General features: G+C 66.6%; 50 protein-coding genes (1 of these 50 running past the window's edge). 32 read left to right on the forward strand and 18 right to left on the reverse strand.

Annotated elements, in window-relative coordinates:
* The coding region (locus tag AC59JP_RS10665; protein ID WP_497325759.1) for an HNH endonuclease signature motif containing protein at positions 1-285 on the forward strand (285 nt) is incomplete at its 5' end.
* A 76-nt stretch (positions 286-361) separates the two neighbouring features.
* Here AC59JP_RS10665 and AC59JP_RS10670 read toward each other — a convergent pair.
* Positions 362-4054, reverse strand: a complete 3693-nt coding sequence (locus AC59JP_RS10670) for an nSTAND1 domain-containing NTPase (protein WP_497325760.1) — start codon at positions 4052-4054, stop codon at positions 362-364.
* Positions 4055-4160: 106 nt separating this feature from the next.
* Between AC59JP_RS10670 and AC59JP_RS10675 the strand changes: the two genes are divergently transcribed.
* Positions 4161-4466 carry a LuxR C-terminal-related transcriptional regulator gene (locus AC59JP_RS10675; RefSeq protein ID WP_497325761.1) on the forward strand — a complete coding sequence of 102 codons (306 nt, stop codon included), beginning with the start codon at positions 4161-4163 and terminating at the stop codon, positions 4464-4466.
* 2 nt (positions 4467-4468) lie between these two features.
* Here AC59JP_RS10675 and AC59JP_RS10680 read toward each other — a convergent pair whose 3' ends face one another.
* Both AC59JP_RS10680 and AC59JP_RS10685 read right to left on the reverse strand, forming a co-directional pair.
* Positions 4469-5584, reverse strand: a complete 1116-nt coding sequence (locus AC59JP_RS10680) for a DUF475 domain-containing protein (protein WP_497325762.1) — start codon at positions 5582-5584, stop codon at positions 4469-4471.
* Between the two features lie 127 nt (positions 5585-5711).
* On the reverse strand, positions 5712-6287 hold the full coding sequence (locus AC59JP_RS10685; protein WP_188542868.1) for a TerD family protein: 576 nt from the start codon (positions 6285-6287) through the stop codon (positions 5712-5714).
* Between the two features lie 122 nt (positions 6288-6409).
* On the opposite strand from AC59JP_RS10685, the gene AC59JP_RS10690 reads away from it, so the two are divergent.
* The 6 genes from AC59JP_RS10690 (at position 6410) to AC59JP_RS10715 (ending at position 13177) form a co-directional block, all read left to right on the forward strand.
* A complete protein-coding gene (locus AC59JP_RS10690) occupies positions 6410-7603 on the forward strand; it encodes a hypothetical protein (RefSeq protein ID WP_497325763.1) in 1194 nt (397 codons plus the stop codon).
* Between the two features lie 52 nt (positions 7604-7655).
* Positions 7656-8825, forward strand: a complete 1170-nt coding sequence (locus tag AC59JP_RS10695; protein ID WP_497325764.1) for an HpcH/HpaI aldolase/citrate lyase family protein — start codon at positions 7656-7658, stop codon at positions 8823-8825.
* Entirely contained in the window at positions 8822-10096 is a 1275-nt protein-coding gene (locus AC59JP_RS10700) for a phosphoribosyltransferase family protein (RefSeq protein ID WP_497325765.1), read from the forward strand. The genes AC59JP_RS10695 and AC59JP_RS10700 overlap by 4 nt, the downstream gene beginning before the upstream one ends.
* A complete protein-coding gene (locus tag AC59JP_RS10705; RefSeq protein WP_497325766.1) occupies positions 10093-11184 on the forward strand; it encodes a cysteine protease StiP family protein in 1092 nt (363 codons plus the stop codon). The genes AC59JP_RS10700 and AC59JP_RS10705 overlap by 4 nt, the downstream gene beginning before the upstream one ends.
* A gap of 23 nt (positions 11185-11207) precedes the next feature.
* Positions 11208-12002: an HAD family hydrolase gene (locus AC59JP_RS10710; protein WP_497326466.1), complete on the forward strand. Its 795-nt coding sequence runs from the start codon at positions 11208-11210 to the stop codon at positions 12000-12002.
* A gap of 86 nt (positions 12003-12088) precedes the next feature.
* Positions 12089-13177 carry a GAF domain-containing protein gene (locus AC59JP_RS10715; protein ID WP_497325767.1) on the forward strand — a complete coding sequence of 363 codons (1089 nt, stop codon included), beginning with the start codon at positions 12089-12091 and terminating at the stop codon, positions 13175-13177.
* Here AC59JP_RS10715 and AC59JP_RS10720 read toward each other — a convergent pair.
* The gene (locus AC59JP_RS10720; RefSeq protein WP_497325768.1) at positions 13164-13763 is read right to left on the reverse strand and encodes a GNAT family N-acetyltransferase; all 600 of its coding nucleotides are present in this window, start codon (positions 13761-13763) and stop codon (positions 13164-13166) included. The genes AC59JP_RS10715 and AC59JP_RS10720 overlap by 14 nt on opposite strands.
* A gap of 84 nt (positions 13764-13847) precedes the next feature.
* Between AC59JP_RS10720 and AC59JP_RS10725 the strand changes: the two genes are divergently transcribed.
* Genes AC59JP_RS10725 through AC59JP_RS10735 form a run of 3 tightly spaced genes read left to right on the forward strand, consistent with a single transcriptional unit; the run spans position 13848 to position 17096 of the window.
* Positions 13848-15089 carry a TerD family protein gene (locus AC59JP_RS10725; protein WP_497325769.1) on the forward strand — a complete coding sequence of 414 codons (1242 nt, stop codon included), beginning with the start codon at positions 13848-13850 and terminating at the stop codon, positions 15087-15089.
* Positions 15090-15093: 4 nt separating this feature from the next.
* A complete protein-coding gene (locus AC59JP_RS10730; protein WP_497325770.1) occupies positions 15094-16647 on the forward strand; it encodes a TerD family protein in 1554 nt (517 codons plus the stop codon).
* The gene (locus AC59JP_RS10735; protein WP_497325771.1) at positions 16644-17096 is read left to right on the forward strand and encodes a universal stress protein; all 453 of its coding nucleotides are present in this window, start codon (positions 16644-16646) and stop codon (positions 17094-17096) included. Before AC59JP_RS10730 ends, AC59JP_RS10735 begins: the two co-directional genes overlap by 4 nt.
* On the opposite strand, the gene AC59JP_RS10740 is transcribed toward AC59JP_RS10735, so the two are convergent.
* From AC59JP_RS10740 to AC59JP_RS10750, 3 genes are all read right to left on the reverse strand, one after another.
* On the reverse strand, positions 17059-18558 hold the full coding sequence (locus AC59JP_RS10740; protein WP_497326467.1) for a glycosyltransferase family 87 protein: 1500 nt from the start codon (positions 18556-18558) through the stop codon (positions 17059-17061). The genes AC59JP_RS10735 and AC59JP_RS10740 overlap by 38 nt on opposite strands.
* Positions 18559-18678: 120 nt before the next feature.
* The gene (locus tag AC59JP_RS10745) at positions 18679-20802 is read right to left on the reverse strand and encodes a transglycosylase domain-containing protein (RefSeq protein ID WP_497326469.1); all 2124 of its coding nucleotides are present in this window, start codon (positions 20800-20802) and stop codon (positions 18679-18681) included.
* A gap of 561 nt (positions 20803-21363) precedes the next feature.
* The gene (locus AC59JP_RS10750; protein WP_497325772.1) at positions 21364-21780 is read right to left on the reverse strand and encodes a DUF5318 family protein; all 417 of its coding nucleotides are present in this window, start codon (positions 21778-21780) and stop codon (positions 21364-21366) included.
* Between the two features lie 99 nt (positions 21781-21879).
* On the opposite strand from AC59JP_RS10750, the gene AC59JP_RS10755 reads away from it, so the two are divergent.
* The 4 genes from AC59JP_RS10755 to AC59JP_RS10770 all read left to right on the forward strand — a co-directional run bounded on the left by AC59JP_RS10755 (position 21880) and on the right by AC59JP_RS10770 (position 25377).
* Positions 21880-22674, forward strand: a complete 795-nt coding sequence (locus tag AC59JP_RS10755) for a DUF1707 domain-containing protein (protein ID WP_497325773.1) — start codon at positions 21880-21882, stop codon at positions 22672-22674.
* Between the two features lie 11 nt (positions 22675-22685).
* On the forward strand, positions 22686-23498 hold the full coding sequence (locus AC59JP_RS10760; RefSeq protein ID WP_497325774.1) for a DUF1707 SHOCT-like domain-containing protein: 813 nt from the start codon (positions 22686-22688) through the stop codon (positions 23496-23498).
* 201 nt (positions 23499-23699) lie between these two features.
* Complete coding sequence (locus tag AC59JP_RS10765; protein ID WP_497325775.1) at positions 23700-24302, forward strand: PadR family transcriptional regulator; 603 nt, start codon at positions 23700-23702, stop codon at positions 24300-24302.
* Complete coding sequence (locus AC59JP_RS10770; RefSeq protein ID WP_497325776.1) at positions 24295-25377, forward strand: inositol-3-phosphate synthase; 1083 nt, start codon at positions 24295-24297, stop codon at positions 25375-25377. The genes AC59JP_RS10765 and AC59JP_RS10770 overlap by 8 nt, the downstream gene beginning before the upstream one ends.
* Positions 25378-25461: 84 nt before the next feature.
* Here AC59JP_RS10770 and AC59JP_RS10775 read toward each other — a convergent pair whose 3' ends face one another.
* Complete coding sequence (locus AC59JP_RS10775) at positions 25462-27597, reverse strand: M20/M25/M40 family metallo-hydrolase (protein WP_497325777.1); 2136 nt, start codon at positions 27595-27597, stop codon at positions 25462-25464.
* Positions 27598-27650: 53 nt separating this feature from the next.
* Here AC59JP_RS10775 and AC59JP_RS10780 point away from each other — a divergent pair, with 53 nt between their 5' ends.
* From AC59JP_RS10780 to AC59JP_RS10790, 3 genes are read left to right on the forward strand one after another with little or no spacing between them, the layout of a single operon-like run.
* Positions 27651-28466, forward strand: coding sequence for a DUF2786 domain-containing protein (locus tag AC59JP_RS10780; RefSeq protein WP_497325778.1), 816 nt, complete (start codon positions 27651-27653; stop codon positions 28464-28466).
* A 9-nt stretch (positions 28467-28475) separates the two neighbouring features.
* Positions 28476-28988: a TIGR04338 family metallohydrolase gene (locus AC59JP_RS10785; RefSeq protein WP_497325779.1), complete on the forward strand. Its 513-nt coding sequence runs from the start codon at positions 28476-28478 to the stop codon at positions 28986-28988.
* A gap of 14 nt (positions 28989-29002) precedes the next feature.
* On the forward strand, positions 29003-29767 hold the full coding sequence (locus AC59JP_RS10790; protein ID WP_497325780.1) for an LLM class F420-dependent oxidoreductase: 765 nt from the start codon (positions 29003-29005) through the stop codon (positions 29765-29767).
* 2 nt (positions 29768-29769) lie between these two features.
* On the opposite strand, the gene AC59JP_RS10795 is transcribed toward AC59JP_RS10790, so the two are convergent.
* Positions 29770-31104, reverse strand: a complete 1335-nt coding sequence (locus AC59JP_RS10795) for an ammonium transporter (RefSeq protein ID WP_497325781.1) — start codon at positions 31102-31104, stop codon at positions 29770-29772.
* Positions 31105-31288: 184 nt separating this feature from the next.
* Between AC59JP_RS10795 and AC59JP_RS10800 the strand changes: the two genes are divergently transcribed.
* The 3 genes from AC59JP_RS10800 (at position 31289) to fdhA (ending at position 35141) form a co-directional block, all read left to right on the forward strand.
* Positions 31289-33097, forward strand: coding sequence for an ABC transporter substrate-binding protein/permease (locus tag AC59JP_RS10800; protein ID WP_497325782.1), 1809 nt, complete (start codon positions 31289-31291; stop codon positions 33095-33097).
* 1 nt (position 33098) lies between these two features.
* The gene (locus AC59JP_RS10805; protein WP_497325783.1) at positions 33099-33827 is read left to right on the forward strand and encodes an amino acid ABC transporter ATP-binding protein; all 729 of its coding nucleotides are present in this window, start codon (positions 33099-33101) and stop codon (positions 33825-33827) included.
* 93 nt (positions 33828-33920) lie between these two features.
* Positions 33921-35141: a formaldehyde dehydrogenase, glutathione-independent gene (gene fdhA, locus AC59JP_RS10810; RefSeq protein WP_497325784.1), complete on the forward strand. Its 1221-nt coding sequence runs from the start codon at positions 33921-33923 to the stop codon at positions 35139-35141.
* 50 nt (positions 35142-35191) lie between these two features.
* Here the strand turns inward: fdhA and AC59JP_RS10815 are convergent, their stop codons facing one another.
* Positions 35192-36025 (reverse strand): alpha/beta fold hydrolase, encoded by an 834-nt coding sequence (locus AC59JP_RS10815; protein ID WP_497325785.1) that lies wholly within the window; start codon positions 36023-36025, stop codon positions 35192-35194.
* Between the two features lie 128 nt (positions 36026-36153).
* Here AC59JP_RS10815 and AC59JP_RS10820 point away from each other — a divergent pair, with 128 nt between their 5' ends.
* Entirely contained in the window at positions 36154-38205 is a 2052-nt protein-coding gene (locus AC59JP_RS10820) for a PhoX family protein (protein WP_497325786.1), read from the forward strand.
* A gap of 6 nt (positions 38206-38211) precedes the next feature.
* Here the strand turns inward: AC59JP_RS10820 and ggh are convergent, their stop codons facing one another.
* The gene (gene ggh, locus AC59JP_RS10825) at positions 38212-39549 is read right to left on the reverse strand and encodes a glucosylglycerate hydrolase (protein ID WP_497325787.1); all 1338 of its coding nucleotides are present in this window, start codon (positions 39547-39549) and stop codon (positions 38212-38214) included.
* A gap of 100 nt (positions 39550-39649) precedes the next feature.
* Here ggh and AC59JP_RS10830 point away from each other — a divergent pair, with 100 nt between their 5' ends.
* The 3 genes from AC59JP_RS10830 to AC59JP_RS10840 all read left to right on the forward strand — a co-directional run bounded on the left by AC59JP_RS10830 (position 39650) and on the right by AC59JP_RS10840 (position 42783).
* On the forward strand, positions 39650-40594 hold the full coding sequence (locus tag AC59JP_RS10830; protein ID WP_497325788.1) for a universal stress protein: 945 nt from the start codon (positions 39650-39652) through the stop codon (positions 40592-40594).
* A gap of 79 nt (positions 40595-40673) precedes the next feature.
* Positions 40674-42098: an amino acid permease gene (locus AC59JP_RS10835; protein WP_497325789.1), complete on the forward strand. Its 1425-nt coding sequence runs from the start codon at positions 40674-40676 to the stop codon at positions 42096-42098.
* A 10-nt stretch (positions 42099-42108) separates the two neighbouring features.
* A complete protein-coding gene (locus tag AC59JP_RS10840; protein WP_497325790.1) occupies positions 42109-42783 on the forward strand; it encodes an SDR family oxidoreductase in 675 nt (224 codons plus the stop codon).
* Between the two features lie 10 nt (positions 42784-42793).
* Here AC59JP_RS10840 and AC59JP_RS10845 read toward each other — a convergent pair whose 3' ends face one another.
* On the reverse strand, positions 42794-44017 hold the full coding sequence (locus tag AC59JP_RS10845) for a hypothetical protein (RefSeq protein WP_497325791.1): 1224 nt from the start codon (positions 44015-44017) through the stop codon (positions 42794-42796).
* Positions 44018-44185: 168 nt separating this feature from the next.
* Between AC59JP_RS10845 and AC59JP_RS10850 the strand changes: the two genes are divergently transcribed.
* A complete protein-coding gene (locus tag AC59JP_RS10850; protein WP_497325792.1) occupies positions 44186-44917 on the forward strand; it encodes a pirin family protein in 732 nt (243 codons plus the stop codon).
* 60 nt (positions 44918-44977) lie between these two features.
* Here AC59JP_RS10850 and leuS read toward each other — a convergent pair whose 3' ends face one another.
* Positions 44978-47815: a leucine--tRNA ligase gene (gene leuS / locus AC59JP_RS10855; RefSeq protein ID WP_497325793.1), complete on the reverse strand. Its 2838-nt coding sequence runs from the start codon at positions 47813-47815 to the stop codon at positions 44978-44980.
* Positions 47816-47881: 66 nt separating this feature from the next.
* Here leuS and AC59JP_RS10860 point away from each other — a divergent pair, with 66 nt between their 5' ends.
* From AC59JP_RS10860 to AC59JP_RS10870, 3 genes are read left to right on the forward strand one after another with little or no spacing between them, the layout of a single operon-like run.
* Positions 47882-48280 (forward strand): SdpI family protein, encoded by a 399-nt coding sequence (locus tag AC59JP_RS10860; RefSeq protein ID WP_497325794.1) that lies wholly within the window; start codon positions 47882-47884, stop codon positions 48278-48280.
* Position 48281: 1 nt separating this feature from the next.
* Positions 48282-49262 carry a bile acid:sodium symporter family protein gene (locus AC59JP_RS10865; protein WP_497325795.1) on the forward strand — a complete coding sequence of 327 codons (981 nt, stop codon included), beginning with the start codon at positions 48282-48284 and terminating at the stop codon, positions 49260-49262.
* A gap of 58 nt (positions 49263-49320) precedes the next feature.
* Positions 49321-50481 (forward strand): low temperature requirement protein A, encoded by a 1161-nt coding sequence (locus AC59JP_RS10870; RefSeq protein WP_497325796.1) that lies wholly within the window; start codon positions 49321-49323, stop codon positions 50479-50481.
* A 5-nt stretch (positions 50482-50486) separates the two neighbouring features.
* Here AC59JP_RS10870 and AC59JP_RS10875 read toward each other — a convergent pair whose 3' ends face one another.
* From AC59JP_RS10875 to AC59JP_RS10885, 3 genes are read right to left on the reverse strand one after another with little or no spacing between them, the layout of a single operon-like run.
* Complete coding sequence (locus AC59JP_RS10875; RefSeq protein WP_497325797.1) at positions 50487-50903, reverse strand: hypothetical protein; 417 nt, start codon at positions 50901-50903, stop codon at positions 50487-50489.
* Between the two features lie 9 nt (positions 50904-50912).
* Positions 50913-51851: a hypothetical protein gene (locus AC59JP_RS10880; RefSeq protein WP_497325798.1), complete on the reverse strand. Its 939-nt coding sequence runs from the start codon at positions 51849-51851 to the stop codon at positions 50913-50915.
* Entirely contained in the window at positions 51848-52210 is a 363-nt protein-coding gene (locus tag AC59JP_RS10885; protein ID WP_497325799.1) for a GntR family transcriptional regulator, read from the reverse strand. Before AC59JP_RS10885 ends, AC59JP_RS10880 begins: the two co-directional genes overlap by 4 nt.
* Positions 52211-52282: 72 nt before the next feature.
* On the opposite strand from AC59JP_RS10885, the gene gad reads away from it, so the two are divergent.
* Positions 52283-53668, forward strand: a complete 1386-nt coding sequence (gene gad / locus AC59JP_RS10890; RefSeq protein WP_497325800.1) for a glutamate decarboxylase — start codon at positions 52283-52285, stop codon at positions 53666-53668.
* 1 nt (position 53669) lies between these two features.
* Here gad and AC59JP_RS10895 read toward each other — a convergent pair whose 3' ends face one another.
* On the reverse strand, positions 53670-54275 hold the full coding sequence (locus AC59JP_RS10895) for a YqgE/AlgH family protein (RefSeq protein ID WP_497325801.1): 606 nt from the start codon (positions 54273-54275) through the stop codon (positions 53670-53672).
* 53 nt (positions 54276-54328) lie between these two features.
* Here AC59JP_RS10895 and AC59JP_RS10900 point away from each other — a divergent pair, with 53 nt between their 5' ends.
* Positions 54329-55579, forward strand: coding sequence for an MFS transporter (locus tag AC59JP_RS10900; protein ID WP_497325802.1), 1251 nt, complete (start codon positions 54329-54331; stop codon positions 55577-55579).
* A gap of 13 nt (positions 55580-55592) precedes the next feature.
* Here the strand turns inward: AC59JP_RS10900 and AC59JP_RS10905 are convergent, their stop codons facing one another.
* Positions 55593-57047, reverse strand: a complete 1455-nt coding sequence (locus tag AC59JP_RS10905) for a CCA tRNA nucleotidyltransferase (protein WP_497326470.1) — start codon at positions 57045-57047, stop codon at positions 55593-55595.
* A 96-nt stretch (positions 57048-57143) separates the two neighbouring features.
* Here AC59JP_RS10905 and AC59JP_RS10910 point away from each other — a divergent pair, with 96 nt between their 5' ends.
* Positions 57144-57671: the 5' portion of an NUDIX hydrolase gene (locus AC59JP_RS10910; protein WP_497325803.1), read on the forward strand. The gene runs 24 nt beyond the window's last position; only the first 528 of its 552 coding nucleotides appear in the window; it begins with the start codon at positions 57144-57146; its stop codon lies off the right edge, out of view.

Genomic DNA, 57671 nt, shown 5'->3' on the forward strand with positions numbered 1-57671 from the left:
TGCACCTTCCCCGAGTGCACCGCGGTGGCGTATTACTGCGAGGCGCATCACCGCATCGACGACTGGGCCGACGGCGGTCATTCCGATGCCGATGCGTTCGCGTTCGCGTGCCCGCGGCATCACCGGTTGCACGGCACCGAACCGCACCAGTTCCGCACCTCCGTCGCCCCACCCGAGCACCCGCAAGCGGGGCGGACGCTGTGGCATCACAACGCCGCCGATCCGTTCATGACCGACGGCCGTGTCAACCACGCCCACCACCCCGCCGAACTACTCCACACCTGAACCACCACAACACGGCTCCCAGCCCCGACCGGACACCCCGGCCGGGGCCAGAAGTCGTGGAAAAGATGTGCCGGCATCAGCAGGGCGGCTCGTACTCGACCCCCGGAACAAGGACCTCCCACTCCTCCTCCGTGATCACCGAACCCGCTCGGCCGCAGAGGAAGTCGACGGCCTGATCGATCTTCGTCCGCCACAGATGAACGTGCTTGCTGACCCCTCCGCCGGCCACCACGTCGCCGCCTGCGAGGAAGGCTGGGTCGTTGATGGTGGCCTGCGCCGCGGTGAGGGTCGCGAACGGCACCAGGTTGCCGACATCGGTCGCATCCCAGAGCACCAGCGAATCGGTCGAGATGCCGGCCGCGAGCAGCGCGGCGTCGGGGGAGAAGGCAACGGACGTCACCGCCGACGCCGTTCGCGCGGTGCCCAGCGGACGCGGCTGCCGTGGATCCCGGACGTCCCACAACCGAACCGACCTGTCACCGCTGCCTGCGGCCAACGTCGTCCCGTCTCGACTGAACGCGACGGACGTGGCATCGGCCTCGAACCCACCCAGCGTGGAAATGCGGGTCGGTGACGTCGGACTACCCACGTCCCACAGCTCCACCGCCTCCGACGAGGTCGCGATCGCCAGGAGGGATGCAGTGGGACTGAATGCGAGAACGGTGGGCAGTCCGAGCACCTCGAACGTCGCAGTCTGTCGCGGTGCCTGCACATCGCCGACGGACCACAGAGAAATATCGGAGGCGTTCTGTCCGCTCACCGCCAGCATGTCGGCTTCGCGATTCAACGACAGTGACGCCGTGAGGGTCTGCACCGCTTTCGGTACCGATCCGGCCGGACGGACGGCTGCCGTGTTCGAGGTGTCCCAAAGTTGAAAGCCGCCTGTGTCGGTCCCGACGACGGCGAGTTTTCCATCCGAGGACAGGGCCGAGGCGCCGGTCAGACTGGTTCCGGGTGCCGGAGTGAGAAGTGGCGTTTCGAGGACCGGTCTGTCGATGTCGGACAGATTCCACAACGGGGCACCCGACCCACGCCTCCCGACCCCGCCGAGCAATCTCGTCCCGGCGGCGTCGGACGGATTGGTGAACAGCGTGTCCTCGGCGTCGGTCAAAACGGGTCCGGGCAACGACCACCGTCGGATGGTGCCAGCTTCGTCGCCGGTGACGACAGTGTCTGTGGACGAGTCGAATTGCACTCCCGTCACGACGGCGGGTCCGGGCAAGGTCGCTGGCCCCGCCCCGATGTTGCGGGTGTTCCAGACCCGCGTCGTGAGGTCCGAGCTGCCGCCGGCGATGAACGTGTCGTCGGCGCTGAAGGCGACGCTGTTCACGTAGCTCGTGAAGCCAGCGAGCGGGGAGCGCGCGGTCACCACGCCCGACGGCGCGACGGCCCACTGCCTGATCTCGCGTCCCGTGGTGCCGGCGATCAGGGCATCGCCCGCTGTCGAGAAGTCCAGCGCCAGAATGTTGTTCGTCGAACCATCGGACGGGGTATCGACCACGAGCCGGTCGAGTTCGTCGGTGTTCCAGACTCGCATGCCCTGACCGGATCCGGCGGCCACCAAGTGGCGTCCGTCCGGACTGTACGCAACCATGGTCCTCGAGCTGGACGGTAGTTCCAGGGACAGGAGCGGCACTGGGTCGCCTCCGGCCCCGACGTCGAACCGAAGAACGGCCGATCCTGCCGTGCCGGCGGCGAGTACCCGGCTGTTCGGCTGGAAAGCCAGTGCAGCAACAGAAGTGGTCGACGGTCGGCTCCACAGAACCTTGGGGTCGGAGACGTCGGAGACATCGAGCAACTGCACCCCCGACGCGGTTCCCACGGCCAGCGTCGACCCGGTCGAATCGAACGAGAGCGCATAGACCGGAACGCCGGTGCCCACCGAGACACGGCCGATCGAGTCGAATTCGTCGCCGATCGCGTAGAACTCGACATCTCCGGACCCACGACCCACGGCCACCGTCGACGCGGTGGGTGAGGCGGTGACGACAGAACTTCCGGCGGCGGCGAGCAGTCGCGTGGGGGCTCTGAGTCCGGTGGAATCGAGCAGGGTCGATCGAGCTTCGTACGTCGGGGACTTTCGGTACGCCGCGACAGCCAACTGTGTTGCCACACTTGGGTCGCGCTCGCGGAGCGCAAGGGCCTGCGCGCCGATCTGGCGCGACTCCGCCTGCGCCCTGGCGGTTTCCGCCGCCTGCTGCTGCTCGACGGCGTCCGACCTGGTGGCGATCGCAGTTCCGGCCAGCACCACCGCAGCGACGGTGGCCACGGCCAGTGCCGTGACCAGGCGTCGTCTGGTTCGCGCACGCCGACGCTCCTTCGCGGCCTCCTCGTCGAGGCGAGTACGGCTGTGGGACAGAAACTCTCGCTCCACACTGTTCAGGTGGTCGGCTCGATCGCCGGTGGCGAGAAGCTCGTCGTAGAAGCCGAGGCGGCCGGCGCCGAGGAGAGCACCGACGTCGCGACCCGACTCGATCCAGACACCGGCCGCCTGCGTCAGCACACGATGGTTGACGAACCACACCCGGTCGGCGTCGATCCACTCGCGAAGCCGAGTCCACACGGTCAACAGTGCCTCGTGGGTGACCTGCACGACGTCTTCGTCCACGGTGAGCAGCCGAGCAGCGGCAAACCGTTGCAGCAGAGCGAGATCCGAGCCTTCGGTTGCCAGTTCGCCGAGGGGCATGCGTCGGCGTGTGACGGTGTCACCGTCGACGGTGACCAGCCGGAGGAGTACCCGTCGTACTCGGTTTTGTTCGGCGGGGGACATCGAGCCGAACACTTCCTCGGCGCTCTGCTGCACCGCGCCGCTGATGCCGCCCGTCGCGCGGTAGTCGGCGACCGTCAACGTCGGCGTCGTCGCCCGTTGCCACGTTCCGAGGAGCGCGTGCGAGAGAAGAGGAAGGATGCCCGGCTCGGCCGTGACGGTCGAGCCCGTGGGAATCAGGTCGTCGAGGAGAAGATCGACCAATGCGGAGTCCACCGCCGCGCCTGCTCGTGTTGCGGGACCGGTGATGGCCGCGCGCATGTCGTCGGCGGACATCGGCCCCACCACGAGCGGCCCGGCAGACAAGGCGCGGAGCAGAACCGGCTCGGTCAGTGCGGGCGCATAGAAGTCGGCCCGCAGCCCGATCACCACCACCGCGTCGGCCGACCGTCGCTCGAGATCGGCCAGGTACTCGGAGCGAGCCTGCGTACCGACGTCGGGGGTCCAAAGTTCTTCGGCCTGATCGACGATCAGGACGGGGGTGTGGCCGTCGGGCATCGCGAGAGTCGGGCGAGTGATGACGCAATCGACGTCGAGTGCGGCCATGAGACCGGCTCGCAGCAGCGACGACTTCCCCGATCCGGATGCGCCCGTCACGGCGATGATGCGCGGGCCGGCCTCCACGCGCGCGAGCAGCTCGGCGACCAGTTGGTCGCGGCCGAAGAACCACTCGGCGTCCTCGGGTTCGAAGTTGTCGAGGCCCTTGTACGGCGTCTCGTGGGGCCGCCGGGCCGACAGCTTGCGTACGCGCAGAACCGCGTCCCACCACTGCGCCCGCTCGGCGTCGTCCTCCACCCCGCACGCACTCATCAACGCGAAGAACGCGTCCGAGTTCTGAGGAGTTGGGACGTGCTTGCCGCTGAACCACCCACCGACCGTCGCGAGCGAGCCCCCCGACCGCTCGACGACCTGCCTGATGGTCAGCGATTGCGATTCACGAAGCGCGACGAGTGCCCGCGCGAACTGTTCCCTGGTCGAGATCGAACTCGGTGTGTCCCCCACGCGAGGAGACTATATCGGCAGGTCAGCGCATTGCGCTCTGTTCGGAGTCTGTTCGGAGATGCGCCGCCGGCTGGCCCGAGTCCGACCCGCGCTCGAGGATCGAAGGGTGTCGAATCAAGCGGATGGTCGCGTCCTGAAGTTGACGGTCGTCGATCTCGAAGCGGTTGCCCCCGATCCGTCCTTGCCGCGCCCGACCCTGAGCGCGCGGGAGATCGAGGTGATGCTCGCGTGGTTCCGTTCGGACTCGAAAGCCCGCGCCGCCCACCAGCTCTACATCTCGATCGGCACCATCAACACTCACATCGCACGCATTCGAACCAAGTACACGGCGGTCGGCCGGGCGGCTCCGACCAAGGCCGCCCTGTTCGTGCGCGCCCTTCAGGACGGGCACACGACGCTCGACGACTGGTGAGGTCAGGCCTTCTCGAGCTCGACCTGCGCTGAGCCGCCTTCGGCTTCGATGCGCTTGTTGCGGCGCACGCTCGACCAGAAGGACAGACCGATCAGCACGACGCCGACGAGGCCGGTGATGATCTCGTTGATGTGCACCCCGATCGAGACGAGCAGGATGCCGGCGAGGGCGCCGATGGCCCAGTGCGCGCCGTGCTCGAGGTAGACGTAGTCGTCGAGCGTGCCCTTGCGGACCAGGAACACCGTGAGCGAGCGGACGAACATCGCACCGATGAAGCCCAGGCCCAGGGCGATGATGATCGGGTCGGCGGTGATGGCGAACGCGCCGATGACACCGTCGAAGCTGAAGGACGCGTCGAGCACCTCGAGGTACAGGAAGAGGAAGAACCCGGCCTTGCCGGTGGCCTTCGCCAAGTCCGACGGACCGCTCGAGGACCCTTCGGCTTCGTCGTCCTCGTCGGGAACGTGGAACAGGTTGCCCAGGCCGTTGACGGCGATGTAGGTGACCATGCCCAACACACCGGAGACCATGACGGTGGAGATTTTCTCGTCCTCGGCCAGGAACTCCGCGGTGAGCACCAACAGCACACCGGCGACGACGACGGCGAGCATGTCGAGCTTGCCGGCCTTCATCAGCGGCTTCTCGAGCCAGGAGAGCCACGTGTGCTCGCGCTCTTCGAAGACGAATCCGAGGAAGAGCATCAGCAGGAACATGCCACCGAACGCGGCGATCTGCGGGTGCGCGTCGGTGATCAACGTTTCGTAGGACGGGCTGCCGTCGGGGAAGTACGCGGCGTCGTCGGCCGGCGGGTTCAGCGCCAGATCCAGCGCGGCGACCGGGCCCAGACCCGATGCGGCCCACACGATGACCAGCGGGAACACCAGGCGCATACCGAAGACGGCGATGATGATGCCGATCGTGAGGAAGATCTTCTGCCAGAATTCGCTCATCCGGCGCAGCACGGTGGCGTTGATGACCGCGTTGTCGAAGGACAGCGACACCTCGAGGATGCCGAGGATCACCACCAGGGCAACTGCTTCCCAGCTGCCGTAGAGGAACGCCACGATGATCGAGACGACCGTCACCGCAATCGAGAAACCGAAGATACGCAAAACCACGGCGAAGTTCGCCTTTCCGATCGGACCTACAACCCCGACACAGTCGTCAGGGGAGAGCCCTTGGAAACGGACTCTCCCCTGACGAAAGGCAGAGATGTCTTGGCGAGGAGGTTACTCGCCCTTTGCGCTAGACGTTGACTCCGAAATCCCGGGCGATGCCCGCGAGGCCCGACGCGTAGCCCTGACCGACCGCGCGGAACTTCCACTCGGCGCCGTTGCGGTACAGCTCGCCGAAGACCATGGCGGTCTCGGTCGAGGCGTCCTCGGACAGGTCGTAGCGGGCAAGTTCGGTGCCGTTCGACTTGTCCACGACGCGGATGTACGCGTTGCGGACCTGGCCGAACGACTGCGAACGCGCGTCCGCCTCGTAGATCGACACGGGGAAGTTGATGGTCTCGATGTTCGGCGGGACGGCGCTGAGTTCGACGTTGATGACCTCGTCGTCGCCGTCGCCCTCGCCGGTGGTGTTGTCACCGGTGTGCTCGATGGAGCCGTCGGGAGACTTCAGGTTGTTGAAGAAGACGAAGTGCTGGTCGCTGACAACTTTCTTGTCGCCACCGAGCGCGATGGCGCTGGCGTCGAGGTCGAAGTCCGTTCCGGTGGTGGTGCGGGTATCCCAGCCGAGTCCCACCGAGACGGCGGTGAGGTTCGGTGCTGCTTTGGTGAGGGAGACATTGCCGCCCTTGGTCAGGCTGACGCCCATGGAAAGGTCCTTTCGATTCGGCGTGTGCGTGATCTAGCTCTGTCCGCTTCGGTCATACACGAAACGACCGCCGAGTCCGTGAGGTTCCCGCCGGAAATATCCCCGTCCGTAATATCGGTGCGGTGGTGACAGAACGCTGGCCGGGGCGATTTTCCCGCGGCGCCGAACGCGACGCAGCGGTCCGTCGCGTTCGAGACGATGCGGTCGCCGCGTTCCTCGACATGGACAAGCGACAGTCCATCGCGTCGGCCGGCGTCGATGCCGTCGAGGCCCTGACTCCCGACCGCAGCCTGCGCGCGCTGTGGGCTCCGATCGAGGCGCAATGCTTCGACGCCGGTGCCGACTATCTGTCCGCCACGGAACGCTCGAAGACCGAGATCAGCGAGCAGTCGTTCAACGCGCTCGTGACCGCGGTGCTGGCTCTCGGCGAGGCGAGCCACGCCATCGACACCTTCTACGACGCGCACCGCGCCCAGCTCGAACACGCCTCGCAGGCAATGAGCGCCGTGCCGCGCATCGGGCAGGAGGCGAGGGCGAATGCCGAGGCCGTCCTGGCCACGATCGACGCGTCGCGACCCGAGCACGCGTACCGGTCCGTGACCGCCGCCCGGGATCGACTGCAGGGCGAGCTGCTTCTGCTGCAGAACGCGAGCAGTGCACAGGCGACCAAGGACATCGCCGCCCGTGTCCGCGAGGAAACGGCCGCGCTGCGAACTGCACTGGAACAGGCGCCGGCAAGAGCCTCGGCGGCCGATCACGCCCTCGCCTCGGTCCGCACACGGCTTCAGGCAGTCGAGACCAAGGCCGACGGCATCGGACCTGCGTTCTCTGCCCTGCTGCGTGAGTTCGTCGCCGCCAGCAGCAACGATCTCGCGCACGCTCGTGACGTCACCGAGAAGCACATGCGCGAAGCGCAGGCGGACATCGAGGAAGCCCGCGCGGCCCAGCGCGCCGGCGATCCCGAACGCACGCTGGACCTGGTCACGAGGGCGCGCGAGCACCTCAGCGATGCCGAGGCGCAGATCAATGCAGTGGTCGGTCGCCTCGCCCGTCTTCGCAGTGCACGTGACGACCCGTCGAGCGCGGATCGAGCCGTGCGCTTCGCCCTGCGCGACGCTCAACTGCTGGCGGTCGATCGCGGCCTGGTTGCCGAATGGGGTTCGGTACTGGATGCTCAGCTCGCGCGCATAGAACGGGCAAACCACGCACTGGACAACGGCCGACCCGACTACTGGTCGTATCTGCAGGAGATCGATTCGATCACCGAATTCATCGCCGGTGTGGTCGATCGCATGCGCGGACGACACGATCACTGACATATCCGCCAAGCCGGCCGGCCTCCGGCCTCCACTCTCGGAAAGGCGCCTCTTGCAATACTTTCGGCACCTGGAGCCGAGTGTTCACCGAACGCTCTTTCACCGTTCACCCGAGACCGTGGACGTCGGCGGCGACCTCCGGACATTGGCCGTCGGACTGGGCGCGACGCTGTACGTCCCTGCCGTTCGAGAGGGCCTCGTCGAGACCGTGCGCAAGCGCGCACACAGCGGAGTCGAGTCCATGGTCATCGACCTCGAGGACGCGGTGGCCGACGACGACCTCGATGCCGCGCGCACTCGCGTGATCGCGGCGCTCGACGAGCTCGCCCGACACGGCGACGTCGACATCCTGCTGTTCGTCCGCATCCGAACGGCGCTCGACATGCGGATCGTGTGCGACGGAATCACCGACGGGATCGACGTGCTCGCCGGCTTCGTCGTCCCCAAGTTCCGCTCCGACAACGGCGACGACATCCTCACCGAGATCGACGATTTTTCGGATCGGCTCGGCAAACGACTGCTGGTGATGCCCGTTCTCGAATCGGCCGAGATCCTGTTCCGCGAGAGCCGCGATGCCGAACTGTCCGCGATCCACCGCATCCTCGACCGGCACCGCACCAGCGTGCTCGCCGTGCGGATCGGCGCCACCGACATGTGCGGCGCCTTCGGCATCCGCCGCGACCGCGACCTGACGATCTACGACGTCCGGGTCGTCGCCGACACCATCGGTGCCATCGTCAACTACCTCGGTCGAACCGACGGAACGGGCTTCGTCATCACCGGACCCGTCTGGGAGTACTTCGCCGACCACGAGCGCATGTTCCGCCCGATGCTGCGCGCCACACCCTTCGAGAACAACGACGCCGTGACGTTCCGTCAGAAGCTCGTCAGCCGAGACCTCGACGGACTGCTCCGCGAGGTCGCTCTGGACCGCGCCAACGGCCTGCAGGGAAAGACCGTCATCCACCCGTCGCACGTCCCGCCGGTTCACGCACTGTCGGTGGTCACCCACGAGGAGTATCACGATGCCCTGTCCATCACCGAATCCGGCAGTGGTGGAGGCGTTCTCGCGTCGGGATACGGGAACAAGATGAACGAGTTGAAACCGCACCGGTCGTGGGCCGAGCAGACGCTCGTCCGTGCCTCGGTCTTCGGGGTCACCAACGAGGGCACGACGTTCGTGGACGTGATGCAAGCTCTGGCGAACGGGTCGCGTCGATGAGCCGTACTATCGACCGCCGGTTGCCCTGGGCCACAGCAGAGTTGGGCCTGGTCGTCGAGCACCGATCGTCGTCGGTCGGCATGCGCGTCGGCGACCTCGTGCAGCCGGGGCTTCGCAAGAACCCGCGCCGTGCGCACCTGCTCGTGTCGACGGTGCTCGGCAAGCACATCCCGGTCGCGCCGTCCGCCGTGATCGACGCCGGCTCGCTGCTCGGTTCGCTGTGCGCCCCACTGGTGGGCGACGATTCCTCCGACGCGGTGGTCCTCGGATTCGCCGAGACTGCAACAGGACTCGGACATTGTGTCGCGACGCGCCTGAACGCTCGCAGCTACGTGCACTCCACGCGCCGTGTCATCGACGAGATACCGGTGTTCGGCGAATTCGAGGAAGGCCACTCGCACGCGACGGATCACCGCCTGCTGCCCACGTCGGTGGAGGTGTTCCCGCCCGACGTGCCCCTCGTTCTGGTGGACGACGAGTTCTCGACGGGAACGACGGCGCTGCAGGCGGTTCGAGTGATGCACGCTCGATCTCCACGCTCGCAGTACGTGATTGCCTCGCTCGTCGACATGCGAGGACCGGAGCACATGGCTCAGCAGCAGCGCGTCGCCGACGAACTGGGTGTGACCATCGATTCCGTCGCTCTCGCCCGCGGCACCGTTCACCTGCCCGAGCAGCTCACCGACACTGTTGCGGCCCTGACCGACACCGCACCGCCGACGCCGACGCGCACCGGCCGCGTCACTCGCGTCGAACTTCCCTGGCCCGCCGACGTTCCCGACGGCGGCCGACACGGATTCCTCCGAGACGACACCGCGCCGTTCGGCGCCGCAGCGCGTGCAGCGGCAGGCGCTCTCGATTCAAGTCTCGATCCGGACCGGCCCGTGATCGTCGTGGGTCACGAAGAGCTGATGTACCTCCCGTTGCGCATCGCGAAAGTCCTGCAGGACAACGGCAGGCCCACCTGGTTCCAGACGACGACGCGATCGCCCGCGTACGTTCTGGACGAGCCGGGTTATCCGCTCCGCCGCGGATTCCGTTTCGCCGCTTCGGAACCGGACGAGGCGGCGCCGCGGTTCCTCTACAACGCCCGAGCGGCCGGTGTCGACGCCCAGATCGTGCTGATTCTCGACGGCCCGGCCGACACCGACGTGGTCTGCCAATCCGGCGGCGTCGCATCCGTTCTCGCGGAGGCAGGTGAGGACGTCGTGGTGGCCGTCGTTCCGGGAGCCGCTCCCGCTGCGCTGGTCCGGTCGCGAGAGAGCCGATGACCGAGCCGCTGCACGGTCCGGAGTTCGGCTCCTACTCTGCATCCGATGTCACTTGGCTGCTGAAGGATCTCTCCTCGGTGGACCTGGAGGCGGCAACCGAGTTGCGCGAGAAGCGAATTCAGTCCGGCGAAGCGCACTACGCGGAATCTCTGCCGATCGAGTACCAGCCCGACGAGCAGTATCGAGCACTGTTCGACAGCGTGCTCGAGGCGAGTGCGGACAGGTTGGCGACGGCGGTGGGGGTGGTCAGCGACCTGGTGCTCGCCGAGCGGGGACCGTCGGTCGTGCTGTGTTCTCTCGCCCGCGCCGGCACACCCATCGGAATCCTGATGCGGCGGTGGGCACAGCAGGTGCACGGTCTCGACTGGCCGCACTACACGGTCTCCATCGTCCGCGATCGTGGAATCGACACCGCGGCACTCGACTACATTGCGGCGCATCATGATCCGGCCGACGTGGTGTTCGTCGATGGCTGGACGGGGAAGGGCGCGATCGCTCGGGAGCTCCGCGAGGCGCTGGACGGAACGCGGTTTCGCCCGGACCTCGCCGTGCTGGCCGACCCCGGCCAGTGCGTGAGCACCTACGGCACGCGAGACGACTTCCTGATTGCATCGGCCTGTCTGAATTCCACGGTGTCGGGCTTGGTGTCACGCACCGTGCTGAACGCCGACCTGATCGGGCCCGGCGAGTTCCACGGCGCCAAGTTCTACTCGGAGCTTGCCCCCGCCGACGTCTCGAATCGATTGCTGGACACAGTGTGTGATCGGTTCGAGAGCGTCCGTGGTGACGTCGTCGACGGCCTCCGAGCCGTGCAGGATTCGGATCGCACGCCGACCTGGGCGGGGTGGGCGTCGGTGGAGAAGGTGCGGGAGCAGTACGGAATCTCGACGGTCAACTTCGTCAAACCCGGTGTGGGAGAGACGACACGGGTGTTGCTGCGACGTGTACCGTGGCGCGTCCTCGTGCGTGAACCGGACGCACCCGAGCACGAACACATTCGACTTCTGGCGCAGGCCCGCGGCGTTCCGGTGGACGTCGACCCAGCCCTGGCCTACTCGTGCATGGGACTGATCAAGGACGTGCTGTGATCGCTACCGACCTCGACCGAACGATGATCTATTCGGTCGCGGCGATGGATGTTCGCGACGTCGAGTGCGTCGAGTATCTCGACGGCCAACCTCTTTCGTTCATGACCACGAAAGCCGCACGGCTCCTGCGTGCGCTCGCCGCCGAGACCGTGATCGTTCCGACGACCACCCGAACCGTCGAGCAGTTCCGCCGCATCGACCTTCCCGGCGGTCCGTGGCGATACGCCATCACGAGCAACGGCGGAAACATCCTGGTCGACGGGGAACCGGATATCGACTGGCGCAGACGAGTCGACGACGAGGTCACCGCTGCGGGCGCTCCTCTCGCCGAGGTGCTCGGCGAACTGCGCTCGCGGTGCGATTCGTCGTGGGTGCTCAAGGAACGCACGGCCGACGACCTCTTTTGCTACCTGGTGGTCGACCTCGACGCGATGCCGCCCACCTTCGTGCCCGAGTGGTCCACATGGTGCGCCGAACGCGGGTGGGGAGTCTCCCAGCAGGGCCGCAAGGTGTATTCGATGCCCGGCGCGGTCTGTAAGAGCACCGCCGTCGCCGAAGTGAAGCGTCGCCTGGTCGCGGAGGGTGTCATTCGGTCGGATGAACTTGTGATCGCCGCCGGGGACGGAGCGTTGGACGCGGAGATGCTCGTGGCCGCCGACCGGGCGGCGCGACCCCGACACGGTGAGCTCGAAAGCCTTGGCTGGCAACGGGACAATTTGTTCGTCACGCGCTCGTCGGGTGGCGCGGCAGCCGAAGAACTGCTGCGCTGGATGTTCGATACGACAGATTCCGCGTCTCGCGGTATGGCCAAGCCTTAACTACCGGTCGACCGAACGGTTAACATCGAGGAGCTTTCCATGGGGACGGGAGCGCATTCGCTTCCACCCCTGACCTGAGGTTCTGCGTGTCCGACTCTGATTCACCCGTAGGTGCCGATGCACCCGAGCCCGTCGACGACGTCGGCTGGCTCCTCATCGAGACGCTGGGTGCTCGTGACGGGCTGGACCCCACCGTCGTCGCCGTGGGAAATCGGAAGCGCAATTTTGCCGCGCTGGGCAGGCAGACCCCGTCCAGACACGTCTCCACCGCCCTGCGCGACGCGGTCCGCCGGGTGGTGATCACCCGAACGCAGCTGGTGAATCAGGTGGTGTCGAAAGGTGCGGTGCGCACCATGGTGTGCGCCCCCGTCGTCTCCGCGTCGGGAGATGTGTTCGGTGTGCAGGCCTGGATCGGATCGCCGGATTCCGTGCCGCCGCCACAGGAGACCGTCGGCACCTTCGAGTGGAACGCGGTCACCGGAATCACGCAGCAGTCCGCCGCACTCGAGACCGACATCCTCGGAATAGCTCGATCGGTCGATCGACGCTCTCTACCCGAGATCTGGAAGTACTTCACCGAATTCGACTATCACGACGACTACACCGCCTTCGTGCAGGAGGTGCAGACGGCGAGCGCAGAGTCCGGCCAGCAGTTCGGCGCCGAGATCGCTCTGACCGGCGCCGACGGCGTCGCTCGCCGGGTGCACATGACGGTCCGCTCGTCGTTGTACGCCGCGGAACGCAAGATCGTCGGGCTGGTGCACGTGATCGCCGACATCGAGCGTCCGCCGTCGGCGTTCTCCCGCGAATTCGCCCGCGCGGCAGCGGCGGTGGCGTTGGGATCCGAAGAGGGTGTCGGCCACATGATCCTGCGAACGGGGTTGGTGCTCGAGTGGCTGCGTCCACCCCCGGAACCGTTCGAGCGATGGGTGACCGAGGTCCCCGAGATTCACCCGACCAGCGCCCGGCAGTACGAAGCCGTGCGGGAATCGGTGATGAGGGGAACGGCGGCCCCTGCCGATCTGGTGATCTACCTGCGCTTCGCCGGCGACGTCGACTGGCTGCCGGCGCACGTGATCGTGACGGCCGTGGGCCGACCCGACCCCTCTCGGGACTCGCTCGTCTCGCAGGCCATCGTGCAGGTGCGCCCGACGATCGGGATCATGGCCTGGTGACGGACCTGGAGTGGGTCACCCAGATCATCTGCTCGCCCGTCTGGCCCCGGGTGTCGACGTCGACCCGATCCGTTCTCGCAAGCTCGTAACCGAGCCGACGCGGTACCGCGGCACTGCGCACATTCGCTGCGTCGCAATGTATTTCGACCCGACCGATCCCGGGGAGGTCGAGGGCGGCAGCGGTGAGCGCACGCGCGGCCTCGGTGACGTATCCGTGGCCCTCCGCCTTCTCGTCCAACCAGTATCCGAGCTCGAAAGCGTCCGGTTCGATGCGCCGGGGAAGGCCGCACTTTCCGACGATCCGGCCGTCAACCTCCATGACGTAGTCGTAGGTCGTCCCCTGATCCCACGCGATCGCCGACGCCACGATGCGGTCGTGTTGAGCGTCGGCGTCGGCCGTTCCCGGCTCTGCCCACGGCATGAACTCGGCAAGTCGATCCATGTTGCGCTCGATCAGTTCAGCGATAACGCCGGCGTCGTCGAGGGTCTCGCGTCGGAGGAGGACTGCTCCGGCGGTGATGGAGTCGGGCGGGGAAGCCGGAGGCCGGTCGGGATCGAGCGGGGAGGGGTCGGGCCTGCTCGTCACGCTGGACAGTTTTGCATGGGCACTGTTGCACGGTCGCCACGTACCCTGTTGGTGTCATCGACGCCGACCGACAAGGACCCCGACGTGTCTGCTCCCGCAGCCCGGCCGCTGGCCAAGGGCCAGAACGCTCCGCTCGACACCAGCGAGGTCCTGATCGGTCTCACGCTCACCGCCCCAGCCGATCTTTCCGCGCTGCTCGTCACGTCGACCGGCAAGGTGCGGTCGGACGCGGACTTCGTGTTCTTCAATCAGCCGACCGGGCCCGGTGTGCGACTGGTGCCGGCGACGGGCGGCGGACCGGCGCAGCTCGCGGTGTCGCTGAACAACGTGCCGTCGGACATCGAGCAGATTCGCGCGGTGATCACGCTCGACGACGTGAGCAGCAACTTCGGCCGTTCGGCCGCCCCCACCGCCACCGTGCTGGATGCGGCAACCGGAGCGGCGCTCTACTCCTACACGATCGACGGGCTGAGCAGCGAGTCCATCGTCATCGCCCTCGAGATCTACCGCCGTCAGGGCGCGTGGAAGGTGCGCGCCGTCGGTCAGGGTTACGCGGGTGGTTTCGCCGCGCTGGTGACCGACCATGGCGTGTCCGTCGACGATGCGGCCCCGACACCGCCGCCTGCGCCGACACCTGCACCTGCCCCCACACCCGCCCCGACACCGGCGCCTGCACCGACACCGCCTGCACCCACACCGCCTGCACCGTCGGGCCCGCCCGAGGTGAGCTTGACCAAGGCGCGCCCGGTCAGCCTGTCGAAGGGTCAGAAGGTGACGCTGAAGAAAGACGGCGGCGTCGCGCTGACGGTCATCCGCATGGGCCTGGGCTGGGACCCGATCAAGAAGGCGAAGGGCGGGTTCTTCGGCAGCCGCGAAGTCGACATCGACCTCGACGCATCGGCTTTGATGTTCGCCGGCGACAAGGGAGCCGACGTCGTCTACTTCGGGCAGCTGACGTCGAAGGACGGGTCGGTCCGGCACCAGGGCGACAACCTGACCGGCGAGGGCGAGGGCGACGACGAGGTCATTCTCGTCGACCTGACGCGGGTGCCGGCGCACGTGTCGAGCGTGGTCTTCGTGGTCACCTCCTACCGCGGACAGACGTTCGAGCAGGTGTCGAACGCGTTCACCCGCTTGGTCGACAACACCACGAACACCGAGCTCGCACGCTTCACGCTGCAGGGCGGAATGCCGTTCACCGCGCTGGTGATGGCGAAGGTCTACCGAGCCGGCAGCGAGTGGAAGCTTCAGGCGATCGGCGACGGAATTCAGGCGAAGCACGCCGGCGAGGCATTGCCGCAGCTGCGCCCGTACCTGCAGTCGTAGGGCGATGACCCTTCGGTTGACACCCGGGCAGAACGCCGCGCTGACCGACCTGTCGGTGACGGGGACGGTTCGCGCGTCGTCCGTCGACGTGAGCGCCCTGCTGGTCGACGGCGATCGACGGGTACGGTCCGACGAGGACTTCGTGTTCTGGAATCATGCGACCGCCCCCGGAGCCTGCCTGCTCGACAACGGTTCTCTCGCACTGTCTCTCGGTGAAATCGAGGAGACGGTCGACGCCGTGCTTCTGGTCGTCTCCGTCGACGGAACGTCCGCTCTGCCCTCCGAGATCGACCTCGAGCTGATCGGCGCGTCGGGAGAGGCCCTGTACGAATTCGCACCGAGCACAACCGGACTCGACGCTCTGATCGGTCTGGAGCTCTATCGCCGGGACCACGGGTGGAAGGTCCGCGCCGTCGGGCAGGGATTTGCCGGCGGCCTCGCTGATCTCCTGGTAGCGCACGGCATCGATGTCGAAACGTCCGAGGCACAGTCGGATTCCACGTCGCAGGACTCGGCATCCAACTCCGTGCCGCTGGACCGCACACGGGTACTCGAACGCGTGTGGATGATCTTCGAGGACGCGTCCCGCTCGGCGGCCGCCTTCGACGCTGCCGTCGACTACGCGGACGAGCGGCTCGGCGACGAACTGTCCGACCTGGCGGCCGACGCGTCTACCCGATCGTCACCGGCCGCCGATCGCGAGCGCAACGACGCACAGAGCCGACACGACGCCCTGGTGGCAACGGCGCAGACGCGTCATCTCGACGACAGTCGGGTCCTGACCGACGAGATTTCCGCCCTCGATCGCGAGCTACCGGCAAGCGTCGCATCCTGGGGTTCGGTCTCGTGGCAACGACTTTCGGGCACGGACGAGTTCACCGACTGCATACGGGTCGGCGAGGTCACCGTCCCGTCCCGCAGCCCGCTGCGCGTTCCCCTGTGCGCGGCGTGGCCCGCTGCCAACCCGCTCTGGTTCGAGGACGAGACCGGCGGCGTCGCGTCGTCGCCGTCGATCACGGCTGCACTCCTCCGGATCGCGGTTGCGGCGCCGCGGGGCGCCACCGTCATCGACATTCTCGACATCGGCGGGTCGCTGGCGCAGACATCCGCCCGCGTCGCACCGATCGCGCGGTCGCTGACCGACCGGTCCGCCGTGACGGCGCGGCTCGAGGAGCTGGCGCACTCGATCGACCTGTGGCACATGGCCGTTGGCGCCGGCGAGACCCCACCGGCCGTGCCGCCACGCAGCGTCGTGGTGGTCTCCAGTTTCCCCTACGGCTTCGGATCGGCCGAGCTCGGTCGGATCGCCTTCCTGGCCGAGCGCGGTCCGTTCGCCGGGTTGTCGCTCGTGTTGGTCGGCTCGGCCGACGCCGAGGACATCGACCCGCTGGCCGCCGCCCTCCTGCGCAGGTCCATGCACCTTCCGATCGACGGGCGTACTCCCGTGCACGATCCGTGGATCGGCAGCGAATGGTCGTTTGAACCCGACGTCGCACCGGCCGACACCACGACGGTGGAGCGGGTCGTCTCGGAGCTGTCCGGAGCGGGCGAGTCGTGACCACGGATTTCGAATACGGAATGGACGGGCCGAAACTCATCATCGCCGGCATCGACGGATCCGAGTCGGCGTGGAAAGCAGCGGCGTACGCGGGCGGACTGGCTCGCCGACAGCAGTCCAAGCTCGTCCTGGTGTACGTCCAGCAGATCGGGGCGGCGGCGCTCTCCCAGGCGGGCGGACTCGTGTACGAAGCCGGTACGCAGGTCGCCGACGAGTTGCTCACCTACATCAAGGAAAGCGTCGGGCACTACGTGCAGCTCGGCCATCTGCGGTGGGAATTCCGTACGTTGCGTGGCGATCCCGCGAACGGGCTGATCTCCGTGGCCGAGGAGCTCCGCGCCGACGCCATCGTGGTCGGAGCGTCGCAGTCGGCCGGGCACCGCATGTTCGGTTCCGTTGCCGTCCGTCTCGTCAAATCGGGTCGGTGGCCGGTGACAGTCGTTCCGTGACCGCCGTGGTTTCCCGCGTCTCCCGCGCCCGCAGCCAGGGCGGCAACCAGTCCGGGTAGCTGTCCGCGGCGCGATCGAGCGGACCGCCGGACGGGTCGTCGTCACCACTGGCTCGGACCAAGTCCTCCGAGGGGCGGTAGATCTGTCGAATCACCAAGCAGCACAACCCGATCACCGCAAGGTCGCGCACGACGACCGCGGAGGTGAACCATTGCTCGGGCAAGCCCTTGTTCTCCACCCCGAGGTAGTACATCATCCGCGGCACCCACACCAGAGCGTCGATCGTCATCCACGCCAACAGGATTCGGCGATGCGGTAGCGCCAACACGGCCAGCGGGACCAACCACAGCGAGTACTGCGGGCTCCACACCTTGTTCGTGAGCAAGAACCCTGCGACCAGCAGGAAGCACAGCGATATCAGGCGGGGGCGGCGCGGTGCCGTCAGGGCCACGAACGCGACGCCCGCGCACACGGCCACGAAGAGCACGAGAGTGACCACGTTCAGTAGGTCGGGTTTCTCACCCGGCCCCAGCGGACCGTCGAAACCCGCCCAGCCGGTGAACGACCGGACGACGTTGTAGATCGAGTCCGGGTCGGCGCCGCGATCGGAGTTGAGGCGGAAGAACTCGAACCATCCACGCGGAAACAGCAGGGCGATGGGCCCGTTCACCACGAGCCAGGCGGCAGCGGCGGCGGTGGCCGTCCGAACCCAGTCACGTACCCGGCCCGCGCGAATGCACAGCACCAGCAACGGGCCGAGGAACAGCAACGGATACAGCTTCGTGGCTCCGCCCAGCCCCAGCAGCACCCCGGCGAGCACGGGCCTGCGTTTGGCCCACGCTAGAAGGCCGCCCGACGCGAACGCCGTCGCCAATGCGTCGAAGTTGGTGAACGCGTGCACGATCACCAGCGGCGAGCACGCCACCATGGCCGCGTCCCAGACCCGCCTGCCCGCCAGCTTCACACTCGCCCAGACGGTCACCAGCCAGGCCAGCGCCATTCCGAGGGCGACGACGTTGAAGTAGATCGCCACCTCGATGGCCTGCGGCAGCCAGGTTGCTGCAGACCACGCCTTTGCGACCACCATCGACAGATACTGGTACATGCCCGCCACAACGGGATACTCCATGTAGCGGCGCTGCACCGTACCGTCGGCGGCCGTTTCCTCCCACCACTTCTTGTACGGGAACGCACCCTCGTCGAGGCGTTCGGCTCCGTACAGCGGAACGGTGTCGGAGTAGCACATGGCCACGTACTGGCGGCTTCCCGACCAGTCGAGACCCACCGTGCCGTTCGGGCCGGGCGACTGCTGGATGCACGCCGCTTTGCCGAACCACCCGAGCGACAGGAACACCAGCGCAAGCAGAATCGTCACCCGGAGCGGTGTGAAGAACCGCTGGCGCCCGATCAGGGCATGCTTGCCGATCGGTCCACCCACCACCGAGGACAACTCGGCGACCATCGGATCCTCGAGGCTGGGCCGATCACGCCACCGGGCGGACCGTCGATCCTCTGCCAGCGGACCCGGGCTGGCGAGGAGAGACCCCCGTTCACCGTCGCCCGGCTGCGGGCCGTCCACCTACTATCCGCCGGGTGCGGGCGCCGCGCCGGGCGCTGCCGGCTCGGCGGGTGCCGCCGTCGACGGTTCGGCCGGTTGAGCCGGTTCCGCCGGTGCAAGACCCGGGATCGGAATGGTGATGCCGGGGAAGATCTCCACCTGCGACGGGACCACCACGGGAGGCTCGAACGTCGGAGGCGCGGGCGCGGACGTCGTCGGAGGAGCCGAGCGGGTGGTCGCGGGAGCCGGGGCCGAATACGTCGGGACTCCCGCCTGCCCCGCGATGGGTGCCGGGTTGGGGAACTGTTCGTTCGGCGTGCCCTCGAGGGTCCCGTCGATCGTGTCCTTCCAGATGTCCGACGGGATGCCCGATCCGTAGATCGGTCCGCCGTAGCTGTTCTCGAGCGGCAGACCCTGTTCGGTGCCGACCCAGACCGCGGTGGACAGCGACGGCGTGTAGCCGACCATCCACGCATCCTTGTTCTCACCCGTGTCACCGAGCTGCGCGGTTCCGGTCTTCGACGCCGACTGCCGTCCGCCGGCCAGGTTGTGGCCGTTGGAGTACGCGGCGATGGGCTTCATGGCCGACGTCACGTTGTCCGCCACGGCGGCCGAGACTTCCTGCGTGCCCGCATCGGCGCCCCGATCCAGGAGAACCGTTCCGTCGGCCGCCACGACCTTCTGCACGAAGTGCGGTGCGTGGTACGTACCGGAGTTGGCGAGCGTCGCATAGGCGGATGCCATGTCCAGCACGCGAGACTGGTACTGGCCCAGCACGATTCCGTTGTTGGGCGGGCCGCCGTCGGGCTCGACGAGGGTCTTGCCGATACCGGGAACCTCGTCGGGGATACCGAGCTTGTGCGCCATGTCGGCGATGGCCTGCGGGCCACCGTTGAGCGACAACTCCAACCGGTAGAAGCTGGTGTTGAGGGAGCGCTTGAGTGCCTCGGCGATGGTGCAGGTGCCGCACGATTCGCCTTCGACGTTGCCGATCTGGATGCCGTTCACCGTCAGCGGTGAGCTGTCGAACATCTTCGACAGCGGGATGCCCTGATCGAGCGCCGCCGCGAGGGCGAACACCTTGAACGACGACCCGGTCTGCAGGCCCGCGTTGGCGAAGTCGAAGCCGGCACCGTCGGCGCCGCCGTAGTACGACTTGATCGCACCGGTCCGCGGGTCGACGGACACCGACGCCGTACGCAACTCGGCGGGCTCGCCCTGCATGTTCTCGTTCACCGCGTCGACCGCCGCCTGCTGAGCCTTCGGATCGATCGTGGTGGTGATCTGCAGACCGGCCGTGTTCAGATCCTGCTCGCTGATCCCCGATTCGGAGATCTCGCGCAGCACCTGGTTCTTGATGAGCCCGTTGGGACCGGCGTCGGCAGCGTCGCTCGACGTGGCCTGCGTCGACGGAATCCACTGCGGATACTTCATCGCAGCGCGTTGCGCCTGATCGAGCTTGCCCATCGTGACCATGCCGTCGAGCACGTAGTTCCATCGATCGGTGGCGCCGGCGAGGTTGTTCTCCGGATCGAGACCCGACGGCTGCTGAATGATCGCGGCAAGTACCGCGCCCTCCTCGATCGACAGTTCTTCGACCGGCTTACCGAAGTACGCGTCCGACGCGGCGGCGATGCCGTACGCACCGCGACCGAAGTAGATGGTGTTCAGGTACGCGGCCAGGATGTCGTCCTTGGTCCACTGACGGGCCATCTTCGACGAGATCACCAGCTCACGCATCTTGCGAGTCAGCGACCGTTCGGAACCGACCAGCGCGTTCTTCACGTACTGCTGCGTGATCGTCGACCCACCGCCTGCGGTGTCCTTGCCCATCACGTTGTCACGAGCAGCGCGGGCGAATCCCGACACCGAGAAGCCGGGGTTGGTGTAGAAATCGCGGTCCTCCGCGGACAGAACCGCATCGCGCACGTGGACGGGAATCTGATCGATCGTCACATCGGTGCGGTTGCCTTCCGGCGGCACGACGGTGGCGAGCACTGTCGACCCGTCGGCGGCATAAACCGTCGCAACCTGGTTGGTCTTGATGTCGCCGGGACGCGGAACGTCCTCGACGACGTACGCCACCATGAACGCCAGGACCGGAACGACCAGCCCGAGCGCGATCAGTGCGTACAGCGTGCGCCGCACGACCTTCCACTTGGACTTCTTCTTGGTCTTCGTCGCCCTACCTCCTGCTGGTGGCTCGTCCGGTGGTTCCCCGCCGGACGAGTCGTACGAGTGGACGGGGGGCTCCGGCGGCAGACCGGGCCCACCCGGCCGGGCCTGGCCATAATTATCCGACCGGCCTCCGGCCTGCCCGTACGCACTGGTGCGAGGGGGTGGGGCGACCGGCGGAATGTACGCAGTGTCGTCGTGCGCAGGGCGGCCTCGATCGGCGTAGCGCGCTTCCTCGAAACGAGGTGGCTGCTGACCGCGTCGCGTCTCCGGCGGCTGATAAGGCGGGCGATAACCGGGGTCCCGCGGAGGGGGACCGTCGTATCGCGGCTGGGGACCGTCGTAGCGCGGTTGCGGACGACGGGGCGGAGGCGGGCCGGCAGGAGGAGTCGGTGAGGGAGGTGGGTTGTTCCCTGGCCCGTCGGGTCCGGCGTGCCGTCCGTACGAACGACCGTCGTTTCGGTCGTCACGCGGGCTGTCGTAGGGGGAACTCACGTACTTCTCTCCACTGTTCGTTTCTGAATCCGAGCTGATTCACTCGCTGGCGGTGCGTCGCTGTCCGGGTCGTTGCCGCGGGCGCTTGGGAGCGGGAACCGCACCCAGAACGTATGACTGTACGAGGTGATTCCAACTGCACGTCCGACACACCTCGACGTCGTGAACCGAGAATTCCTCCTGCGTCTGCGCCAATCGAAGCAATTCGTCGGCAGTGCGAGCCGAGCCCGAGATGGGGCCGAGCTTCTCGCCGAACACCCAGGACACCAGCGTGAGCTGCTCTTTTCGGCAGATGGGACACGCGACGGAACTTGCCCGGCCGTGGAACTTGGCCGCACGCAACAGGTAGGGATCGGCGTCGCAAACCTGCTTGACGGCGCGCCTACCGGAGTAGACCTCGGCCAGCAGCGACTTACGCTGCAACGCGTAGTCCACCACCTGCCGCTCTGTTCGCACGGGGACCAGAGTACGTGCGAGGCGCGCGGGGCGGGACAGTCGGAGGTGGGCCGATCGTCGGCTCTACCCATTTGGGACAGGCAAATCTATGATCCACCGGTGCAGACCCGGTTCGCTCCGACGGTGCGTGCGCGCGACGAGGATCGAGTACACGCGTGCGCCGCGATCGACGCCGCATTCGCCGACGGTCAGCTGGCGCAAGACGAGTACGACCTGCGCATCGCGCTGGCCAAGGACGCGGCCACGCTCGCCGACCTTCACGATCTGATCGACGACCTCCAGGGTGAGACCGATCTCGCCCCCGTACCCACCTCGATCGTCGGGGCCAGGCCCAGCGCTCGCGCCACGGTCGTTCGCTGGCTCGTCTTGCTGGGCGTCGCCGGCGCGGTGTTCTTTCTCGCCCGAGCCTGCGCGACGGACGACAGTGCGACCGGGCAGTTCGGATCGGGCGGATACCTCACCCCGAGTGGGCTGAACGCCGTGGTCGCCTCGGTCCCGGCGGCGGCAGCGACCACCGTCGTCGACGAGTTGGGGGTCTATCCGACGTACGCGCTGTTGCACGTTGCCGATCCGGCAAACCCACGGCGCGAGCAGAACTACTACTACCGAGACGGTGAATGGGAGCGCCGCGACGACGAGGACAGAGCGGTCACCACCGCGTCCTTCGACCTCGCCGAGCTTCGGCCCGGGGTAGCGGGCGGCCTGGTGCTGGGCGCCGGACGGTCTCTGAATATCGCGTCTGTCGATTCGATGTACGTCTACTTCCGAGCGGACGCGTCGGGCGCGGCCATCGACCTGTACGCCGCGAACGACTCGGCCAACCAAAAAGGCAACCTGAGCGCGACGCTCGACGGCGACTTCATTCGCGTCTCGCCGTTCGATCCGGCGAAATAGCGGGGGCGACAGTGGCATCTCGAGCGACGCGCGCACGCGACATCGATCGTGCACTTCTGGTGACCGCACTGGACAACGCGTACGCGGACGGGCAGCTTACGTTCGACGAACACCGGGATCGCCAGGAGCGCGCTCGAGCAGCCCGGACCTTGGGGGAACTGCACGCGCTGGCCGCCGATCTGCAGGCCGACGTCGCGCTGCCCGAGCCGAAGCCGGCGCCCCGGCGATCACCCACGGGACCGCGTCGTGGCTCGATCCTGGTGGGCGCCGCGGTTGTCACGACGGTGACCGTCCTGGCGGCGGTGCTCGGGGTCGTGACCGCGGCCGACCGACCCGCGCCGCCGGTCCCGGCCGTCGATACCGCCGCCGCTCCCATCGTCGCCGAGCCGTTCGATTTCGCCACCGCCGACGGCCTGGCCGACTTCCGCACCCGGTTCCTCGACCGTTTCGGCGACCCGACGGTCTCCGACGTGACCATCTACCCACCGGACAACCGCGCCTCACTCGACCGCATGGTGGACGGCGGGCGGACCCGCTCGGTGGACGTGCGAGGCGGCTTCGACGAGTCCGCCGACACCGAACTGCTCGGAAGCGGCTATCAACCGTTCGACATCTCGCAGATCGACATGGGCACCCTCGCGAACGCGATGGCCGGAGCCCCGGCAGCGGTCGAGGTGCCGGGAGCGGCCGTCACGCACGTCGTCGTTCGCAACATGGGCAGCCCCGAGATACTCGTCTTCGCCTCCGACGCGGACAACCGCGGTGGTTACGTCTCGACGACCTTCGCCGGTGACGTGGTGCGGGTGGCGGCGTACCGGCCGTAGGGCCCTTTCTTTTTCCCTATTTTTGCGACTCAGGGCGCCCCTCACGTCGATGGATCGACTCGGGGTGCCCCTCGGTTGGGCCCAAGCCACGCCGTACTCGTAGTTACATGTACCCCCATATATCGCGCCGATACATGTTGCGGCTATAGTTGGAAATGCATCATCCGATGTGGTCCGGTGCAATCGAGGGAAGGGGAACCCGTGCTCGAACTCGCGGTTCTCGGCTTGCTCCTCGATTCACCCATGCATGGTTACGAGTTGCGCAAACGGCTGACCGGCCTTCTCGGTGCCTTTCGGGCTTTCTCGTACGGTTCGCTCTATCCGACTCTGCGCAAGATGCAGGCGGACGGGCTGATCGTCGAGGAAATGCCCGAGGGAACGCTGAAGCGTCGAGCACGTCGCGTGTATCAGCTCACCCCTGCCGGCCGAGCTCGGTTCGCCGAGCTGGTCGCGGACACCGGTCCACAGAACTATTCGGATGACGGGTTCGGCGTTCACCTTGCCTTCTTCGGACGCACCCCCGCCGAGGCGCGGATGCGAATTCTCGAAGGCAGGCGACGTCAGGTCGAGGAGCGCCGCGAGGGGCTCCGAGACGCCATCGGCCGCGCAAGCGGGTCGTTGGACAGATACACCCGCGGATTGCATCAGCTCGGACTCGAGTCGAGCGAGCGCGAAGTGCGGTGGCTCAACGAATTGATCGCTGCCGAGGCAATGGCGATCAATTCGGAGAGTGCCCCGCCCACCACAACCGTCGAGAACTCGACGGACACCTATCGGAAAAAAGGAGAACCCGACCATGAGTGACAACAGCACTGCGGTGCGCGTGGCCATTGTGGGCGTGGGTAACTGCGCGTCGTCCCTGGTTCAGGGCGTGCAGTACTACAAGGACGCCGACGAGAACGCGACCGTTCCCGGCCTCATGCACGTCAAGTTCGGCAAGTACCACGTCCGCGACGTCCAGTTCGTCGCCGCGTTCGACGTGGACGCCAAGAAGGTCGGATTCGACCTCTCCGAAGCCATCTTCGCCAGCGAGAACAACACCATCAAGATCGCCGACGTCCCGCCGAGCGACGTCACCGTCCAGCGCGGACCGACCCTCGACGGAATCGGCAAGTACTACGCCGAGACCATCGAGCTCTCGGACACCGAGCCGGTCGACATGGTGCAGGCGCTCAAGGACGCGAAGGTCGACGTCCTCGTCTCCTACCTTCCCGTCGGATCCGAGGAAGCGGACAAGTTCTACGCCCAGGCTGCAATCGACGCCGGCGTGGCATTCGTCAACGCGCTCCCCGTGTTCATCGCGTCGGATCCGGTGTGGGCCAAGAAGTTCGCCGATGCCGGCGTCCCGATCGTGGGCGACGACATCAAGAGCCAGGTCGGCGCCACCATCACGCACCGAGTCATGGCGAAGCTGTTCGAAGACCGCGGCGTGCAGCTCGACCGCACCATGCAGCTCAACGTCGGCGGCAACATGGACTTCCTCAACATGCTCGAGCGCACGCGCCTCGAGTCGAAGAAGATCTCCAAGACGCAGGCCGTCACGTCGAACCTGCAGCGCGAGTTCAACACCAAGGACGTCCACATCGGACCGTCCGATCACGTCGGCTGGCTCGACGACCGCAAGTGGGCGTACGTCCGCCTCGAAGGTCGCGCGTTCGGTGACGTTCCCCTCAACCTCGAGTACAAGCTCGAGGTCTGGGACTCGCCCAACTCGGCCGGTGTCATCATCGACGCCGTTCGTGCGGCGAAGATCGCGCTGGACCGCGGAATCGGTGGACCCATCGTTCCCGCGTCGGCGTACCTGATGAAGAGCCCGCCGAAGCAGATGGCCGACGACACCGCGCGCGCCGAGCTCGAAGCGTTCATCATCGACGCGTAGTTTTCTCCAGCAGTGCACTCAGGGGCACATTCGGTCGATCCAGTCGACCGAATGTGCCCCTGAGTCGTTTACGGGACCGAGTGTTCAGTCGGTGGGATCCAACAGCTCGGCCAGCACCGCGGCGTTCATGCGCAGTATCTCGGCCATGAAACCGACGTCGAGGTTCGCCCGCACGTCCTCGGCCGAGTGCACGTCGGTGTTCGCCTGATCGTCGCCCTCGATCGTCAGCACCGCGGGCACGCCGGCGTCGATGAACGGAACGTGATCACTCGCGTACGGCGAAAGCGAGGTTGCCACAGCAAGATCCGTGAACTCCGCCGCTGCCTGCACCAGCTTGTCGATCAAGGCGGACGACACCGGCGCTCCCTCGATCAGCACCGACGGCTCGTCCTTGTTCCGGCGGCCGATCATGTCCATGTTCACGACCCCGATGATGCGTTCCCGTTCTGCGGCAGAAAGACTCGCGACGTAGGCTGTGCTGCCGTACAGGCCCTGCTCCTCGCCTCCGAACAGGATCACGCGGGTGTCGTGCGTCCACGTCTGCGTCGACAACACTCGCGCGAGTTCGATCGACCCTGCTGCTCCACTGCCGTTGTCGTCGGCTCCCGGTGCCGCAGCCGTCGGCCCGTCGGCGTGGTTCACCGAGTCCAGGTGGGCCGTGAGGACGACCACACCGCGCCCGTCGCCCGTTCCGGACCGATCGGCGATCACGTTCTCGCTCAACCCGTCTCCCACGACCACCGGCTCTTGCACGACGTCGTATCCGGTCTCGATCAGGACCCGGGCGAGCTGCGCCGCCACCTGCCGGAAACCCTCGCCGGTCGACACCCGCGACGACGGCGCCAGCACGACATCCAGCGTCTCGTTGATCCTCGATTCCGAGATCGCGCCGAGCAGTGTCGTCACACCACTGACTCGACGAGTGTCCGACGGAGGTCGCCGACGGAAATCGGTGGCGGAGAACGGAAGTTCGATGTCGGTGCGGCACGACGGCCGGTGCGTGGACGTCCCGGTGCGGAAGGCCAGTTCGAGTCGGTCGTCCGTGTGCGCCACCACCGACACTGTGCGGGAGTTGCCCGCCGCGGTGATCAGGCGCAGGTTGTCGTCGTCGATCCATGACCCGGGCCGCGGTGTGCGTGCGTCGCCCGCGCCGATCGACCAGTCGACGAAGGATCCGTCGGGACGAAACTCGAGGCCGGCACGACCGCGGGCGCGCGGAAAGTCGTATCCGTGCGGGCGGTAGACCGTCACGTCGTCGTGGTCCTCTTCGAAGGAATGGGTCCAACGACCCAGCGGTGCAATGGTTTCGCTTCCGGCGGCCAGTGGCCGACGAGCGCCCTCGAGGCACGCGGCCATTCGTGTCACCTGGCCTGCGGTGAACATGACCATGCCCGCGTCGTCGGTGTAGTCCATGTAGTTGACGAACAGATCGCCGTTCGGGCCGTTGTTGCACGAGATGTGGGGGAAGGTCGGACGGCCGCTGTTGGGGCCGCCCTGGTTCGGGGTGTCGTCGACCTCGTCGGTGCCTCCGCAGCCGTCGCCGTCGTCGCCCCAGATGTGAAACAGGTTGAGCCAGTGGCCGATCTCGTGCGTCGAGGTACGACCCAGATCGAACGGCGCGGTTGCCGTGCCCGTGGTCCCGAAGGCGGTGTCGAGAACCACCACCCCGTCGGTCTCGGGCGGCCCGCCGGGGAACTGGGCGTATCCGAGCAGCCCACCGCCGAGCCGGCACACCCACAAGTTCAGGTACCTGTCCGACGGCCACGGGTCGGCACCACCCGTCGACGCGGACTTGACCGCGTCGTTCGAGTCGAACTCGGCGAGATCGGTGCGGGTACGAGTGATTCCGCTCGTGGGATGTCCGTCGGGATCTGTTGTGGCGAGTGCGAATTCGATACGGGCGTCGGCGACCAGCGGAACGAACGGATCCGGCACGTCGCCGACGTCTGCGTTCGCAGCGCGAAAATCGCGGTTCAGGACCTCGAACTGACTGACCACCTGCTCGTCGGAGATGTCCTGGTCGTCGGTCGAGGCCACCACGTGGACCACGACGTCGATCCGCACCACCTCCCGCTGCCGGGTCGGCAGGATCGACGCCAGCGCGATCGTCTGATTCTCGATGCGGGCCCGCTCGGTGCGGTACGTCGACGACTCGGTCAGAAGGCGCCGATGGACGTCCATGGCGGCGCAGCGACGTTCGACCGGCGAAGGGGCTGTCATGGGGACAAAGTACCCGCGGAGTGTGTCGGTGGGGCGGCGTAATCTTCGCTTCCGTGAGTTCGGACAAGATGCTGGCCCGTATCGGGGGATTGCTGCGCCAGGCGGAGTCGACGGACAACCCCCACGAGGCCGAGGCGTTCATGGAGGCCGCGCAGCGGTTGGCCACGTCGTCCGCCATCGACCTCGCCGTGGCGCGCTCCCACGCGGCGTCGCGGGAGAAGCGTGCGACGCCCGTGCAGCGCATGGTGCGGATCGGCGAGCCGGGCAAGAAGGGACTGCGGACCTATGTTCAGCTCTTCCTCGCAATCGCCCGTGCCAACGACGTGCAGTGCGACATCGCGCGATCGTCGGCGCAGGTGTTCGCGTACGGGTTCGATTCCGACATCGACACGTGCGAGGCACTCTACGCCAGCCTGATCGTGCAGATGGTCAAGGCGTCGGACGCCTACATCAAATCCGGTGAATACCGCAGCGCCACAGTCCAACGCGTCGTGGTGCAGACCCGCGGACGGCGGCGGTACCGGGTGCGCGAGGAGAAGCCTCTCGCCGGCGTGACGGCGCGGTTGGAGTTCCAGCTGGCGTTCGCGGTGCGGATCGGGGAACGCCTCGGTGAGGCGAAGAAGAAGGCCGAGACCGAGGCGATCGAGGCAGCGCCGGAAGTCGGGACGGCGTTGGTGTTGCGCGACAGGGAAATCGAGCTGAAGGACTTCTACTCGGCCACGTCCACGGCACGCGGAACGTGGCGCGGGCAGTCGGCCACAGCCGGGTTCTCGCACGGTGCGCGGCGGGCCGGCGACCGAGCGGGGAGGGCGGCGAGGCTCGGTGGTCAGCCCGAGTTGGACAGAGGATCGGCGCAACTCGAACGGTAGGGAACCGGCGTGAAGAACAAAGACTCGCAACGGTCCAAGGTCTACGAGGCCGAGCATCTCGTCCGCACCATGTTCGACCGTGCGGACCAACGAGGGCTGCGCACGGTCGACATGCTCGGATCCACTCTCACTCTGCCCGTCGAGCGGAAGTTCGCGTCGTTGGACTCGGTGCAGACGTACCTCGACGCAGTCCTGGCTCTGAACTGGGTTCGAGACACGTGGCCAAGCGCCCGCCGATCCGTCCGCGTCCGGGAACGGTCCGGGGCGGGCGAGGCACATTACGAGCGAGACACGTGGACCATCGCCGTGCCCCTGCACCGCGGGAACACGGCGTGGGCGCTGCGAGAGCTGGTCGTTCTGCACGAGCTGGCTCACCATCTCGAACCCGAGGAGTCGGACCTCCCGGCCCACGGCGGTGAGTTCGTCGACCGATTCGTCACCCTGGTCGGCGGGGTCGTGGGCGACGAGGCAGCGTTCGTTCTTCGGGCTGCGATGCTCGACGCCGGTGTGCCCGTCGGGTAGCGCATCATGGAGTCATGACCATCAGAATCGGAGTCCAACTCCAGCCCCAGCACGCCCCCGACTACCAGCTCATCCGCGACGCCGTACTGCGCGCGGAGGACGCCGGCGTGGACATCGTCTTCAACTGGGACCACTTCTACCCGCTGTACGGCGACCTGGACGGCGCACACTTCGAATGTTGGACCATGCTCGGAGCGTGGGCGGAGCAGACGTCGAACGTCGAGATCGGCGCACTCGTCACCGGCGGTGGCTACCGCAACCCCGACCTCCTCGCCGACATGGCGCGCACCGTCGATCACATGAGTGGCGGGCGGCTGATCCTGGGAATCGGTGGAGGCTGGAATCAGAAGGACTACGACAACTTCGGCTACGAATTCGGTACGGCCGGTTCGCGATTGAAGCTTCTGAACGAGAACCTTGCACGTATCAAGAACCGCCTGGCCGTCGGCAATCCGGCACCGACACGCGAAATTCCGATTCTCATCGGTGGCGGTGGCGAGAAGAAGACGCTCAAGATGGTGGCCGAGTACGCCCACATCTGGCACAGCTTCGCCGATCTGGACGAGCTGAAGCGCAAGTCGGGCATCCTCGCCGAGCACGGCGAGACCGTCGGCCGCGACGTATCGGTGATTCAGCGATCCGTCGCGTGGCCCGGCGCCGACAAGGCACAGGACTTCGTCGACGCGGGAGCAACGCTGTTCACCGTCGGCGTCAACGGCCCCGACTACGACCTGACGGAGATGAAGGACGCGATCACCTGGCGGGACGCGCAGCAGTAGGTCTACTTCTTCCCGAAGATTCCCGAGCCGCCGTGGCCCGCGACGAATTCGTACGCGGATTCGGCGTGCTCGTGTTCGTCGATGCCGTCGGTCTCGTGCTGGGGGTCGGCGCGAATGCCGATCGTCGCCTTCAGCGCGAGGGCGATCAACGCGGTCACGATCAGCGAATAGGCGAGCACCGCGACCACGGCCACGAGTTGAAGCCCGAGTTGCTTCACCCCGCCCCCGTAGAGCAGACCGTCGACGCCGGGCGGCATCGACGAACTGGCGAGCAGTCCGATCGCCAGCGTGCCGACGACACCACCGACGAGGTGAACACCCACGACGTCGAGTGAATCGTCGTAGCCGAACCGGTACTTGAGGCCGATGGCCAGCGCGCACAGTGCGCCGGCGGCCGCGCCGACCCCGAGTGCGCCGATCGGTGTGACCGCAGTGCACGAGGGAGTGATCGCCACCAACCCGGCCACCACACCGGACGCCGCTCCGAACGAGGTGGCCCGGCCGTCGCGCACCTTCTCCACCGCGAGCCACGCGACCATCGAGACTGCGCCCGCGCCCATCGTGTTCACCAGCGCCACCGCGGCCACGCCGTCGGCGGCCAAGGACGACCCCGCGTTGAAGCCGAACCATCCGAACCACAGCAGCCCCGCGCCCACCATCACGGCAGGGAGGTTGTGCGGGCGCATCGCTTCTCTCGGCCACCCGTGACGTTTACCCAGCACGATCGCCAATGCCAATCCGGCTGCGCCGGCGTTGATCTCGACCGCCGTACCGCCGGCGAAGTCGATGGCCTTCAGATCGTTCACGATCCACCCGCCGCCGGCGCTGGTGACTCCGTCGTACGAGAACACCCAATGCGCGACGGGGAAGTACACCAACGTCACCCACAGTCCGGCGAACACGACCCAGGGCATGAACCTCATGCGGTCGGCGACCGCGCCGGAGACCAGGGCAACCGTCACCATTGCGAAGCCGGCCTGGAACGCGACGAACACCAACGCGGGAACGGTGCCGACCAAGGGGATCTGAACGGGTCCACCCGCGCCGAGGTAGTTGCCGCCGATCAGCGACGTGAGCCCGGCGAATTGGAGCGGATTGCCGATCCAGCCGCCGATCACGTTGTCGCCGAACACCATCGAGTATCCGAACAGCACCCACAGCACCCACACGACGCCGATGGCCGACAGGCTCATCATCATCATGTTGAGCACGCTCTTCACGCGAACCATGCCGCCGTAGAAGAACGCCAGACCGGGCGTCATGAGGAGCACCATCGCCGTGCTTGCGAGCAACCAGGCGGTGTTACCCGCGTCGGGTGTGCCGAGAGTGGGAAACACGCGTCGTTCCGTCCCTTCCGCCGCGCACCCGAGGTGGTGCATCTGTCGAGACAGTAACGGCACGGTGTCCGACGTCACGGGGGCTGGTGTCACGAGAGCGATGCAGAACACGCAGTTCGCTGATTCAAACTCTTGCGTACGCGCCGTTTCGGTGAGTGGCGTGATCGGCGCTTAGGGTTTTCTCATGGTTGCCGTACGCGCTGGACGCGCGCTCGTGGTTCTCGTCGTCGGATTGCTGTTGGCGCTCACACTCGCCTCCTGCGGGTCGACGTCCTCCGACGACTCGGCAGCGGCGGGACCGACCGACCTGTGCGCCCCGCCGGGGCTGGAGAGTGCCTCGTCGACTCCGACGAACTTCGACGCCGCCGCGGCCGCCGCGTCGGAGGACAAGTACACGACGCCGAACGTCGTTCCACTCGATCGGATCGACACGAATGCGCTGGGCTTGGCCACGCCGGGCACGCTGACCGTCGGCACGCTGTCCGACGCGCCGCCGAGCATATGCCTGGATTCGTCGGGCCAGTACACCGGCTACGACAACGAATTGCTGAAGGCCGTCGCCGCCAAACTCGGCCTGCAGATCAACTTCTCGGGCACCGAGTTCTCGGGACTGCTCGCGCAGGTGGCCGGTCGTCGTTTCGACGTCGGGTCGTCGTCGATCACGACCACCGACGAGCGGCGCAACACCGTCGGGTTCACGAACGGTTACGACTTCGGGTACTTCTCCCTCGTCGCCAAGGCCGGCGGCCCCATCACCAAGTTCGAAGATCTGAACGCGGGCACCAGGATCGGCGTCGTGCAGGGCACCGTGCAGGACGACTACGTCGTCAACACTCTCGGCCTCGACCCGGTGAAGTTCCCCGACTACAACACCGCGTACGCCAACCTGCGGACCGGCCAGATCGATGCGTGGGTGGCCCCGTCGCAGCAGGCCGAGGGTCTGGTCAAGCCCGAGGACGGCACCGCGATCACGCAGAACACGTTCTCGCTCAACAACTTCGTCGGCTGGGCCGTCGCCCGCGACAACCAACCACTGATCGACGCACTGAACTCCGGCCTCGACGCGGTGATCGCCGACGGTACGTGGGCCACGCTGTACTCGGACTGGGTGCCGCGCGAGCTGCCCGAGGGATTCAAGCCGGGCAGCAAGGCGGCGCCGCCGGCGCAGCTTCCCGATTTCGCCGCCATCGCCGCACAGAACGACGCGAACAAGCCCGAATCCGTTGCTGTGCAGCCGAAGTCGACGCTGGCGCAGCTCGGCGACACGTTCTTCGACTGGTCTCTCTACAAGTCGGCCATTCCGGACCTGTTCAAGGTGGGCCTTCCGAACACGCTCATCCTGGCGTTGGCGTCGGGCATCATCGGCACCGTCCTCGGCATGCTGCTCGCCCTCGCGGGACTCTCGCGCACCCGCTGGCTGCGATGGCCCGCTCGCGTCTACACCGACATCTTCCGCGGTCTGCCGGCCGTGGTCATCATTCTGATCATCGGCCTCGGCATCGGGCCGGTGGTGCAGGGTCTGACCGGAGGCAACCCCTACTGGCTCGGCGCCGCCGCGCTGTCGCTTCTGGCCGCCGCGTACATCGGTGAGATCTTCCGATCCGGAATCCAGAGCGTCGAAGCGGGACAGATGGAAGCGGCGAGGGCGCTGGGTTTCAGTCACCGCCGCTCGATGAACCTGGTCGTGGTGCCGCAGGGTGTGCGGCGCGTGCTGCCCGCGCTGATGAATCAATTCATCTCGCTGATCAAGGACTCCTCGCTCATCTACTTCCTCGGACTGCTCGCCACCCAGCGCGAACTGTTCGCGGTGGGCCGAGATCTGAACGCACAGACCGGCAACCTGTCACCGCTCGTCGCGGCCGGGTTGTTCTATCTGGTGCTCACGGTGCCGCTGACGCACCTCGTGAACTACATCGACAAGAGGCTCCGGACCGGCAAGGCCGAGCAGACGCTCGACCCGGTCGAGCAGGCCATCGTCGTGGAAAGAGGCTGACATGACATCTGTTTCGCTCACCGGCAAGGACATTCACCTCTCCTTCGGCAAGAACAAGGTTCTGCGCGGCGTGAACATCGACGTCGCCGCAGGCACCACGACCACGGTCATCGGTCCGTCGGGCTCGGGAAAGTCGACCCTGCTGCGCGCCCTGAACCGGCTGCACGAGCCGGAGCAGGGAGACATCCTGCTCGACGGCAAGTCGGTGTTGAAGGACAACCCGGACGAGCTGCGGCAACGCATCGGCATGGTCTTCCAGCAGTTCAACCTGTTCCCGCACCGCACAGTGCTGGACAACGTCGCGCTCGGACCGTGGAAGCTGAAGGGTCTGCCGAAGGAGAAGGCGCACGAACTGGCGCTCGAGCAACTCGAATCGGTCGGTCTGGCGCAGAAAGCTCAGTCGCGCCCGGGCAACCTCTCCGGCGGACAGCAGCAACGCGTCGCCATCGCACGGGCTCTGGCGATGAAGCCCGAGGTCATGTTCTTCGACGAAGCCACCTCCGCACTGGATCCTGAACTGGTGAAGGGCGTGCTGGCCCTCATGGCCGACCTGGCGAAGGGCGGCATGACGATGGTCGTCGTGACGCACGAGATGGGTTTCGCGCGATCGGTGTCCGACCGCGTGCTGTTCATGGACCACGGATCCGTCGTCGAAACCGGGCCTCCTGCAGCGCTGTTCGACGATCCGGAGTCGGACCGGTTGAAGAGGTTCTTGTCGGAGGTGTTGTAGCGGCTCCCGCCAGTTTGTGACCCCACTCACACGCCGGCGCGTACGGTCGAGGTGCATGCAGAACTGTGCATGTCACGACGACGGGAGTGGACCATGTCAGACAACAGAGCAGTTGCCTACGCCGGGGCCGGAAAGGTGGAAGTCGTCGACATCGACTTCCCGACCTTCACCCTTCAGGACGGTCCGGGCGTGAACCCGGCCAGCGTCGGGCGCGAGTGCCCCCACGGAGTGATCCTGAAGGTGGTCTCCACCAACATCTGCGGCAGCGATCAGCACATGGTCCGTGGACGGACGACGGCGCCCGAAGGTCTCGTTCTCGGACACGAGATCACCGGTGAAGTCATCGAAGTCGGTCCCGGAGTCGAGTTCATCAAGGTCGGCGACCTGTGCTCGGTGCCGTTCAACATCGCCTGCGGGCGCTGCAAGAACTGCAAGGAACGCAAGACCGGAATCTGCCAGAACGTCAATCCCGATCGACCCGGCGCGGCGTACGGATACGTCGACATGGGCGGGTGGGTCGGCGGCCAGGCGGAATACGTCATGGTCCCGTACGCCGACTGGAACCTGCTGAAGTTCCCGCACCGTGACCAGGCGATGGAGAAGATCCTGGACCTGACGATGCTCTCCGACATCTTCCCCACCGGCTTCCACGGCTGCGTCACCGCCGGGGTCGGTGTGGGCTCGACCGTGTACATCGCCGGCGCCGGACCCGTCGGCCTGGCCGCCGCGGCCAGTGCACAGCTGCTCGGTGCCGCGGTGGTGATCGTCGGCGACCTCAACCAGGACCGTCTGGCGCAGGCACGCAGCTTCGGATGCGAGACCGTCGACGTCAGCAAAGGCGACCCGCAGGACCAGATCGAGCAGCTCCTCGGGGTGCCCGAAGTGGATTGCGGCGTGGACGCCGTCGGATTCGAAGCGCACGGCCACGGCGGCAACTCGGCCACCGAAGCGCCTGCGACAGTGCTGAATTCACTCATGGACGTCACGACGGCCGGCGGAGCGATCGGCATTCCCGGCCTCTACGTCACCGGCGATCCGGGCGCCTCGGACGAGGCGGCGAAGGTCGGTGCGCTCTCGCTCAGCCTCGGCACCGGCTGGGCGAAGTCGCTGTCGTTCGCGACCGGTCAATGCCCGACCATGAAATACCACCGCGGGTTGATGATGGCGATCCTGCACGACAGGGTGCAGATCGCGAAGGCGGTCAACGCGCGCGCCATCGGCCTCGAGCAGGCGCCGCAAGGGTACGCGGACTTCGATTCGGGTGAGGCGACGAAGTTCGTGCTCGATCCGCACGGTTTGTTGGGGGCCGCCTGAGCTGTGCGTGATTTCCGCCCCTCAGGGGGCGGAAATCACGCACAGGGGGGTTACTTCGCCAAGAACTCGAGCAACACCTTGTTGAACTCCTCGGCGTGCGAGGCGTTGATGCCGTGCGGCCCACCCTCGATCAGGTGCAGTTCCGAGCCCTCGATGGCTTCGTGCGAGCGCTTACCGCTCACCTCGAACGGGACGATGCCGTCGGAGTCGCCGTGGATGACGAGCGTCGGGACGTCGATCTTCGCGACGTCGCCTCGGAAGTCGGTGCGGCCGAACGCGTCGATGCAGTCGAGCGTGCCCTTGGGTGACGCACCGGACGCGAGGTAGATCGCGTACTGACGCTGCGGCTCACTGACTTCCAGCGTCTCGCCGGCACTGAAGAAGTTGGTGGCGAACCCGTCGAGGAACGCTGCCCGATCGGTCTTGACACCGTTCTGGAACTGCTCGATGGTTGCGTCGTCCAGCCCGCCGTCCGGGTTGTCGTCGCTCTTGTAGAGGTACGGCGGAACAGCCGCGGCAAGAACCGCTTTGGCGATCCGAGAGGTTCCGTACTTGCCGATGTAGCGCACGACTTCGCCGCCGCCCATCGAGAAGCCGACCAGCGTGACGTCGGTCAGCTCGAGAGATTCGAGCAGTACCGACAGGTCCTTGGCGAAGGTGTCGTAGTCGTATCCGTCCCACGGCTGCGACGACTGTCCGAATCCGCGTCGGTCGAACGTGATCACGCGATGACCGGCCTCGACGAGGGCGGGTACCTGCGCTTCCCACGACCGGCCGCTGAGAGGCCACCCGTGGATGAGAACGACGGGCTTGCCGCTTCCGTAGTCCTGGTAGTGCAACTCGATGGGGTTCTGGCCTTCGGCGCCGACGGTCAAGATGGGCATGAGTACCTCCGCTTCGGTTAAACAGTTCACGAGTCAACTACCCACTTTCGACGCGTTCTAGTCGATACCGGCGTTGGAGTTGGCCTTGTGTTCACTTGACCGTTTCTTTACCTGGCTACGGTCCGCGGGTGACTTCGATACAGCTGCCCCTGATCTCCGTCCACGACGGTTCGTCCGCTCGCTCCTCGCTGACCTGCAGATACAAGTGCGGAGACGCGTGCTTCCACGAGGTTCCCAACACCTCGAAGGGCGAGTATTTCGGCGACATCGTCAAGACCGCGATGACACGCCGGGGAATCCTCAAGGGTGGGGCGATGACCGTCCTCGCCGTCGGCGCGGGCGGTCTGCTGGCTGCATGCTCGACGGACCAGCCGGGCGCAACGGGCGGCGCGGCCACGACCGGCGACGCGACGCCCGTCCAGGGCTTCGACTTCACCGCGGTGGCACCCAACACCGAGGATGCCGTCGTGGTGCCGGACGGATACGAGCAGGCCGTCGTCATCCGCTGGGGTGACCCCGTGATGGACGGTGCACCGGCGTTCGACTTCGACAACCAGACCGCCGCCGCGCAGCAGATGCAGTTCGGATTCAACAACGACTTCGCCGGGCTGCTCCCGATCGACGGATCGTCGACCGACTACCTCCTGGTCACGAACCACGAGTACACGACCGAGCCCGCGATGTTCAAGGGCTACGACGCCGAGAACCCGACGCAGGAACAGTTCGCCATCGCACTCGCCGCCCACGGACTGACCGTGGTGCAGGTCACCGGCGAGAGCGGCTCGGGCAAGCTCACCCCCGCATTCGGCAAGTACAACCGCCGGATCACCGGCACCACCGAGTTCGTCGTCACCGGCCCCGCCGCGGGGAGCGACTTGCTCAAGACGTCCGCCGATCCGACCGGCACCAAGGTGCTCGGCACGTTCAACAACTGCTCCGGTGGCGTGACCCCCTGGGGCACAGTGCTTTCCGGTGAGGAGAACTTCAACCAGTACTTCGCCAACGCGGAATCCGTGACCGACAAGACCGCTGCGGACCGTCTGGCCCGCTACGGTGTGGAGGGAGCAGCCAGCGAACGCAAGTGGGAGCGCTTCGACAAGCGGTTCGACTTGGCTCAGGAACCCAACGAGGTCAACCGATTCGGCTGGATCGTCGAACTGAACCCGTGGGACCCGACCGCCGCACCCATCAAGCACACCGCGCTGGGGCGCTTCAAGCACGAAGCCGCCACCATCTACGTCACCGACGACGACACCGTCGTGGCCTACAGCGGCGACGACGAGCGCTTCGACTACATGTACAAATTCGTCTCGACGCGAAAGATGATGTCCGGCAACGGACAAGCCGCGTTGCGCAACAACGTCACCCTGCTCGACGCCGGCACCCTGTACGTCGCCAAGCTCACCGGCGACTCACCCGATCAGATCGACGGCAGCGGAAAGCTCCCAGCCTCGGGCGCATTCGCCGGCAAGGGCGAATGGATCCCGATCCTGCGCACGGGCGAGGACGGCAAGGGCACGTCCCTCGTCGACGGAATGAGCGCCGAGGAAGTGGCCGTGTTCACCCGTCTCGCGGGCGACACGGTGGGTGCCACCAAGATGGACCGCCCGGAGGATTTCGAGCCCAACCCGGTCACCGGCAAGGTCTACGTCGCGCTGACCAACAACAGCAACCGCGGCACCGAGGGCAAAGCCGCTGCGGACGAGGCGAACCCGCGCAACAAGAACAAAAACGGCCAGGTCCTCGAAATCGACGACGACCACGCCGGAACGTCGTTCACGTGGAACCTGCTCATCGTCGCCGGGGATCCGTCGGCGGCCGACACGTACTTCGGTGGGTTCGACAAGACCAAGGTCAGTCCCATCTCGTGCCCGGACAACCTCGCGTTCGATCCGTCGGGCAACCTGTGGATCAGCACCGACGGAAATGCGTTGGAGTCCAACGACGGTCTGTTTCGGGTAGTGCTCGACGGCGACCGCCGCGGTGACACTCAGCAGTTCCTCACCGTGCCGGCCGGCGCCGAGACATGCGGGCCGATCATTCAGGAACAGCGCGTCGTGGTCTCGGTCCAGCACCCGGGCGAGGTCGACGACGCCACCGCCGATGCCCCGGTCTCACACTGGCCCGACGGCGGCGACTCCCAGCCCCGGCCGTCGGTTGTGGCGGTCTGGAAGGTCTAACCCCTTTCAGCCCAGCCAGTCCAGCACCGACGCCGCCGTCCACGACTGCTGCATGCTGCCCAACGGTTCACCGGTGAACGGCTCGTAGTACTCGGCGAAGCTGCCGTCGCTGGCCTGGCGGAGCGCCTCCTCCCGCAGCATGAGCGAGCGTTCCGTCCACCCGCGCCTGCCGAACGCCCACGAGAACAACCAGGTGATCACGGGCCAGACCGGCCCGCGCCAGTACTCGCGCGCGCGGAAGTCGCGGGCGACCGGCGACGTCGACGGCGGCAGCGCGAACTTGAAGTCCGGATGGCCGCAGAAGCGTGGTCCGTCGAAGAGTCGCAACAGATTACGCTCGACGTCACGGGAGAGCCCGCCGCAGAGCAGGGGCGCGAACATCGCCAACGTCTCGGTGCCGATCCAGCGCCCGGACCGCACGTCGAAATCGCGTGCAGTGCCCGACCTTTCGTTGGTGGTCGCGATGACTCCGTTGCGGAAGCGATCGGCCCACGACCGGAGGTCCCGCACGTCGGCGTGCGGTTTCGAGTGTTCCTCGCCGATCGTCGCGAGCACGTCGCACGCCACGGAGAAGACGGCCGAGACGAAGACGTCCTCCACGGCGAAACTCATCGCCCCGTGCAGGGCGATGTCGTCGTACCTGGCCGCCTTCATCTCCTCGACGAGCCACATGTACCGGTCGTACTCGACGTTGCTCGGGCGCTGCGACGCGTCGGTGATCACCATCTGGTCCTCACGCACGTAAGCGGGGACGTCACCGGGAATCACGTTGGCGTAGGCCGCATCCCAGCGTGGTGAGTTGTCCATGCCCGACTCCCACCCGTGATAGAGGGTGATGCGGCCACGTTCCTGCTGATCGCGAGCGCGCGCGAGCCAGCGGTGCCACCGCACCAGATCCGGCCAGCGGCGGTCGAGAAACTCTCCGGCCACCCCGCGCGTGGTCCGTCCGCGTCGGCGAGCGTGATCGAGGATGCGTTGCACCGCGATCGCGTGGACGGGCGGCTGAGTGATTCCGGAGGTGTGGAGTCCGGTAGGGGCGTCGGCCGCCAGGTCGCGCACGCCCCACCGAGCGGGACCGGGGAAGTACCCGTCGACCCCGTTTGCGAAGACGATGTGCGGAATCATCCCGTTGCGCCACTGTGCGGACAGGAGCGTGTCGAGTTCGACCACCGCTCGCTCCACGCTGAGCGGAGCGAGACCGACCGACACGAACGCCGCATCCCAACTCCACATGTGCGGGTACAGCCTCGGGGCGGCGCTGGTCATGGTGCCCAGATCGTTGCCGCGCAGCAGATACGCGGCGCGGGCAGCGAGCTGTGTCGGGGTGAAGCCGGTGGCACTCATACCGGTAGTTTGCTGCCACTTCGGCGATCCCGCACATTCGGAGGGCGGAAACGGCGGGAGCGTCGCATACTGATCGAACTCGCCAGGTGAAGGGGGATCCGTGACTGTCGGTTCGACGAAGGCACTGGTCGGGTGGCTCCCCGACGAGTCCGGACGCGACGCCCTCGCCCTCGCGGTCCGATTCGCCCGCACCGCCCGCCCGGTATCTGATACGACGGTCACCGTGCAGTCCTGCACGGTGCTGCCGCGCACCTGGCCGTTTCCGTCGATGGCCAAGGTCGACGCCGAGTACAAGGGCTGGCTTCAGGAGCAGGGCAAAACGTCGGTCGCGAACGCCGAAGCCGCGATGTCCGAGGGCTTGGAGCCCGACGAGATCGGTGACCCCGCGGCCTTCTTCGCAGAGGACACCGCCGAGTCGGCCGCACTGACCGAGGCGGCCGGCACGATCGGCAGCGATCTGATCGTCCTCGGATCTACCGCCGGGCCCGACGGCCGGTTCGTCGCGGGGAGCACGACCGAGACGCTGCTGCATTCGTCGCGGGTGCCGCTGGCGTTGGCGCCGCGCGGAACCCGCGACAAGGCCGTCGCCTTCACCCGAATCACCTGTGCGTACACCGGAACAACCGAATCGAACGACGCGCTCGAATCGGCCGCCGCACTCGCCTCCATCTGGAACATCGACCTACATCTCGTCGCCTTCGCTCCACGACGGGCGACGACGTACCCGCCGTTCGGTGGCTACGGGGCCGAGGACGAGGTGACGGCGCAGTGGTTCCGTCAGGCCGAGGCGCTCCTGACGCAAGCACGGGAGGACGTGGCCGGGCGGCATCCCTCGCTGTCCCCGACGTTCGCCGTCGGCGCCGGATCCGACTGGGAGCAGGTGATGAGTTCGATCTCGCTCACCGACGGTGATCTGCTCGTGGTCGGGTCCTCGCGCCTCGGACCGTTGGCCCGGGTGTTCCTCGGGTCGACGGCCTCGAAGATCGTCCGGCACAGCCCGGTACCGCTGCTCATCGTGCCCCGCGGAAGTCGTCTCGCGCGATGACCCTCGTTCCTATGACGAACCTCGTTCCAGCGACGAACTTCATTCCAACAACGAACCTCGTTCCAGTACTGGAGGATTCATGACCGGACCCGTCGGCATCATGCGCAGAAAGCCCACCAGCGCCATCCCGGCGGCGGAGGGCGCGAAGGTCGAGACGCAGCTCAAACGCTCCATGTCGACGTTCCAGCTCACCTGCATCGGCGTCGGGTCCACCGTCGGCACCGGAATCTTCTTCATCTTCTCCGAGGCGGTGCCCACGGCGGGTCCGGCCGTGATCTTCTCGTTCGTCATCGCCGCGATCACTGCGGGACTGACCGCGCTCTGCTACGCCGAATTGGCCTCCAGCATCCCGGCTTCCGGCTCGACCTACACCTACGCGTACACGATCATCGGCGAATTCATCGCCATGCTCGTCGGGGCGTGCCTCATTCTGGAATACGGGGTGTCCACCGCCGCGGTGTCGGTGTTGTGGAGCCAGTACCTCAACGACCTGCTCGATCGCATCTTCGGTGTTCAGATACCGGACATTCTCTCGCACGCGCCGGGTGACGGCATGGGCTTCGGAATCAACCTTCCCGCAATGATTCTCGTCGCGCTGTGCGCGATTCTTCTGATTCGCGGAACGAGCGAGTCGGCGCGGGTCAACGCCGTCATGGTGGTCATCAAGATCGGCATTCTCGCGATGTTCGCCATCGTCGGATTCTTCGGATTCGATATCAACAACCTCGAACCCTTTGCTCCCTTCGGCGTCGCCGGTGTCGGTGCTGCCTCGGGCTTGATCTTCTTCTCCTTCATCGGACTCGACGCCGTGTCGACCGCCGGCGAAGAGGTGAACAACCCCAAGAAGGCTCTTCCCATCGCTCTGATCAGCGCTCTCCTGGTCGTCACCGTCATCTATCTGACCGTCACACTGTCGGCCGTCGGTGCGCAGCCGCAGGACGAGTTCGCCGGGCAGGAAGCCGGCCTGTCCGCCATCCTCGAAAAGGTCACCGGCTCGAACTGGCCGTCGATCGTATTGTCCGCGGGCGCAGTAATTTCCATCTTCTCGGTCACGCTCGTGACGCTGTATGGACAGACGCGGGTGCTGTTCGCAGTCAGTCGCGACGGACTGATTCCCGAGGTGTTCTCCGAGGTGAACCCCCGCAGCCTCAGCCCAGTCAAGAACACGATCATCGTCGCCATCGTGGTCGCGCTGATGGGCGGCTTCATCCCGCTCGACTTCCTCGCCGACCTCGTCAGCATGGGAACCCTGGTGGCGTTCATGGTGGTGTCCGTGGGCGTCATCATCCTGCGTCGCCGCGAACCCGACCTCGATCGCGGCTTCAAGGTGCCGCTGTACCCGGTGCTTCCGCTGCTGTCCGTGGCCGCCTGCATCTACCTGATTTCGCAGCTGAAGTTGCTGACCTGGCTGCTGTTCGCGATCTGGCTCGCGGCCACCGCGCTGCTGTACTTCACGTACTCGCGCAAGCACTCGCGGCTCAACCCGGAGAACGCGCCTCGGTAGTGTCGGCGTCATGCCTACTGCTCTGATCACGGGGGCGAGCCGCGGACTCGGGGCCGCCATCGCTCGCTCCCTGGCTCCGGACCATCGCTGCTATCTCGGCGGCTCGACATCCGAGTCGGTGGCCGCCGTCGCCGCGGAACTCGACGGAAGCGTGCCCTGGCCGGTGGACCTCACCGACTCGGCGGCCGTGGCTGCGGCGGTCGACGGCATCACCGAACTCGACGTCCTCGTACACAACGCGGGCGTGGCCGAACTCGGAAATATCGCCGAGACGTCGGTCGACATGTGGCGTAAGACGTTCGACGCCAACGTGATCGCGGTTGCCGAACTCACTCGCCTTCTCCTGCCCGCACTTCGAGCGGCCGGCGGACACGTGGTGCTCGTCAACTCCGGCGCGGGCATTCGAGTCAACCCCGGGTGGGGTGCGTACGCCGCCAGCAAGTTCGCGCTACGCGCGTTCGGGGACGCGCTGCGGCAAGAGGAACCGTCGATCCGCGTCACATCCGTTCACCCCGGTCGCATAGACACCGACATGCAACGGGCCATCGTCGCGAGCGAGGGTGACGAGTACGACCCGAGCAAGTTCCTGACTCCCGAGACGGTGGCAGCCGCGGTGCGACAGGCGATCGACACCCCGGCCGACGCGCATCCTGTCGAGATCGTGCTGCGGCCGGTCGCGCGGTGAGGGAGCCGCGTCACCGCGTCAGAACAGCGGTCCATCCGGGCGGGTAGATGTCCGTCGAGCAGGACGGAAGCCCTGCTTCCCAACAGGTCTGCAGGCCGGTCATGTCCGACGGATCCGTGTAACCCTTCGGCAGGAACATCACGACCACTGCCCAGGCGCCGGCGAGGAGAGCAAGTGCGCAAACTACCCGCGTCCACCGCGGAGCGGGTGCGGCGAGCGTAGCCACCAGAAGCACCACGATGATCGCGACCGGCACGACGAGGTGCCGGCCCAAGACGACAGGTCCGCTGACGAACAATTCTCCGTATGCCGTCGTCACCACCGCCAACAGCAGCGCGATCGTGGCCCAACACGCCGCCGCGACTCCGCGCAGCGCGAACATGGTTGCCACGAACACCGCGACGATCCAGACCGCGGCAACGACGGCCGGCACCCCTGACGTTTGCGGACCGAAGACGTCTGCCGTTCCGAAAATCCAGACACCCCCGATTCTTTCGGAGAACGACCTAACGAAGATGCCGACCGTCCAGCCGCCGTCGGTCGTGCGGGGGGAGTTCAGGTAGACGACGATCTGCACGAGGGCGGCGGTCGCTCCGGCCGCGGCCACCGCAAGCGACTGTGCGGAGCGTCCGCTGCGCCACCATCGGTACGCGAGCAGCGGGACGAACATCACGACGACGGGCCCACTCAGACCCAGGACCAGGACTGCGACGACTTCGAGGACGCGCCCTCCTGGCGATCGCGGATCGTCGCTCAACGCGATCAGAACGAGACCGAACCCACCGACGAAAATTAGGTTCGCGATGTTGCCGTAGGCCTCGGCCAGGGTGGGGGCTACACACAGCAGGGCGAATGTCGACGCTCGAGCGACCGGGGAGGGCAGCAACCACACCCGCTTGGACAGAACCAGCGACGCAACGGCAAGGTACGCCGCGATCGCCGCGAGCACGTACGCAGCCGGGGCCAGATCGAACGGCAAAGGGGACAACGCAAGTGCGATGATGCGCGGGAAGACGTGGAGGTAGCCGGCGAACGGTCTCCACAGCGCGGCCACGCCCTGCTCGTGGCTTCCAGCGAAGAACTCGGCGCCGTCTTCGGCATACAGGACCGGGTACAGAGATCGGTTCAGGCCCCTGACGAGAAATGCACCGACCGCCAGCACGACGATCATCCGCGCCACTCGTCGTTCTCCGGTGCTGTCGGATGTGTGCGCGCTCTGGTGGATCGTGACCATGGTGCGTGCTTACCAGACGTGATTCGAACGAGCGAGGACCCGAGTCCGGAAGTCGACCTCGGGTCCGGTCGGGTTGTCGCACTCGTCTTTTCGCCGCTTTCGGCATCCCCAACCGGGCCCCGACCCCGGTCGGGGGAATGCCCCCGCACAGCACACCGTTTACCGATTATGACCGTCACACTCGTGCCCAGCAGCGACCGAAAGCACTGGTGGGACAGCGCACTCGACTCATGGCAGTCCTTCCCCGCCACAGGGAACTTCGATCTGGCAGCGAACGCCCATGGGCTGTTGCTGGTCCACAACGAGGACACCGTCGCACCAGGTGAAGGGTTCGGCCGGCATCACCACGAGAACATGGAGATCGTCACCTGGGTTCTCGAAGGTACAGTGCAGCATGAGGATTCGGTCGGGAACACCGGCGTGATACGTCCCGGCGTGGTGCAGCGCATGAGCGCCGGCACCGGCGTTCTGCATTCCGAGCGCAACGACAACGGGTACTCCTCGGGGCGACGGCTGCGCGTGGTGCAGATGTGGGTTCCGCCGAGCGTCGCCGATACCGAGCCGTCGTACGAGGAACGTGACGTGAGCGCCGAGCTGCAGGGCGGCGAACTCGTCGTCGTCGCCTCCGGGATGGACCGTGACCGCGGCCGGGCGGCGGTCACGATCGGAAACAGCGGGGCAGCGTTTCATGTTGCACGGCTGCAGCCGGGGCAGTCGATCGTCGTGCCGACCTCACCCTTCGGTCACGTGTTCGTCGCGGACGGCTCTGCCGAGTTCGACGAGTTCGGACCGATCGAGCAGGGCGACGCGATGCGCCTCACCGACAGCGGCGGTCAGACGGTCACGGCGGTCACGGCGTGCGAGATCCTGATCTGGGAGATGAATCCCGAGCTGGCCTGACCCGCTGTGCGCGAATTCCGCCCCTAGAGGGCACTAATTCACGCACAGCGGCGAAGCCGCCTACAGGACGACGTTCACCATCCGGCCCGGCACCACGATGACCTTCTTCGGCTCCTTGCCGTCCAACATTGCCACGATCTTCTCTTCTGCCAGCGCAGCCGCAGAAACGTCTTCGCGAGATGCGTCGGCGGATACCGTGATCCGGCTTCGGACCTTTCCGTTCACCTGGATCGGGTAGTCGACCGTGTCGTCGACGAGCCACTTCTCCTCGGCGACGGGGAAGGGGCCGTGGGCGAGGGACTCGTTGTGCCCCAATTTGTTCCACAGCTCCTCGGCCAGGTGCGGAGCCAGGGGAGCAAGCATGAGAACCACCGACTCCACCGCGCCGCGCGGGGCACCGTTCGGGTACTCCTTCGTGAGGTAGTTGGTGAGCTCGATCAACTTGGCGCCGGCCGTATTGTCGCGCAGCGCAGCGTAATCCGCGTCGACGCCGGAGATCGCGCGGTGAACCGCACGCTGGGTGTCGTCGGACAGGGCATCGTCGGTGACGCGGAGGGCACCGGTCTCCTCGTCGACGACCAGACGCCACACGCGCTGCAGAAAGCGCTGCGCTCCCACGACGTCCTTGGTGGCCCAGGGTCGTGAGGTGTCGAGAGGACCCATGGACATCTCGTACATGCGCAGAGTGTCGGCGCCGTACTGCTCGAAGATCTCGTCCGGTGAGACGGAGTTCTTCAGCGACTTGCCCATCTTTCCGTACTCACGGTTGACCTCGGCGCCCTCGTAGAAGTACTTGCCACCCTCCTCGGTCACCTCTTCGGCGGGCACGTAGACACCGCGAGCATCCGTATAGGCGTATGCCTGAATATAGCCCTGGTTGTAGAGACGCCGATACGGCTCACGAGAGCTGACATGGCCCAGGTCGAAGAGCACCTTGTGCCAGAACCGCGCGTACAGCAGGTGCAGCACCGCGTGCTCGACACCGCCGACGTAGAGATCAAGACCACCGGGGTCGTTCGGGCCGTGGACGTCCGGGCGCGGACCCATCCAGTAGGCCTCGTTCTCCGGCGCGCACATCTGATCGGAGTTCGTGGGGTCGATGTATCGCAGCTGATACCAGGAACTTCCGGCCCACTGCGGCATCACATTGGTGTCGCGGTGGTACGTCTGCAGTCCGTCGCCGAGGTCGAGTTCGACGTCGACCCAGTCCGATGCCTTCGCCAGCGGGGGCGACGGTTCGCTGTTGGCGTCGTCGGGGTCGAAGGAAACAGGTGCGTAGTCCTCGACCTCGGGGAGCTCGACCGGCAACATGTTCTCCGGCAACGCAACAGCTTCGCCGTTCGCGTCGTACACGATGGGGAAGGGCTCGCCCCAGTAGCGCTGGCGCGCGAACAGCCAGTCGCGCAGCTTGTACTGGATGGTGCCCTGCCCGGTGCCGTCCTTCTCTAGGCGCGAGACGATCTCGGCTTTCGCGTCGTCGACCGAAAGTCCGTTCAGGTACTCGGAATTGATCAGCTCACCCGCGCCGGTGTGCGCCGCTTCGGTGACGTCTCCGCCGGAGATGACGTCCACGATTGGGAGGCCGAACGCGGTGGCGAACTCCCAGTCGCGCTGGTCGTGCGCCGGCACCGCCATGATCGCGCCCGTCCCGTATCCGGTGAGGACATAGTCGGCGATGAACACCGGAACCTTCTGCCCGTTCACCGGATTGGTCGCGTAGGCACCGGTGAAGACGCCGGTCTTCTCCTTGTTCTCCTGGCGCTCGAGGTCGGACTTCGCGGCGATCGCTCGGCGATATTCGCCGACGGCCAACAGCGGAGTGCCTTCACCGAGTGTCCAGCGCTCGTCGACGTCGGTCGGCCACGCCACGGCGGTGATGTCGTCCACCAACGGATGTTCCGGCGCGAGAACGACATACGTCGCGCCGAACAGTGTGTCCGGCCGGGTGGTGAACACGTCGATCGGCTCGCTGCCCGAACCGTGCGGAAGGTCGGCGACGAATGTGACCCGCGCGCCGCGTGAGCGGCCGATCCAGTTGCGCTGCATGGACTTGACCTTGTCCGGCCAGTCCAGCAGGTCCAGGTCGTCGATCAGACGGTCGGAATAGGCGGTGATACGCATCATCCACTGCCGCAGGTTCTTTCGGAACACCGGGAAGTTTCCGCGATCGCTGCGTCCGTCGGCGGTGACCTCCTCGTTGGCGAGCACCGTTCCCAGACCGGGGCACCAGTTCACCAGCGAGTTGGACTGGTAGACGAGGCGATAGCCGTCGACGACGGTCTTGCGCTCCTCGGCGGTCAACGAGCTCCAGGCCCGTCCGTCGTCCAGCGACCTCGACCCGTCCGCGAACTCGGCCTCGAGTTCGGTGATCGGACGCGCGCGACCGGCCTCGGCGTCGTACCAGGCACCGTAGATCTGCAGGAAGATCCACTGCGTCCAGTGGTAGAAGTCGACGTCGGTGGTCGCGAGCGAGCGCCGGGTGTCGTGCCCGAGTCCGAGACGACCCAACTGGCGCCGCATGTTCGCGATGTTGGCTTCGGTGGTCGTGCGCGGGTGCGTGCCGGTCTGCACGGCATACTGCTCCGCGGGGAGGCCGAAAGCGTCGTACCCGAGCGTGTGGAGAACATTGCGTCCGCGCATGCGGTGGTAGCGAGCGAACACGTCGGTTGCGATGTACCCGAGGGGGTGACCGACGTGCAGGCCGGAACCGGAGGGGTACGGGAACATGTCCTGCACGAAGAGCTTGTCGTCCGGGACCGAGCCGGCCAAAGCTCCCACCGGGTTGGGCGCGTCGAACGTCCCCTCCGCAGCCCACCGCTCCTGCCACTGCGCTTCGATACGCCCCGCCAGGTCCGCGGTATAGCGAAATTCGGGTGCAGTTTCCTGTTGCTCGGTCACTTCACCAGCCTAAAGCGTGACGGTCCCCGTCCGGACGACCGCCTGCGCCGACGTATCCTGGGCTACGTGATTGCTGCCATCGTCTTGCTCGTCGCCGCTGTATTCGTCGGGACCGTCGCCGTCCTCGCTCTCACACGCAAGCTGCCTCGCAACCGCTTCGCGGGCGTCCGCACTCCGGCCGCGATGAGCTCCGACGACGCATTCACCGTCGCCAACCGCGTCGCCGGACCCACCACCGCCGCAGCAGCGCTCTTCCTGCTCTTCGGCGCGATCGCCTCGCTCGCGTTCGGTGGGTGGGCAGCAGCCGTGGCCATCGTGGTCTGCGTTGCCGCTGCCGTCGTCATCGCCGGCATGGGCGGTACCGCGGGTGCCCGCGCCGCCGCCGCACTGCCGAAGCCGGAAGCCGCGGGGTGCGGCCACTCGTGCACGTCGTGCAGCCTGAAGGACGCGTGCCAGCCCTCCTGACGTGGGACTTTCTTCCAAACTCGCGGCGGTCAAGCTCGACGGTTTCGTTCTCGGCATCATTGCCGCGGCCGTCCTCGCGAGCATGTTCCCGGCATCGGGGACGTCCGAAGATGTCCTGACGTGGGTGACCAAGATCAGCGTCGCGCTGCTCTTCCTTCTCTACGGCGCGCGGCTGTCGCCGAAGGAGGCGCTGGACGGTGTCAGACACTGGCGACTGCACTCGGTGGTCCTGGCCGCGACCTACATTCTCTTTCCACTGATCGGGCTGGCGCTGCGGATCCTCGTGCCGACCGTTCTGACCGACGATCTCTACACCGGCGTCCTGTATCTGTGTCTGGTCCCGTCGACCATTCAGTCGTCGATCGCGTTCACCTCGATCGCCAAAGGCAACGTTGCGGGAGCGGTCGTCAGTGCGTCGCTGTCGAACATTCTGGGCGTGTTCGTGACTCCGCTGCTGGTGATCTTGCTCATGAACACCTCGGGTCAGGCGACCGTCGGGGCGTCCGCGGTGGGCGACATCCTGCTTCAGCTCCTGCTGCCGTTCGTCGTCGGGCAGTTGCTGCGACCCCTGGTGTCGGGATGGCTGAGCCGACACTCGGCACCGACGAAGATCGTCGACCGCGGGTCCATCCTGCTGATCGTCTACTCCGCGTTCAGCGCCAGCATGAACGAGCACGTCTGGTCGTCGGAATCGGTGTGGCACGTCGTCGCGGTCGTCGTCGTGTGCGGGGTGCTCCTCGCGATCATCCTGGGGCTCACCGCGCTGATCGGTCGGGCGCTGAAGTTCGACCGCGCGGATCGCATCGTCGTGCTGTTCTGCGGATCGAAGAAGAGTCTGGCCAGTGGGCTGCCGATGGCGTCGGTGCTGTTCGCGGGTCAGCCGGTGGGCCTGATCGCGCTGCCGCTGCTCATCTTTCACCAGATCCAGCTGATCGTCTGCGCGGTTCTCGCCGGGCGGTACGAGAGATCGTCCCAATTGTGACCTTGACCCCCTGACGACGTAAGACGGCGTCCATGGGAGTGGATTATTCTCCACTCCCATGACGGACGGCTCCCGCTTCGCTCTTCGGCCCATGCATCCGCGCGACCCGGGCCAACCGCATCGCACGGCCAGCTCGCTCGAACTGTTCTTCGACCTGGTCTTCGTGGTCGCGGTGTCGTTCGCCTCGGTCGAGCTGGCCCACATGATCGAGGACGATCACATCGCCGACGGCGTGCTCTCGTACGCGCTGGTGTTCTTCGCGATCTGGTGGGCGTGGATGAACTTCACGTGGTTCGCAACGTCATTCGACACCGACGACTGGCTGTACCGGGTCACCACGATCGTGCAGATGGCCGGAGTCCTGGTGCTGGCAGCCGGGGTTGCCGACGCCATGAACGACTCCGACTTCACCCTCGTGACCATCGGCTACGTGATCATGCGGTTGGCAATGGTCAGCCAGTGGCTCCGCGCCGCACGTCGCAACGCGCAGTACCGGGCGACCGCCCTGCGCTATGCCGCCGGCATCACGGTGGTGCAGGTGTTCTGGATACTGCGGCTGTTCCTGCCCGACGGGCTTGCACTGATCGGGTTCCTGGTACTGGTCGTCGCCGAAATCGCTGTGCCCGTGGTCGCGGAGCGCGCGCGCCAGACACCGCTGCACGCCGAGCACATCGCGGAGCGGTACGGACTCTTCACACTGATTCTGCTCGGTGAATCACTGCTCGCCTCGGCCACGGCGGTCGTCGGAGCGTTGCAGGAGGACGGCCACCTGATGCCGCTGATCTCGTTGGCGGTGACCGCCTTGATCGTGGTCGCTTCGATGTGGTGGATCTACTTCGATGTCCCGCAACATGATTCGGTGGGGTCGATACGTAGTTCGCTGACCTTCGGGTACGCGCACTACTTCATCTTCGCCGCTGCGGGCGCCGTGTCGTCCGGCATCGAGGTTGCGGTCGCGCACATCGAGCACCCGGGTGACCTGACCGAGTTCCAGGCGGCTGCGGTGCTCGTGGTTCCGGTGGCTGTCTTCTTGCTTGCGTTCTGGGCCCTGGCAATTCGACCGCGCGCGTCCGCACTGGTGAACGTCTGCGTTCCGCTCGCAGCGGTGGTGATCCTGGCGTCGGCGTTCGTGCCCGGGTCGGGCATCGTCACGGCTGCGGCGTTGGTCGTCGTCGTGGTCACGATGGTGCTGAGGCCCGCGCGTCGATCGGTCGTGTGACCGGCTCAGCCGCGCATCGACTTCCGAATCTCCTCGAGCTTCTTGCGTCCCGCCTCGTCACGCGCCGCAACCTGCTCCTCGAGCGTGGGGCTGTCCAGCTCGCGCTGTCCGGCCGCGGATCCGGCGCGGCCGGTGATGCGCTCGCGTACCGAGTCGAAGGTCGGAACGCCGCCCTGTGTGAATCCATCCTGTGTGAATCCATCCTGTGTGAATCCAGGCTGTGTGAATCCAGGCTGTGTAAAACCAGGCTGTGTGATCCCCTGACCGATCACCATCGGTGGGTCGACTTCCTCCTGCACGACATCCGCCTGCACGACGCCGGCCGCCACGTCGTAGATGTCGCGCAGCGCGGGTCGCGTACTCGTCACGCGCACGATGAGCGCCCGCAGTTCGTCGTCCCCGAGGTGGTCCACATCGTCCATGGGAACAGCCTACGACCGACCGGACCGAGCGATCTGTCCGTTCAGCAACTGCGCGGCGGTGTCGGGGTCGTCCACGGTGATCACCAGGGGCCGGTTGTCGGTGCGGTGGACCTCGAGCGCAACTCCGCTGCGCAGCGCGATACCGGTGCGGCCCTTGCGTCCCAGTCGTAGACCGAAGCCACCGAATTCGCGCAACGCACCCACGGTAGTGGACTCGGCGTAGTCGATTTCCGCGAGCGGGGTCCTGATGGTGGGGAAGCCGAGAAGCGGTGCCGCCGTGAGCCCGCGGCGATCGACGGTGACTCGCCACGTCATCTGACTTCCCACCAGTGCCAGGACGACGAGGCCGATCAGCAACGCGAACCACGTTCCGGTGATGGCCGAGGCCGCGACGCAGACCATGAACGCCACCACGGCCACGGCGACTCCGGTCCGGCTCGACGCGGTGCGCGTCCACACGACCGTCTCGTCTGCCGTCAGCTCGATTCGCGACGCGTCGGCGGGCAGCGCCGAGGCGGGGGGCCGCGGGTCGTCCCGCGGGGTCAGATACCACGCCGCCGCGGCCACCGCGATCGCGAGAACGAAGGCAACGATCAGGACCCCGTCGATCGATTCCGTTGCGGCACCGCCACTCTGGACGGCGACGGTACCCACCAGCACGGCCGCGAGGTAGACAGCCTGCCACACCGACACCGACGCCAGGAGGGCGCGGACGAGGTGGTCGACGTGGGTCGCGCGAAGAAGGAAGGCCGAGAGAACTCCGGAGAACACCAGTGTCGTGAGGGCGAACACCGCGATCATGGTGTTCAGCGAGGTCGTGCGCGACTCACCGGTGACGAGAGTGTTCGGCAGATCGCCGGGCCAGAACGCGGCGGCCAGTGCGGCCGTGGTGATCACCAGCACCGGCAAGCCGGCGACGAGCAGCAGCGAACGCATTCTTGTGGTCATGACGACTCCTGTTCGATGGCGGAACGTACCAACGACGTGGTGGCGTCGTGGGAGAGGCCGAGCCGAACCGATTCGGCCGCAACGACTTCGAGTGCCTTCTGCAGATCGGTCCAGTCGTGGGGGCTCGCGCTGATGACGGCGCCGCGCCCGCGCCGCAGTTCCAGCAACCCTTCGTCGCGCAGGATTTGATACGCGCGAAGGACCGTGTGCACGTTGACGTCGAGGGACGCCGCCAGTTCCTTCGCCGACGGCAGTCGCTCGCCGGTGACGACGTCGCCTTGCACCACCGCGGTGCGGATCGCGCCGGCGAGTTGGGCGAAGAGCGGCTCCGGTGCGGAGGGATCGACTCGAATGAACACATCGTCATCGTATAGTTCTAGTTTTAGTATAACAAGTGCCTTCTCTCAGGAATCCGGTCTACCGTCACGATCATGACGCGATTCGACCATCCCGACGGTGTGATCAGGCCTGCCTACACGGGACGGCTGGCCACCGATCCGATTCCGGCGCTACGACTCCCGGACGACTCGATGGACCCGAATGCGGCATATCGGTTCATTCACGACGAATTGATGCTCGACGGCAGCTCCCGGCTCAACCTCGCCACCTTCGTCACCACGTGGATGGACCCCGAGGCCGAGAAGCTGATGGCGGAGACCTTCGACAAGAACATGATCGACAAGGACGAGTACCCCGCGACCGCGTCGATCGAGGAGCGGTGCGTGAACATGGTTGCCGCGCTGTGGAATGCGCCCGACCTGTCACCGACGGATTCGTCGTCCGCCACCGGGGTGTCGACCATCGGATCCAGCGAAGCGGTCATGCTCGCGGGACTGGCCCTGAAGTGGCGGTGGCGCGCGCGGCGCCGAGAGTCGGGCGCGGACACCTCCCGTCCCAATCTCGTTCTGGGAAGCAATGTTCAGGTCGTGTGGGAAAAGTTCTGTCGCTACTTCGACGTCGAGCCCAAGTACCTGCCCATGGAGAAGGGCCGCTACGTCATCACCGCCGAGCAGGTCGCGGCGGCGGTCGACGAGAACACGATCGGCGTCGTCGCGATTCTCGGGACCACGTTCACCGGCGAGCTCGAGCCGATCGGCGAGATCTCCGACGCCCTCGACGATCTCGCGGCGAAGGGCGGGCCGGACGTGCCCATTCATGTCGACGGTGCGAGCGGTGGTTTCGTGGTGCCGTTCCTGAACGCCGACCTCGCATGGGATTTCCGGCTCGAGCGGGTGAAGTCCATCAACGCCAGCGGCCACAAGTACGGACTGACCTACCCCGGACTCGGCTTCGTCGTCTGGCGCACCGCGCAGGACCTTCCCGAGGATCTGGTTTTCCGGGTGAACTATCTCGGCGGCGACATGCCCACCTTCACGCTGAACTTCTCACGACCCGGCAACCAGGTCATCGGGCAGTACTACAACTTCCTGCGCCTCGGCCGCGGCGGCTACACCCGCATCATGGAAGCGTTGCGCGACACGGCCACCCGGGTCGCACAGCACCTGAGCGAGCACGAGGACTTCGAGGTGATCACCGACGGGAGCGCGATCCCGGTGGTGTCGTTCATGCTCCGCGGCGATCCCGGCTTCTCGGTGTTCGACATCTCCCATGAACTGCGCGCCCGCGGATGGCAGGTGCCCGCCTACACGATGCCGGAGAACGCCACCGACGTGGAAGTGCTCCGCATCGTCGTGCGCGAGGCCTTCAGCGCCGACCTCGGCCGGCTGCTGTGCGAATCGATCGACGCGGTCGTGTCGGACCTGCACCAACGCGTTGCAGGACACCGGCATCCGAAGGTCGAGCCCTTCGCACACTGACTCAGTTGCTGGTCACGTCCACCGGGTGCGTGGCCAGCATCGCGAGTGGCATCGGCTGCCGCCGCAGGACGTGGGCCCACAGATCCGTCTGCGGCGGGCCGATCAGATCCGACGGCAACGCGGAGACCACCATCCAGTCGTCGCGCTCCAGCTCACCGTGCAGCTGGCCCAGCGACCAGCCGGAGTACCCGGCAAAGATGCGCACGCCGTCGACCATCGGGGCGATGTCGTCGGGATCGCTGTCGAGGTCCACCATCACCACTCGGCCGTCGACGCGGCGGATCCCGCGGACGCCGTCCGGGTCGACGCCGCGGCGGAGCGTCGCCAGGCACAGCGCCGAATCACGCTTGACCGGTCCACCGACGAACAGCGTCTTCGGCTGGGCGGTCAGATCGGCCCACTGCGGCAGCACGCCGCGTACCGCGGTCTCGCTGGGCCGATTCACCACGACGCCGAGGCTGCCCGCGTCGTTGTGCTCGATGACGTAGATGACGGTGCGCCGGAACGTCGGCTCCACCAGCTCCGTCGACGAGACCAGCAAACTTCCGGGACGAACGACGTGATCGGTCGACGCCGTACGGTCCTCCGGTTCCTCCGCGTATCCCACGCCATCCATCATCGCACCGGCAACCGGGATTGGCTGGGAGATAGTGTCTCGTCATGTCCGCCGAGACGAATGTGCGCACCCGGTTGCGCCAGTCGCCCGGGGCGATTCGACTGACCGCGGTGAAGTTCGCGGGCCAGTTCGGGGACGGCATGTTCCAGGCGGCGCTGGGCGGCGCGATCCTGTTCAACCCGGAGCGCGAGACCGACCCCCTGGCCATCGCCGCCGGATTCGCGGTGCTTCTGCTGCCCTACTCACTGGTGGGCCCGTTCGCCGGCGCGCTGCTCGACCGCTGGGACCGGCGATCGGTCCTGCTGTGGGCAAACCTGTTGCGCGGCATCCTGATCGGAGTTGCCGCGCTGCTGCTGGCCACGGGCGGGGGAGACACTGCACTGCTCGTCACGGCGTTGGCGGCGGTCGGTGTCAGCCGATTCGTTCTGGCCGGGGTGTCGGCGGCACTGCCGAACGTGGTGCGCCCGTCCTGGCTGGTGACCACGAACTCGGTCCTCGCCACGGTCGGCTCCGGCGTCTCCGCCGCCGGGGCGGGCGTCGCCGTGGCCGTGATCGCGGTCGTCGGGTCAGGGGACGCGGCGGGGGCCATCGCGACCGGCCTCTCGATCGTCGGGTCCGTGATCGGCGTCGTCGCGGCAGCGGGCTTCGAGGCCGGCGTCCTCGGCCGAGGGGTCGACAGCACCACCTCCGCCGTCGGGGACGTACTGCGCGGTTTCGCCTCGGCCGCATCCGCCGTGTGGCGCGCGAGATCGGTACTGGCCGCCATGCTCGGCATCGGCGCGCACCGCATCGTGTTCGGGATCGACACACTGGTGATGGTGTTGTTGTTGCGGGGCAACACCTCCGACGGGTTCGTACCGGCCGGATTCGCCGGATTCGGAGTGGCACTGACCGCGACGGCGGCAGGCATGCTCCTCGCCGCCCTGATCACACCGCTGCTGATTCCCAAGGTGGGTCGTGGGCGCACCATCGCGGCTGCCCTGATCGTCGCGGCCGCCGCCCAGGGGCTGCTGATCGCGACGTTGACGCCCGACGTGATCGTGGTGGGCGCGTTCGTCCTCGGTGTCGCCGGTCAGACGATCAAGCTGACCGGCGACGCGGCCATGCAGCTCGACATCGACGACGCCCACCGCGGACGCGTCTTCGCGCTGCAGGACACCGTCTTCAACGTGGCGTTCGTGGGCGCGATCGCAGTGGCTGCGACCGTGGCCGACCACCCGCAGACGCTGGTGTACGTCGGGGTCGCCGTGTATCTGGCGAGTTTGGGTGCCAGTGCGTGCGCTCAGCGCACGTAAATACACCCAGAACTCACGATCGAGCGGCCCACCACGCCAACAACTCGCGCTCGGCCTCGTCCCGCTCCATCGGTCCCCGGTCCAGGCGCAGCTCCTTGAGGAACTTCCAGGCCTTGCCCACCTCAGGGCCCGCGGGGATGCCCAGCAACTCCATGATCGCGTTCCCGTCGAGGTCCGGGCGCACGCGCGCCAGATCCTCCTGCTCCTCGATACGCGCGATCCGCTGCTCGAGGTCGTCGTACGTGGCCTGCAGCGCGGCCGCGCGCCGCTTGTTGCGCGTCGTGCAGTCGGCCCGCACCAGCTTGTGCAGCCGGGGGAGGAGGTCGCCGGCGTCGGTGGCGTAGCGGCGCACCGCCGAATCCGTCCACTGCCCCTTGCCGTACCCGTGGAAGCGCAGGTGCAGGAAGACGAGCTGAGCGATGTCGTCGGTCAGCTTCTTCGGAAACTTGAGCGCCCGCAGCCGCTTTCGCACCATCTTCGCCCCGACCACCTCGTGGTGGTGAAAGCTGACTCCGCCGCCGGGCTCGTTGCGTTTGGTGTCGGGTTTGCCGATGTCGTGCAGCAGCGCAGCCCACCGCAGCACCAGGTCGGGATCGCCGTCCTCGAGGTCGATCGCCTGCTGGAGGACGGTCAGCGAATGCCAGTACACGTCCTTGTGCTGGTGGTGCTCGTCGATCTCGAGCTTCATCGCGGGAATCTCGGGCAGGATGCGCGCCGCCAGCCCGGTCTCGCACATGACCTCGATGCCGTCGACCGCGAACTCACCGAGGATCAGCTTGTCCAGCTCGGCGGTGATTCGCTCGACGGTGATGCGGTCGATCTGCTCGGCCATCTCCGTGATCGCGGTGAACACCCGCGGAAGCAGCGTGAAGCCGAGTTGCGAGGTGAACCGGGCGGCCCGCAACATCCGTAGGGGGTCGTCGTCGAAGGACGTCTCCGGCGCACCGGGGGTGTCGAGCACCCCGTCGAGCAGCGCGTCCAGTCCGCCGAGGGGGTCGACGAACTCCTGGGATCCGTCCGCGCCCAGGCGCACGGCCATCGCGTTGACGGTGAAGTCGCGGCGGACCAGGTCGTCCTCGAGCGACGAACCGTACGTGACCACGGGGTTTCGCGACACGCGGTCGTACTGGTCGGCACGGAACGTCGTGATCTCGATCTGCTTGCCGTGAAATACGGCGCTGATCGTTCCGAAGTCGATGCCGGTGTCCCACTGGTGGTCGACCCAGCCGGCGAGCAAGCTCTGGACGTCCGCGGGCCGGGCGTCCGTGGTGAAATCGAGATCGTCGGCCAGTCGCCCGAGCAGGGCATCGCGCACGCTGCCGCCGACGAGATACAGCTCGAACCCCTTCTCGGCGAATCGAGCGCCGAGCGGGCCGAGGACGTCCGCGTGCTCGCGCAGAGCCACGGTCGCCGAGGCCAGGAGGCGGTCGCGGCGACCGACGTCGGGAGTCAAGGACGAATCGGCCACGACGACGCAGCCTACCGAGGTGGTCACACCGCTCCGGACGCGGTCGCAGGCGCGGCACGAGAAGGTGAGGACGGAGAAAGAACTAGTATCGGGCGGGTGTCCGGTGCCGAGCGAGCTGACAGGAACCGCCGAGGTGTTCGGCGGCGACCTCGCTCCGGAGAAAAACCGACGCTGCGCACGGTCCGGGAAACCTCGGCCGGTGGGTTGGTCGTCGACGGTCTCGACGGACCGCGCGAGAAGCAGTGCGCCGCCCTGATCGGACGCACCGATCGCCGCGGCCGGCTGCTGTGGTCGCTACCGAAGGGACACATCGAATCGGGTGAAACGCCCGAGCAGACCGCCATGCGCGAAGTGGCCGAGGAAACCGGCATCAGCGGCACGGTCCTCGCACCCCTCGGCAGCATCGACTACTGGTTCGTCACCGAAGGCCGCCGTGTACACAAGACGGTCCACCACTACCTGCTGCGGTTTCTCGGTGGTCAACTCTCCGACGCGGACGTCGAGGTCACCGAGGTCGCCTGGGTGCCGCTCGCCGAGCTCGAGTCCAAACTCGCCTACGCCGACGAACGCAAGCTCGCCGAGCTGGCCGGCGAAATGATCGCCCGAATGGACTCCGATACCGGT

This window comes from Rhodococcus sp. 320_ES, assembly GCF_059691855.1.

Bases quoted from the DNA above. Each gene is read 5' to 3' on its own strand.
- AC59JP_RS10840 (WP_497325790.1), top strand. From the start codon at position 42,109: ATGCCTACTGCTCTGATCACGGGGGCGAGCCGCGGACTCGGGGCCGCC.
- AC59JP_RS10685 (WP_188542868.1), bottom strand. From the start codon at position 6,287: ATGGGCGTCAGCCTGACCAAGGGCGGCAATGTCTCCCTCACCAAAGCA.
- AC59JP_RS10770 (WP_497325776.1), top strand. From the start codon at position 24,295: ATGAGTGACAACAGCACTGCGGTGCGCGTGGCCATTGTGGGCGTGGGT.
- AC59JP_RS10875 (WP_497325797.1), bottom strand. From the start codon at position 50,903: ATGGACGATGTGGACCACCTCGGGGACGACGAACTGCGGGCGCTCATC.
- AC59JP_RS10700 (WP_497325765.1), top strand. From the start codon at position 8,822: ATGAGCCGTACTATCGACCGCCGGTTGCCCTGGGCCACAGCAGAGTTG.
- AC59JP_RS10870 (WP_497325796.1), top strand. From the start codon at position 49,321: ATGACGGACGGCTCCCGCTTCGCTCTTCGGCCCATGCATCCGCGCGAC.
- ggh (WP_497325787.1), bottom strand. From the start codon at position 39,549: ATGAGTGCCACCGGCTTCACCCCGACACAGCTCGCTGCCCGCGCCGCG.
- AC59JP_RS10790 (WP_497325780.1), top strand. From the start codon at position 29,003: ATGACCATCAGAATCGGAGTCCAACTCCAGCCCCAGCACGCCCCCGAC.
- AC59JP_RS10705 (WP_497325766.1), top strand. From the start codon at position 10,093: ATGACCGAGCCGCTGCACGGTCCGGAGTTCGGCTCCTACTCTGCATCC.
- AC59JP_RS10850 (WP_497325792.1), top strand. From the start codon at position 44,186: ATGACCGTCACACTCGTGCCCAGCAGCGACCGAAAGCACTGGTGGGAC.
- AC59JP_RS10800 (WP_497325782.1), top strand. From the start codon at position 31,289: ATGGTTGCCGTACGCGCTGGACGCGCGCTCGTGGTTCTCGTCGTCGGA.
- AC59JP_RS10775 (WP_497325777.1), bottom strand. From the start codon at position 27,597: ATGACAGCCCCTTCGCCGGTCGAACGTCGCTGCGCCGCCATGGACGTC.
- AC59JP_RS10730 (WP_497325770.1), top strand. From the start codon at position 15,094: ATGACCCTTCGGTTGACACCCGGGCAGAACGCCGCGCTGACCGACCTG.
- AC59JP_RS10845 (WP_497325791.1), bottom strand. From the start codon at position 44,017: ATGGTCACGATCCACCAGAGCGCGCACACATCCGACAGCACCGGAGAA.
- AC59JP_RS10805 (WP_497325783.1), top strand. From the start codon at position 33,099: ATGACATCTGTTTCGCTCACCGGCAAGGACATTCACCTCTCCTTCGGC.
- AC59JP_RS10740 (WP_497326467.1), bottom strand. From the start codon at position 18,558: ATGGTCGCCGAGTTGTCCTCGGTGGTGGGTGGACCGATCGGCAAGCAT.
- AC59JP_RS10835 (WP_497325789.1), top strand. From the start codon at position 40,674: ATGACCGGACCCGTCGGCATCATGCGCAGAAAGCCCACCAGCGCCATC.
- AC59JP_RS10900 (WP_497325802.1), top strand. From the start codon at position 54,329: ATGTCCGCCGAGACGAATGTGCGCACCCGGTTGCGCCAGTCGCCCGGG.
- AC59JP_RS10710 (WP_497326466.1), top strand. From the start codon at position 11,208: ATGATCTATTCGGTCGCGGCGATGGATGTTCGCGACGTCGAGTGCGTC.
- AC59JP_RS10880 (WP_497325798.1), bottom strand. From the start codon at position 51,851: ATGACCACAAGAATGCGTTCGCTGCTGCTCGTCGCCGGCTTGCCGGTG.
- fdhA (WP_497325784.1), top strand. From the start codon at position 33,921: ATGTCAGACAACAGAGCAGTTGCCTACGCCGGGGCCGGAAAGGTGGAA.
- gad (WP_497325800.1), top strand. From the start codon at position 52,283: ATGACGCGATTCGACCATCCCGACGGTGTGATCAGGCCTGCCTACACG.
- AC59JP_RS10815 (WP_497325785.1), bottom strand. From the start codon at position 36,025: ATGCCCATCTTGACCGTCGGCGCCGAAGGCCAGAACCCCATCGAGTTG.